54 protein-coding genes and 1 tRNA gene (2 of these 55 cut by a window edge) are annotated in these 57,506 nt (G+C 54.6%); 37 read left to right on the top strand and 18 right to left on the bottom strand.

What is annotated here, in order from left to right:
* Positions 1–229, top strand: the end of a protein-coding gene (gene coaD, locus ACFQPC_RS14995) for a pantetheine-phosphate adenylyltransferase (RefSeq protein WP_012080978.1). The gene continues 257 nt to the left of window position 1, outside the view; the window shows 229 of its 486 coding nt (coding positions 258–486); its start codon lies off the left edge, out of view; its stop codon occupies positions 227–229.
* Between the two features lie 77 nt (positions 230–306).
* Positions 307–570 (top strand): YfhL family 4Fe-4S dicluster ferredoxin, encoded by a 264-nt coding sequence (locus ACFQPC_RS15000; RefSeq protein ID WP_012080977.1) that lies wholly within the window; start codon positions 307–309, stop codon positions 568–570.
* A 48-nt stretch (positions 571–618) separates the two neighbouring features.
* Here the strand turns inward: ACFQPC_RS15000 and ACFQPC_RS15005 are convergent, their stop codons facing one another.
* From ACFQPC_RS15005 to ACFQPC_RS15050, 10 genes are all read right to left on the bottom strand, one after another.
* On the bottom strand, positions 619–1,710 hold the full coding sequence (locus ACFQPC_RS15005) for a DUF484 family protein (protein ID WP_382272667.1): 1,092 nt from the start codon (positions 1,708–1,710) through the stop codon (positions 619–621).
* Between the two features lie 103 nt (positions 1,711–1,813).
* Positions 1,814–2,665 carry an MOSC domain-containing protein gene (locus tag ACFQPC_RS15010; RefSeq protein WP_382272668.1) on the bottom strand — a complete coding sequence of 284 codons (852 nt, stop codon included), beginning with the start codon at positions 2,663–2,665 and terminating at the stop codon, positions 1,814–1,816.
* Between the two features lie 72 nt (positions 2,666–2,737).
* A complete protein-coding gene (gene ychF / locus ACFQPC_RS15015; RefSeq protein WP_382272669.1) occupies positions 2,738–3,829 on the bottom strand; it encodes a redox-regulated ATPase YchF in 1,092 nt (363 codons plus the stop codon).
* A 102-nt stretch (positions 3,830–3,931) separates the two neighbouring features.
* Positions 3,932–4,519 carry an aminoacyl-tRNA hydrolase gene (gene pth, locus ACFQPC_RS15020; RefSeq protein ID WP_382272670.1) on the bottom strand — a complete coding sequence of 196 codons (588 nt, stop codon included), beginning with the start codon at positions 4,517–4,519 and terminating at the stop codon, positions 3,932–3,934.
* A 142-nt stretch (positions 4,520–4,661) separates the two neighbouring features.
* Entirely contained in the window at positions 4,662–5,303 is a 642-nt protein-coding gene (locus tag ACFQPC_RS15025) for a 50S ribosomal protein L25/general stress protein Ctc (RefSeq protein ID WP_382272671.1), read from the bottom strand.
* A gap of 163 nt (positions 5,304–5,466) precedes the next feature.
* Complete coding sequence (locus ACFQPC_RS15030) at positions 5,467–6,417, bottom strand: ribose-phosphate pyrophosphokinase (RefSeq protein ID WP_012080971.1); 951 nt, start codon at positions 6,415–6,417, stop codon at positions 5,467–5,469.
* A gap of 105 nt (positions 6,418–6,522) precedes the next feature.
* Positions 6,523–6,599: transfer RNA gene (locus ACFQPC_RS15035), tRNA-Gln, on the bottom strand.
* Positions 6,600–6,669: 70 nt separating this feature from the next.
* A complete protein-coding gene (gene ispE, locus ACFQPC_RS15040) occupies positions 6,670–7,539 on the bottom strand; it encodes a 4-(cytidine 5'-diphospho)-2-C-methyl-D-erythritol kinase (protein ID WP_382272672.1) in 870 nt (289 codons plus the stop codon).
* Positions 7,540–7,561: 22 nt separating this feature from the next.
* Positions 7,562–8,182, bottom strand: coding sequence for a lipoprotein insertase outer membrane protein LolB (gene lolB, locus ACFQPC_RS15045; RefSeq protein WP_382272673.1), 621 nt, complete (start codon positions 8,180–8,182; stop codon positions 7,562–7,564).
* A 122-nt stretch (positions 8,183–8,304) separates the two neighbouring features.
* Positions 8,305–10,101 (bottom strand): tetratricopeptide repeat protein, encoded by a 1,797-nt coding sequence (locus ACFQPC_RS15050; protein ID WP_382272674.1) that lies wholly within the window; start codon positions 10,099–10,101, stop codon positions 8,305–8,307.
* 104 nt (positions 10,102–10,205) lie between these two features.
* Between ACFQPC_RS15050 and mutM the strand changes: the two genes are divergently transcribed.
* From mutM to mutY, 3 genes are read left to right on the top strand one after another with little or no spacing between them, the layout of a single operon-like run.
* Positions 10,206–11,027 (top strand): bifunctional DNA-formamidopyrimidine glycosylase/DNA-(apurinic or apyrimidinic site) lyase, encoded by an 822-nt coding sequence (mutM, locus tag ACFQPC_RS15055; RefSeq protein WP_382272675.1) that lies wholly within the window; start codon positions 10,206–10,208, stop codon positions 11,025–11,027.
* A gap of 58 nt (positions 11,028–11,085) precedes the next feature.
* Positions 11,086–13,026, top strand: coding sequence for a dynamin family protein (locus ACFQPC_RS15060; protein ID WP_382272676.1), 1,941 nt, complete (start codon positions 11,086–11,088; stop codon positions 13,024–13,026).
* 6 nt (positions 13,027–13,032) lie between these two features.
* Positions 13,033–14,193, top strand: coding sequence for an A/G-specific adenine glycosylase (gene mutY, locus ACFQPC_RS15065; RefSeq protein WP_382272677.1), 1,161 nt, complete (start codon positions 13,033–13,035; stop codon positions 14,191–14,193).
* 7 nt (positions 14,194–14,200) lie between these two features.
* On the opposite strand, the gene ACFQPC_RS15070 is transcribed toward mutY, so the two are convergent.
* The 6 genes from ACFQPC_RS15070 to ilvA form a co-directional block, all read right to left on the bottom strand.
* On the bottom strand, positions 14,201–14,827 hold the full coding sequence (locus ACFQPC_RS15070; RefSeq protein ID WP_382272678.1) for an LON peptidase substrate-binding domain-containing protein: 627 nt from the start codon (positions 14,825–14,827) through the stop codon (positions 14,201–14,203).
* 51 nt (positions 14,828–14,878) lie between these two features.
* Positions 14,879–15,742 (bottom strand): RNase adapter RapZ, encoded by an 864-nt coding sequence (gene rapZ, locus ACFQPC_RS15075; RefSeq protein WP_382272679.1) that lies wholly within the window; start codon positions 15,740–15,742, stop codon positions 14,879–14,881.
* Positions 15,743–15,821: 79 nt separating this feature from the next.
* Positions 15,822–16,763, bottom strand: a complete 942-nt coding sequence (gene hprK, locus ACFQPC_RS15080) for an HPr(Ser) kinase/phosphatase (protein ID WP_382272680.1) — start codon at positions 16,761–16,763, stop codon at positions 15,822–15,824.
* 49 nt (positions 16,764–16,812) lie between these two features.
* Positions 16,813–17,286: a PTS sugar transporter subunit IIA gene (locus ACFQPC_RS15085; RefSeq protein ID WP_012080961.1), complete on the bottom strand. Its 474-nt coding sequence runs from the start codon at positions 17,284–17,286 to the stop codon at positions 16,813–16,815.
* 243 nt (positions 17,287–17,529) lie between these two features.
* Entirely contained in the window at positions 17,530–18,369 is an 840-nt protein-coding gene (queF, locus tag ACFQPC_RS15090; protein ID WP_382272681.1) for an NADPH-dependent 7-cyano-7-deazaguanine reductase QueF, read from the bottom strand.
* Positions 18,370–18,380: 11 nt separating this feature from the next.
* The gene (gene ilvA / locus ACFQPC_RS15095) at positions 18,381–19,904 is read right to left on the bottom strand and encodes a threonine ammonia-lyase, biosynthetic (RefSeq protein ID WP_382272682.1); all 1,524 of its coding nucleotides are present in this window, start codon (positions 19,902–19,904) and stop codon (positions 18,381–18,383) included.
* Between the two features lie 173 nt (positions 19,905–20,077).
* Here ilvA and ACFQPC_RS15100 point away from each other — a divergent pair, with 173 nt between their 5' ends.
* The 21 genes from ACFQPC_RS15100 to ACFQPC_RS15200 all read left to right on the top strand — a co-directional run bounded on the left by ACFQPC_RS15100 (position 20,078) and on the right by ACFQPC_RS15200 (position 41,898).
* Positions 20,078–20,566, top strand: coding sequence for a YqaA family protein (locus tag ACFQPC_RS15100; RefSeq protein ID WP_382272683.1), 489 nt, complete (start codon positions 20,078–20,080; stop codon positions 20,564–20,566).
* A gap of 141 nt (positions 20,567–20,707) precedes the next feature.
* The gene (locus ACFQPC_RS15105) at positions 20,708–24,706 is read left to right on the top strand and encodes a DUF3683 domain-containing protein (RefSeq protein WP_382272684.1); all 3,999 of its coding nucleotides are present in this window, start codon (positions 20,708–20,710) and stop codon (positions 24,704–24,706) included.
* Between the two features lie 2 nt (positions 24,707–24,708).
* Complete coding sequence (locus tag ACFQPC_RS15110) at positions 24,709–25,137, top strand: HIT family protein (RefSeq protein ID WP_382272685.1); 429 nt, start codon at positions 24,709–24,711, stop codon at positions 25,135–25,137.
* A gap of 80 nt (positions 25,138–25,217) precedes the next feature.
* Positions 25,218–25,655, top strand: coding sequence for a gamma-butyrobetaine hydroxylase family protein (locus ACFQPC_RS15115; protein WP_012080955.1), 438 nt, complete (start codon positions 25,218–25,220; stop codon positions 25,653–25,655).
* 119 nt (positions 25,656–25,774) lie between these two features.
* On the top strand, positions 25,775–26,509 hold the full coding sequence (gene ubiE / locus ACFQPC_RS15120) for a bifunctional demethylmenaquinone methyltransferase/2-methoxy-6-polyprenyl-1,4-benzoquinol methylase UbiE (RefSeq protein ID WP_012080954.1): 735 nt from the start codon (positions 25,775–25,777) through the stop codon (positions 26,507–26,509).
* Between the two features lie 12 nt (positions 26,510–26,521).
* Positions 26,522–27,451, top strand: a complete 930-nt coding sequence (locus ACFQPC_RS15125) for a Tim44 domain-containing protein (RefSeq protein ID WP_382272686.1) — start codon at positions 26,522–26,524, stop codon at positions 27,449–27,451.
* A 144-nt stretch (positions 27,452–27,595) separates the two neighbouring features.
* Positions 27,596–28,186, top strand: a complete 591-nt coding sequence (locus ACFQPC_RS15130; protein WP_382272687.1) for a ubiquinone biosynthesis accessory factor UbiJ — start codon at positions 27,596–27,598, stop codon at positions 28,184–28,186.
* On the top strand, positions 28,183–29,748 hold the full coding sequence (gene ubiB / locus ACFQPC_RS15135; protein ID WP_382272688.1) for a ubiquinone biosynthesis regulatory protein kinase UbiB: 1,566 nt from the start codon (positions 28,183–28,185) through the stop codon (positions 29,746–29,748). The genes ACFQPC_RS15130 and ubiB overlap by 4 nt, the downstream gene beginning before the upstream one ends.
* A 32-nt stretch (positions 29,749–29,780) precedes the next feature.
* Positions 29,781–30,197 (top strand): PH domain-containing protein, encoded by a 417-nt coding sequence (locus tag ACFQPC_RS15140; protein WP_382272689.1) that lies wholly within the window; start codon positions 29,781–29,783, stop codon positions 30,195–30,197.
* A gap of 157 nt (positions 30,198–30,354) precedes the next feature.
* Complete coding sequence (locus ACFQPC_RS15145; protein WP_382272690.1) at positions 30,355–31,455, top strand: ABC transporter ATP-binding protein; 1,101 nt, start codon at positions 30,355–30,357, stop codon at positions 31,453–31,455.
* Positions 31,448–32,374, top strand: coding sequence for an ABC transporter permease (locus ACFQPC_RS15150; RefSeq protein ID WP_382272691.1), 927 nt, complete (start codon positions 31,448–31,450; stop codon positions 32,372–32,374). Before ACFQPC_RS15145 ends, ACFQPC_RS15150 begins: the two co-directional genes overlap by 8 nt.
* Complete coding sequence (locus ACFQPC_RS15155; protein ID WP_012080947.1) at positions 32,367–33,146, top strand: ABC transporter permease; 780 nt, start codon at positions 32,367–32,369, stop codon at positions 33,144–33,146. Before ACFQPC_RS15150 ends, ACFQPC_RS15155 begins: the two co-directional genes overlap by 8 nt.
* Positions 33,147–33,165: 19 nt before the next feature.
* Positions 33,166–34,227, top strand: coding sequence for an ABC transporter substrate-binding protein (locus ACFQPC_RS15160; protein WP_382272692.1), 1,062 nt, complete (start codon positions 33,166–33,168; stop codon positions 34,225–34,227).
* A 15-nt stretch (positions 34,228–34,242) separates the two neighbouring features.
* Complete coding sequence (locus tag ACFQPC_RS15165) at positions 34,243–34,527, top strand: putative quinol monooxygenase (protein WP_382272693.1); 285 nt, start codon at positions 34,243–34,245, stop codon at positions 34,525–34,527.
* Between the two features lie 107 nt (positions 34,528–34,634).
* Positions 34,635–34,955, top strand: a complete 321-nt coding sequence (locus ACFQPC_RS15170) for an FmdB family zinc ribbon protein (protein WP_382272694.1) — start codon at positions 34,635–34,637, stop codon at positions 34,953–34,955.
* A 50-nt stretch (positions 34,956–35,005) separates the two neighbouring features.
* Complete coding sequence (locus ACFQPC_RS15175) at positions 35,006–35,653, top strand: DUF502 domain-containing protein (RefSeq protein WP_382272695.1); 648 nt, start codon at positions 35,006–35,008, stop codon at positions 35,651–35,653.
* A gap of 55 nt (positions 35,654–35,708) precedes the next feature.
* On the top strand, positions 35,709–37,514 hold the full coding sequence (gene aspS, locus ACFQPC_RS15180) for an aspartate--tRNA ligase (protein WP_382272696.1): 1,806 nt from the start codon (positions 35,709–35,711) through the stop codon (positions 37,512–37,514).
* A gap of 97 nt (positions 37,515–37,611) precedes the next feature.
* Positions 37,612–38,112, top strand: coding sequence for a dihydroneopterin triphosphate diphosphatase (gene nudB, locus ACFQPC_RS15185; RefSeq protein ID WP_382272697.1), 501 nt, complete (start codon positions 37,612–37,614; stop codon positions 38,110–38,112).
* 69 nt (positions 38,113–38,181) lie between these two features.
* Positions 38,182–38,976: an endonuclease/exonuclease/phosphatase family protein gene (locus ACFQPC_RS15190; protein WP_382272698.1), complete on the top strand. Its 795-nt coding sequence runs from the start codon at positions 38,182–38,184 to the stop codon at positions 38,974–38,976.
* A 149-nt stretch (positions 38,977–39,125) separates the two neighbouring features.
* Complete coding sequence (locus tag ACFQPC_RS15195) at positions 39,126–40,292, top strand: phospholipase D-like domain-containing protein (RefSeq protein WP_382272699.1); 1,167 nt, start codon at positions 39,126–39,128, stop codon at positions 40,290–40,292.
* A 211-nt stretch (positions 40,293–40,503) separates the two neighbouring features.
* Complete coding sequence (locus ACFQPC_RS15200) at positions 40,504–41,898, top strand: MFS transporter (RefSeq protein WP_382272700.1); 1,395 nt, start codon at positions 40,504–40,506, stop codon at positions 41,896–41,898.
* Positions 41,899–41,952: 54 nt separating this feature from the next.
* Here ACFQPC_RS15200 and ACFQPC_RS15205 read toward each other — a convergent pair whose 3' ends face one another.
* The gene (locus tag ACFQPC_RS15205) at positions 41,953–42,687 is read right to left on the bottom strand and encodes an anti-sigma factor (protein WP_382272701.1); all 735 of its coding nucleotides are present in this window, start codon (positions 42,685–42,687) and stop codon (positions 41,953–41,955) included.
* The gene (locus ACFQPC_RS15210) at positions 42,684–43,259 is read right to left on the bottom strand and encodes a sigma-70 family RNA polymerase sigma factor (RefSeq protein ID WP_382272702.1); all 576 of its coding nucleotides are present in this window, start codon (positions 43,257–43,259) and stop codon (positions 42,684–42,686) included. Before ACFQPC_RS15210 ends, ACFQPC_RS15205 begins: the two co-directional genes overlap by 4 nt.
* A 212-nt stretch (positions 43,260–43,471) precedes the next feature.
* On the opposite strand from ACFQPC_RS15210, the gene ACFQPC_RS15215 reads away from it, so the two are divergent.
* The 11 genes from ACFQPC_RS15215 to ACFQPC_RS15265 form a co-directional block, all read left to right on the top strand.
* A complete protein-coding gene (locus ACFQPC_RS15215) occupies positions 43,472–43,852 on the top strand; it encodes an RNA-binding S4 domain-containing protein (RefSeq protein WP_382272703.1) in 381 nt (126 codons plus the stop codon).
* Positions 43,853–43,936: 84 nt separating this feature from the next.
* On the top strand, positions 43,937–45,727 hold the full coding sequence (locus ACFQPC_RS15220; RefSeq protein WP_382272704.1) for an acyl-CoA dehydrogenase C-terminal domain-containing protein: 1,791 nt from the start codon (positions 43,937–43,939) through the stop codon (positions 45,725–45,727).
* 62 nt (positions 45,728–45,789) lie between these two features.
* A complete protein-coding gene (locus ACFQPC_RS15225; protein ID WP_382272705.1) occupies positions 45,790–48,177 on the top strand; it encodes a 3-hydroxyacyl-CoA dehydrogenase/enoyl-CoA hydratase family protein in 2,388 nt (795 codons plus the stop codon).
* Positions 48,178–48,190: 13 nt separating this feature from the next.
* Positions 48,191–49,387, top strand: a complete 1,197-nt coding sequence (locus tag ACFQPC_RS15230; RefSeq protein WP_382272706.1) for an acetyl-CoA C-acyltransferase — start codon at positions 48,191–48,193, stop codon at positions 49,385–49,387.
* Between the two features lie 454 nt (positions 49,388–49,841).
* The gene (locus tag ACFQPC_RS15235; RefSeq protein ID WP_382272707.1) at positions 49,842–50,303 is read left to right on the top strand and encodes a hypothetical protein; all 462 of its coding nucleotides are present in this window, start codon (positions 49,842–49,844) and stop codon (positions 50,301–50,303) included.
* A complete protein-coding gene (locus ACFQPC_RS15240; protein ID WP_382272708.1) occupies positions 50,300–51,154 on the top strand; it encodes a sterol desaturase family protein in 855 nt (284 codons plus the stop codon). The genes ACFQPC_RS15235 and ACFQPC_RS15240 overlap by 4 nt, the downstream gene beginning before the upstream one ends.
* Positions 51,144–52,820 carry a GH3 auxin-responsive promoter family protein gene (locus ACFQPC_RS15245; RefSeq protein WP_382272709.1) on the top strand — a complete coding sequence of 559 codons (1,677 nt, stop codon included), beginning with the start codon at positions 51,144–51,146 and terminating at the stop codon, positions 52,818–52,820. The genes ACFQPC_RS15240 and ACFQPC_RS15245 overlap by 11 nt, the downstream gene beginning before the upstream one ends.
* Positions 52,801–53,901: a mandelate racemase/muconate lactonizing enzyme family protein gene (locus tag ACFQPC_RS15250; protein ID WP_382272710.1), complete on the top strand. Its 1,101-nt coding sequence runs from the start codon at positions 52,801–52,803 to the stop codon at positions 53,899–53,901. Before ACFQPC_RS15245 ends, ACFQPC_RS15250 begins: the two co-directional genes overlap by 20 nt.
* 62 nt (positions 53,902–53,963) lie before the next feature.
* The gene (locus ACFQPC_RS15255; RefSeq protein WP_382272711.1) at positions 53,964–55,631 is read left to right on the top strand and encodes a CocE/NonD family hydrolase; all 1,668 of its coding nucleotides are present in this window, start codon (positions 53,964–53,966) and stop codon (positions 55,629–55,631) included.
* A gap of 309 nt (positions 55,632–55,940) precedes the next feature.
* On the top strand, positions 55,941–56,888 hold the full coding sequence (locus ACFQPC_RS15260; RefSeq protein WP_382272712.1) for an ABC transporter substrate-binding protein: 948 nt from the start codon (positions 55,941–55,943) through the stop codon (positions 56,886–56,888).
* A 63-nt stretch (positions 56,889–56,951) separates the two neighbouring features.
* Positions 56,952–57,506: the 5' portion of an ABC transporter permease gene (locus ACFQPC_RS15265; protein WP_382272713.1), read on the top strand. 276 nt of this gene lie beyond the right edge of the window; only the first 555 of its 831 coding nucleotides appear in the window; its start codon is at positions 56,952–56,954; the stop codon falls past the right edge of the window.

Raw genomic sequence — 57,506 nt, forward strand, 5'->3', positions numbered from 1 at the left:
GCGTGGCTTGCGCGCGGTCTCCGACTTTGAATATGAATTCCAGATGGCCGGCATGAACCGTTACCTGCTGCCAGACGTGGAAACCCTGTTCCTGACCCCGTCCGATCAGTATCAGTTCATCTCTGGTACGATAGTGCGTGAGATCGCCACCCTCGGCGGTGATGTGTCGAAATTCGTTTTCCCGTCAGTCGATAAATGGCTGAAAGAGAAAATCGCGGCACAGGGTTAATCAGGAATTACGTTTGTTATGGCTCTGCTAATGACTCATGTGTTGAGCGGAAATACGGTGATAGGGGAGAGTGCATCATGGCTCTGCTAATTACCGATGAATGCATCAACTGCGATGTATGCGAGCCTGAGTGCCCGAACGATGCGATATACATGGGGCAGGAGATCTACGAGATAGATCCGACCAAATGTACCGAGTGCGTAGGGCATTTCGACGAGCCGCAATGCCAGCAGGTTTGTCCAGTCAGTTGTATTCCGTTCAATCCGGAATGGCGTGAGAGCAAGGAAGAGTTGCAAGCCAAATACGAACGTTTGCAGGCGGAACTCAAAACCGCCGGTTAAATTGAAAAGGGACCCGCGGGTCCCTTTTTTCATATCCGCAGTGTGATCTCAGCTCGCACTGATGACTTTATTCCGGCCTTCTTTCTTGGCCTGATACAGCGCCAGGTCGGCCCTGGCGAGCAATTGTTGTGCGACTGCGGCGCTGTCTTGCCGATCCGTTGGGTCCAGGCTGGCGACCCCTATCGATACCGTGGCTTGCAATTCTTCACCGCTGCCCAGCACGATAGGGCGCTCGCTGACGCTGGCGCGTATGCGTTCTGCTACCGCCAATGCCGCATCCAGCGGCGCGTCGATCAGCAGCACGACGAACTCCTCGCCGCCAAAACGTCCGAGTGCATCGCTCAGGCGTAACTCCGCCTTGATGCGGTTGGCAACTTCACACAAGACTTCATCACCACCCTGGTGGCCAAAGTTATCGTTCACCTTTTTGAAGTGATCGAGATCGATGTACATGCCGGACAAGGCATAGCCATGCCTTTGCGTACGTCCGACTTCTTCCAGCAGGCGTCGTTCGACATAACGCCGGTTGTTGACGCCCGTCAGCGGGTCGGTCAGGCCTATGTGTTGCAGTCGTTCGTTATTGATGACGTTTTCGACGCAGATGGCGACGATGGAAGCGCGATGCTGCAAAAAGTCGCTGGCCATATTCGCGGTGAAACGGGTCGGATCCAGGCTACCCAGGCTGAGCCAGCCGATCAGGGTATTGCGGCGTATCAGCGGCAAAATCGCCACGCTGGCCGGTTTCAACACGGTATCGGGAAACAGGCGCTTGTGTTGCATCGTGTTGTACGGGCCCAGCGCCGGCTTGCGCGCCGGATGCGCGATCTCGCCTACACCGTCTTTGTCCTCGACGAACAGCAGGTTTGGGTAGTCGCTGATATCTATGCGCAGGTCGCTCAGGATGCGGCGGATTTCTGCCGCAGGATCGATCAGTGAGAGGGTGATGACGTCCAGTTCGGATGCTTCTGTCAGCGTGTCGAAGACGCTGTCTATCAATTCCTGGAAGCTGTTGGCGCCGATGAATTTCAGGTCGAATTCCTGATAGCGCTGCATGATTTGCTGATTGCGATGCGCCTGCTCCAGCAATAATTTAAGCTGGGTGCGCAACTGCGAATTTTCAGTAACCAGCTTGTTAGACATGGATGTCAGGTCAGGACGGCGGTAGATGGAGCAGTAATGAGGGGGCAGTAATAACGTGCTGCATACTACCTTGATGCTTACTTCATAGCAATTTTTGTGCGCATCAGAAGACTGGATCGACGCCCACATTTTGTCCGACGCGCAAGATGCTGCCTTCGCCGTTGAGTACAACCGCATTCATGCCGAAAGTGATGCTGCCATCGACTTTGGGGTTGGCGCGGTAAGTGCCGAGGATGTCGAGCGGATCGGGACCAAACTCACCGCTGGCCTGGTCAACCGACGGCAGCGGGCAACGCGGGCAGGGCTTGACCGGTTTCAGCGCGGCACCCTCAAATTGGTACACATCAGCCAGGTCTTCCTCAAATGGTGCGATGTCGCTGAACACCAGATTCGGGCGGAAGCGATTCATTGGAACCGGGCTGCGACCTTGTGCGACCAGCTTTTCATTCAGGTCTTCGAGTGAACCTGTACCTATCACCAGCATAGGGTAACCGTCGGAGAAGAGCACCGGTACTTCGGCATCATTCGTCCATTTCTTGCTCGAATAACGTGTCGCATCCGGGTGGAAGCGTACCAGCCGGCATTTCACGCCGAGTGCATTCGAGAACCACAGTGCGGTGGTGTCATCGCAATCATAGGCATCGACCTGGTCATCCCAGACTTGCACGCGGATGAGTTTTTCATCTTCCGGAGCGGGCAGGCCGAGCGGCACTTCGAGACGCAGCATGCCGGGCGCGCGCAATTCCAGCGTATCGGCCTTGATGCGTGGTGCGATCAAAGCCATCTTCGGATATTCGCGCTGCGTCAGTGCATCGCCGTTTTCATCGACGATCATCCATTCACGGTCATAAATCTGTTCGCTCATCAAACCGGCTGCAGTGAGCGTTGCTTCGCGCAGTGAAATACCGGCGCAGGATTTGATTGGATAGAGATTCAGTTCGGTGAGGATGGGCATGGATCAGGTTTTCTGTCTGTGAGCTGAATAAGCACTGCCTGCCTTCAGGCAAACAGTGCTGCCGCAAGCGGATTAAACGTTGAACAGGAAGTTCAGCACATCGCCATCCTTGACGATGTATTCCTTGCCTTCGGCGCGCATCTTGCCGGCTTCCTTCGCACCGTTTTCACCCTTGTAGGCGATGTAGTCTTCGTAGGAAATGGTTTGTGCGCGGATGAAACCGCGTTCGAAATCGGTATGGATCACGCCTGCCGCCTGTGGCGCGGTAGCGCCGACCGGGATGGTCCAGGCACGGACTTCTTTCACACCTGCGGTGAAATAGCTTTGCAGACCCAGCAGTTTGAAGCCGGCGCGGATCAGGCGATCCAGGCCAGGTTCTTCCATGCCCATATCGGCGAGGAATTCTTTTTTGTCGGCTTCTTCCAGATCGGCGATTTCGGATTCGATCGCGGCGCAAATTGCGACTACCGGTGCGTTTTGCGATTTGGCGTAAGCAGTCAGTTGATCGAGCAAAGGATTGTCGGTAAAGCCGGAATCCGACACATTGCCGACATACATCGCAGGTTTGGCAGTGATCAGGCACAAAGGCTTGATCAATTCCATTTCTTCCTTATCCAGGCCCATTGCACGTACCGGCTTGGCTTCATCCAGGTGCGGCATGATGCGTTCCAGCAGTGCGACTAGCTTGCTGGCGTCCTTGTCGCCGGAACGGGCTTTTTTGTTTTCGCGGTGTATCGCTTTTTCGACCGTACCCATATCGGCCAATGCCAATTCGGTCTGGATCACTTCGATATCGTCGAGCGGATTGATCTTGCCGGCGACGTGGATGACGTTGTCGTCTTCAAAGCAACGTACCACGTTGACGATGGCATCGGTTTCGCGGATGTGCGCGAGGAATTGATTACCCAGGCCTTCGCCCTTCGATGCACCGGCTACCAGGCCGGCGATATCGACGAATTCGACGGTGGCCGGCAGGATGCGTTCAGGCTTGACGATCTCTGCCAGGGCCTGCAAACGCGGATCCGGCACTTCGACCATGCCGACGTTAGGTTCAATCGTGCAGAACGGATAGTTCTCAGCGGGGATGCCGGCTTTCGTGAGGGCATTGAATAGGGTGGATTTGCCGACGTTAGGCAGGCCGACGATGCCGCATTTGAGACTCATGATATGTGCTTTGCTGAGATGTTAATTAACCCGCTATTTTACCGTACCGGCACCGCTTGCCGGGATTTAAGACTGGTGGCGCCGGGATAGTGTGCGGCGAACTTACTTATTGGTATGCAGCTGCATGGTGGCGGCTTCGAATTTGCCTTCGCACAGCATGGGAATGACATCCAGGCTTTTGGCGATGGCTTCATCGATCAGCGGCTGTTCTTCCTTGCGTGGCCGGTGCAGTACGAAGTCGACTACGGCTTGCTGTAGGTTCAATGTGCGCGGATGGCCTATGCCTATGCGCAAGCGCCAGTAATCCTGCGTACCGAGTGCGGCGGTGATGTCTTTCAGGCCATTATGGCCACCTGATGAGCCGCCTTTTTTCAGTTTGGCGACGCCGGGCGGCAGGTCCAGTTCATCGTGCGCGACCAGGACTTCATCCGGCTGGATTTTGTAGAAACGGGCAAGTGCGCCGACCGATTGTCCGGAGCGATTCATGAAAGTCTGCGGTTCCAGCAGCCAGACTTCTTGGCCGGCGATCACGGTTTTGGCGGCGAGCGCATTGTATTTGCTTTCGCGCGACAAATTACAGCGCGGCGTATTGTGCGCCAATTGATCGACCAGCCAGAAGCCGGCGTTATGGCGGGTTTGTTCGTATTCCTGGCCGGGATTGCCGAGACCGACGATAAGACGTATAGGCATGGCGTCGTGAAAATTGGAAAACCTGATTATCGGGGATGAAACGTACTTGTGTCCGTTTCAGTATTAAAAACCGCATAAAAAAACCCGCCACAAGGACGGGTTCTTTCATTGCCCGACCGAAGCCGGGCAAATACTGACTGAATTACTTCTTGTCGCCAGCTGGAGCAGCGGCGGCAGATGCAGCTGCTGCGGCAGCAGCGTCAGCTTCTGCTTCAACTTTACCGGCAGGAACCGAAGCGGTAGCGATCGTTGGGTTGTCTTCACCACCGTGGATCACTGCAGCAACGCCTTTAGGCAATTTGATGTCAGCCAAGTGGATCGAGTGGCCAACGTCCAGTTTAGCCAGGTCAACTTCAACGAATTCTGGCAATTCGCCTGGCAAGCAGGTGATGTCCAGTTCGGAAGCTACGTGGCTGATGATGCCGCCGTGCAGTTTAACTGCTGGCGATGTTTCTGCATTGACGAAGTGCAGAGGCACTTTTACGTGGATCTTTTGTTTAGCATCGACGCGTTGGAAGTCAGCGTGCAAAACGAGTTGTTTGTATGCGTGGACTTGGAAGTCGCGCAACAGGACTTGTTCTACTTTGCCATCTACTTCCAGGTCGAGGATCGACGAATGGAAAGCTTCTTTTTTCAATGCATGGTACAGGGCATTGTGGTCGAGCGAGATATTTACTGGTGCTGCGGTACCGCCATAAACGATACCAGGGGTCAGGCCTGCAATGCGCTGGCGGCGGCTCGCTCCGGTCCCCAGCTCTTTGCGTGCAAATGCGATTACTTTCATGATGAAACTCCAAATATGCCGGATGAAAACCATCTGGCGGTTAAATCCCCCGCGACCAGGGGATTTTAAAAGTGGGGCGGTAATACCGCCCCGGTTTTGGACATCAGCATGAAACACAGCGCTGACATCCTGCCTGTGTCCTGGGACACAGGTTTAAACGTTCTTAGTCGGCAAACATCGACATCACGGAATCACCGGTGCTGATGCGCTTGAAGGTTTCTGCCAGCAATTCAGCGCAGGACAACACGCGAATCTTAGGGCAGGCCTTGGCTGCTTCTGTCAGCGGGATGGTGTCGGTGACGACCAGTTCATCCAGCGGCGAGGTAGTGATGCGCTCAATCGCAGGACCGGACAGGACCGGATGCGTACAGTAAGCGATAACTTTCTTCGCGCCGCGTTCTTTCAATACTTCTGCTGCCTTGGTCAAGGTGCCTGCGGTATCGACCATGTCATCCATGATCACGCAGTTGCGGCCTTCGACTTCACCGATGATGTTCATCACTTCGGAAACGTTTGCCTTAGGGCGACGTTTGTCGATGATGGCCAGATCGCAGTTCAGGCGTTTTGCCAGGGCGCGGGCGCGAACTACGCCGCCAACGTCAGGGGAAACGACCAGCAGGTCTTCATGATTCTTGGTAACCAGGTCACGCAACAAAATCGGGGATGCGTAAATATTATCAACCGGAATATCGAAGAAGCCCTGGATTTGATCGGCGTGCAGATCCATGATCAAAACGCGTTCAACGCCGGCTTCCTGCAACATATTGGCAACGACCTTGGCCGAAATCGCAACACGCGCTGAGCGTGGGCGGCGATCCTGGCGTGCATATCCGTAGTACGGGATGGCGGCGGTGATGCGGCCAGCTGATGCACGTTTCAGTGCGTCTACCATCAACATGATTTCCATCAGGTTGTCATTGGTCGGCGCGCAGGTCGATTGCAATACAAATACGTCTTTGCCGCGTACGTTTTCGTTGATTTCAACAACGATTTCGCCATCGGAAAATTTGGAAACAACAGCTTTGCCGAGCGGGAGGCCGAGTTGCTTGGCAACGCCCAAAGCCAGATCCGGATTTGCGTTACCGGTAAAAACCATTAGGTTTTCGAGTGCCATGGAAATCTCTGCTTGCAGTCGTTAGAAAGGTGGAAAGCCGCCAAAACTCGACGATGGTGTCTTGTGTTGGCGGCTTGCTTGTATGTCACTTACTCTTGAATGTAATGGCAGGGGAAGAAGGATTCGAACCTTCGAATGCTGGAATCAAAATCCAGTGCCTTAACCAACTTGGCGATTCCCCTACGCAACCTTGTGTTTGCCGTTGCATCTTCGCTATCAAAGCGGCGGATGCTGCGTCAAACTAATCTGGTGTCACGACTGCTGCAAATAAGCGAGCGGATGATGCTTGATCGCTTTGGCTTTCCAGGCTTTCCAGTGCGGCGGTACTGTTGCCAGTACTGCATCGGCTTGCTGTTCTTGCTCAAACGGGCAAAACACACAAGCGCCGGATCCCGTCATTCTTGCATTTCCGTATTGTCCCAGCCATTTAATGGCATCGGCAATCGGTGGAAACAATTTTTCAGCCACGACTTGCAGGTCGTTTTTGCCGAAGCTTTCTTGAGCTCCGGAAAAGTCCGATATTTTGACGGGTTTCGTATCCCTTGTCAATTCAGTTGATGAAAATATCTGTTGGGTTGGCACCGAAACCCCGGGTTCGATTACAACAAACCAGCGATCCGGCGTTTCTACCCCTGCCAAAGCCTCGCCTATACCCTCGGCAAAGGCATTTTGACCAAAGATGAAAAACGGTACATCGGCACCTAATTGCAGGCCCAGCGCCATCAATTCCGCACGGTTCAGACCGGTTTGCCATAAATGGTTCAATGCCAGCAGGGTGGTGGCGGCATCGGATGACCCGCCACCGAGGCCGCCGCCGATAGGCAGCTTCTTTTCCACGGCGATATCGGCACCGAAATTCTTTGCCGGATTTTTTTCTGTCGCCACCGTTTGTAATAATTTGGCCGCACGCACTACCAGATCACTCTCAGCCGGTACGCCGGGCAGATCCGTCGTGCGCTGTATCAAGCTATCGTCGCGTGTCGCGAAGTGCAGCACGTCACCGCGATCTATCAGCTGGAATACGCTTTGCAGCAAATGGTAGCCATCCGCACGTCGTCCGGTGACATGCAGGAAGAGATTCAGCTTGGCCGGTGCCGGGCAGTGATTAAGGGTAAGTACCATGGATATAAAGGGTGCGAACGGATCAGGGTGTTTGCCAGTTATCGAGCACGATGCGTATCGCAACTTTGCCGGCCTGTGCTGTCTGGCGTTCCAGGTCTATGCGTTTCGGGCGGTCTTGCGGCGGGCTTTGCTGATCGCTTTCCCAGGTCGGGTACTGGATATTCCAGCCGTCGCGTGTTGTGACCCTGTTGTTGACGGGTGTTGCGATAAATGTTTTGTTATTTGTATCGTTGGCAAAGCCTTGCAGCCAACTGCGCAAGCCGGACACCGGCAGCGGCCATCCGAGCGTTTGTTCTACCAATAAGTCGACATCTGCCGCGCTACGTGGCGGCTGCCCCGACTGAACCAGGGTTGCGTTATCAGGTGTTACTTCAATCGTGGCCAGGATTTGTCCCAGTGGGGACAGGATCGCAATCGAACTGCGGTCCTTGCTTTGTTTCCAGGTGAAGCTACCGTGTATTGCTTCATCCTTGTCATCTTTTTGGTATTGCACCGACAGGCGACCACCCAGCGTAATTGCTTCCTGATACTTGCGTGCTGTTGCGGCTTGTTCGCTCGCCGGTCCCGTCGGCGGCGTGATGCTGGCACAAGCGCCGAGCAAGGCAGTGGACATGATGAGGATAGCGGTCAGTTTACGAGGCATGATTGATCTGATGTATTGAGTTGGCAGGATGTGCCGATGATGAAGCCGGCAAGGCATCGACAGTAGACGAGCTTGCCAGGCAGGCATGCGGGTTTGACGGCGTTGCCGTCAAACCGTTCACATCACAATTGCGCGCGCAGGCGTGTCAATGTGCTTTTCAATAAATCACTTTGTGGATCTTTCTGGTTAGCATCACGCCAGAATTTTTGCGCTTCGGCCCGTTGTCCCTTGACCCACAATACTTCGCCCAAGTGCACGCCGATTTCGACATCGGGACGAATGGCATAAGCGCGGCGCAGATAGTTTTCCGCTTCCTGCAGGCGGCCAAGGCGGAATTGCACCCAACCCATGCTATCCATGATGAATGGATCTTCCGGTGCGATCTTCGATGCTTTTTCGATCAATGCCAGTGCTTCCTGCAAATGGATATTCCGATCTGCAAAGGAATAGCCGAGCGCGTTATAAGCGTGCTGGTTATCCGGTGCGAGGCGAATGATCTTGCGCAGCGCGGTTTCCATCGCGTCCATCTTGTTGGCTTTTTCAGCCAGCATCGCGTAGTCGTAGAGCAGGCCGGTATCGTCAGGGAAACGCTTCAAGCCATTGCTGAGTACCGTCATTGCTTCCGGTACACGGTTGGCGTCACGCAGCAATTGCGCTTCGGCCACGATGACCTGGATTTGTTCGCGCTGACCTTGCGGTTTCAGGTGGCTGAGCAGGTTGCGTCCACCGTTGAGGTCACCACCCATCGCCATCAACTGCGCACTTCTGATCTGTGCTGCCATATACGCCGGGCCCGGCTCGACTTGTGCCAGCCATTTCAACGCGGTTGCATAATCTTTCCGGTCTTCGGCAATTTGCGACATGATCAGCTGTGCTTGCACCGGATCGCGACTTTCGTCGGGATTGTCTTCCAGCGCCTGCAGGTAAGCCGTCAGGTATTTCTCCGCCATCGGAATGTCATTCGTTTGCGCGCCGAGTATGCCCATCGCATACAGGATGGTCAGGTCTTTCGGATCGTCTTTCAGCAATTGTTCGAATTGCTCGCGAGCCTGGTCGTACTGTTTGTTATCGATCAGGATTTTTGCGTAGGCCACGCGTACTTCACGCGCTTTCGGATTGGTTTTGAGGAAGTCCGCCAGGATTTGCAGTGCCTCTGCGCGACTGCTGGTGGATTGCGCCACCATCAGGACGGCGAGTTCCATATCCGGCTTGAGCTTCAAGGCAATTTGCGCTTCGCTGTTGGCGCGTGCAATGTCATTTTTGGTGAATGCGCTTTGCGCCAATGCAAGATGGGTCTCGACCAAATCCTGGTAGGGCGTGGTGACTTCTTCCAGCAGGGCAAAAGCGGCGTTTTTATCCTTGGTGTTGGCCAGCAGGCGCTGTATTTCGAGGATCAGTACACCGCGCGTTTGCGGCGAAGCCTGGCGCAGGCGTTCAATCAGGATGGGACGTGCTTCCTTCAGATTGTCGCCAAGAATGATCAGGCCGAGGTAAAACTGGTTGGCTTCATCCGAGTTCGGTGCCAGTTCATGCCACAGGCGTACTGCGGACAACGCTTCACCTACCTGTTTTGCACTCAGGGCTACTTTTGCCGCCCGTTCCGCCAGACGTGGATCTCGGGTTTCCTGTGCCGTGACCAGCATGGAAACATATGCCAATTGCCAGTCACCACGCTGGAGGGCCAGTTCGGCGCGTAATAATTTGTATAGCAATGGTGCGGTCAGCTGGACCGAGGGGAGCGGATCTTCAGTTTTCCCTGTTGCCACCTTTTTGCTGCTGGCAGGAGGTTTGGCCGTAAGCGGTGCCGGACTTTCCTGGGTAGCCGCAGCGGCGGTTTCCGGTGCCTGCGGTTGGGCTTGGGTATTGGCCGTAGCGGTAATCAGGGCTGACAGCGTTACAATGACAAGGGCATTTTTCAATTGAAGTCCATGCAAATCGAGCGAGGTTTTATTCTACGCTCAACCGCCCGGCAATGCGCTACCTTGGTAGCATCGTTTAAATCATCCTGGAAATCGCAGTCCCCATGCCTGAATTACCCGAAGTCGAAGTAACGCGCCGCGGTGTCGCGCCGCATCTGGAAGGGCAAGTGATCACTGGCGTGGCCTTGCGCCATACCGGCTTGCGCTGGCCGTTTCCGGCCGCCTTGTCACAAACGCTGGCCGGGCGCACGGTACGCAGTACCGGACGACGCGGGAAATACCTGTTGATTCATTTCGACCATGGCACCCTGATTATCCATTTGGGCATGTCCGGGCATTTGCGCATCCTGCCGTCAGATGTGCCGCCGAAGAAGCATGACCATTTCGACCTGGAAATCGGGCCGCAGTTATTGCGCCTGACAGATCCACGCCGTTTCGGTGCCGTGTTGTGGCATGCGGCCGAAGAAGGCTCAATAGAAAATCACCTGCTCTTGCGCACCCTGGGCGTAGAACCGCTGGAAGCCGCCTTCAGTGCGCAATGGTTGTATCAGCAGACGCGCAACCGCAGCTCGGCGATCAAGCAAGTGTTGCTGGCGGGCGACATCGTGGTTGGTGTCGGGAATATCTATGCCTCCGAGAGTTTGTTCCAGGCGCGTATCAATCCAAAGACGCCGGCACACCGCATCGGGCTCGCGCGTTATGAAAGGCTGGCGGAAGCAATACGACAGATACTGGCCGCGGCGATAGAGCAGGGCGGCAGTACGCTGAAAGACTTTATAGGTGTTAACGGACAGTCCGGTTACTTCCAGCAAAATTACTTTTGCTATGCACGGACCGGCGAACCTTGCCGCATTTGCAAGACGCCTATCCGGCAAATCGTCCAGGGCCAGCGTTCGACCTTTTACTGTCCAAATTGTCAAAAGTAAGCAGCGGTGCTAGTGTCGCTCTGGGATGCAGGGTTTAAACCGAATAAAAGAGGCTTACGTGAGTAATCTGGTGCAAAAGTTTCAGGAATACAGCGGCTGGCGCAATGATGTCAAACTTGCGCTGGAGCGTTATCGCGATTGTGTGACGGCCGGCGACCTGGCCGATGCTGCCAGCGACCAGCGTTTCCTGCATACCCTGGCGCGCCTGAATGAAGATAAATTATCGATAGCCTTCGTCGCTGAATTTTCGCGTGGCAAATCGGAATTGATCAATGCGATTTTCTTTGCCGATTACGGCCAGCGTATTTTGCCTACTTCAGCCGGTCGCACCACCATGTGCCCGACCGAATTGATGTATGACGAAACCTTCCCGCCCTCGATACGCCTGCTGCCGATAGAAACCCGCGCCGAAGCGCAATCGACCAGCGATTTCAAATCGCAGAACCAGGTGTGGACAGTTTTGCCGCTTGATACTTCGTCTGCCGACGGCATGCTGGAAGCCTTCAAGCAAGTCAGCCTGACCAAGCGGGTGCCGATGGAAGAAGCGGCGCGTTACGGCCTCTACGATGAAACCGACCTCGATATGGTGATCGCGGTGGATGAGCAGGGCATGGTCGAAATTTCGCAATGGCGCCACGCGATCGTTAACTTTCCGCATCCCTTATTGCAGCAAGGCCTGGTGATAGTTGATACCCCGGGTTTGAATGCGATCGGGACCGAACCGGAACTGACGCTGAACCTGATCCCGAATGCACATGCAGTACTGTTCATCCTGGCGGCGGACACCGGCGTGACCAAGAGTGATATCGATATCTGGCGCAACCATATCGGCGGTACCGGTGCCGGCCGCATGGTGGTGCTCAACAAGATAGACAGCATGTGGGATGAATTGCGCAGCCCGGCCGAAGTCGAGCAGCAAATCCGCATGCAGGTGACGAATGTGGCGCAAACGCTGGAGCTGTCGGAGCGTCAGGTATTCCCGGTGTCGGCACAAAAAGGCCTGGTCGGGAAAATCAATCGCGATGCACCGCTGCTGGCGAAAAGCCGTTTGCCTACACTTGAAAACGCCTTGTCGAATGAATTGCTGCCGGCCAAGCAGGACATCATCCGCACCCAATTAATGGCCGAAGTAAACGAACTCACGTCGGCCAAGCAAGCCTTGCTGTCATCACGCGTACGCAATGTGGTCGAGCAACTGATAGAGCTCAAGAGCCTGCGCGGCAAGAATCAAAACATCCTGCAACATATGATGAAGCGCATCGATATGGAAAAGATGGAATTCGATGGCAGCCTGTTCAAACTGCAGGCGACGCGGGCGGTATTTGCGCGCCTGTCGACTGAAGTATTTACGCATCTCGGTATGGGCGTGTTGAAAGACAATATCAACAAGACGCGCGATGCGATGGAGCGCAGCAAGTTTTCTTCCGGCTTGCGCCAGGCGGTAAAGGAATTTTTCCAGCAGGCGCTGTACAACCTTGAGTTGTCATCCGCCAAGACGGATGAAATCGGTGAAATGATGTCGGTCATGTACCGCAAGTTTTCTACTGAACACGGCCTCGCCTTATCGACTCCGATGCCGTTCTCGCTGGATAAGTACAGCAAGGAAATCGTGATGATAGAACAGCTGTACCACAAGCAATTTGGTGCAGCGACCATCCTGACCACGCCGCAAGTCATCCTGATGCAAAAGTTCTTTGATTCGATTGCCTCGCGTGTGAAGCAAAGCTTCCTGCAAGCCAATCGTGACGTTGAAGCCTGGCTGAAAGTGGTGATGGCGCCGCTGGAAGCACAAATAGGCGAACACAAGGTGCAACTGAAGCGACGCAAGAAATCGATAGAAAAAATCCATTTGGCGACTGACAGCCTGGAAGAAAAAGTGCTCGCATTCGAACAAATGCAATTTGAGCTGGATACCCAGCGCGCCTTGTTGACGCGCCTGGAAAATGAATTGAAGACGGCGATCATGGCGCAGCTGGATTCCTATAAAGCGGCGGCCTAGACCCAGATGAAACGTGTAGTCAGCGATACCCGCAGCAAAGCAATTCCTTCCGCATCATCCTCGCAGGCCCCGGCCGCAGCATGGTCCGACCCGGGCTTTTCCGCCGATGTCATCAGCTGGCAAAAGCAGCATGGGCGGCATGCCTTGCCGTGGCAAAACACGCGCGATGCCTATCGCGTCTGGCTTTCGGAAATCATGTTGCAGCAGACCCAGGTGGCGGCGGTAATTCCTTATTACCTGCGCTTTCTTGAAACATTCCCTACGGTTGCCTCGCTCGCCGCAGCACCATCGGAAGACGTGATGGCGCATTGGAGCGGCCTCGGTTATTACTCCCGTGCGCGCAATTTGCACAAGTGTGCACAGACCATAGTCGGCGAATACGGGGGTGTGTTTCCGAGTGATCCCGAACTGCTGGAACAGTTGCCCGGCATAGGCCGTTCCACCGCTGCAGCGATCTCCGCTTTTTCTTACGGTACACGCGCGGCCATCCTGGATGGCAACGTCAAGCGCGTCTTTGCGCGGGTTTTTGGCGTCGAGCGTTACCCCGGCGAAAAGGCGGTGGAAAATGAATTGTGGTTGCGCGCGGTCGCGCTGTTGCCGGAGAGTGGTGTAGAAGCCTACACCCAGGGTTTGATGGACCTGGGTGCGACTTTGTGTACACGCAATAGCCCGTCCTGCCAGCGTTGTCCTTTGGCGCATCGTTGTATTGCTTACGCTACCGGCCGCACCAGTGAGCTGCCGATACGCAAGCCGAAAAAGACTGTGCCTGAAAGACAGACTACGATGTTGCTGATCGTGGATAAGGATGAAATTTTGCTGGAACAGCGCCCGGACAAAGGGATATGGGGTGGTCTGCTGTCCTTGCCGGAGCTTGCGGCCGAATCAGCGAGTAGTAGTGCGCAATTCGATGCCGCAATGACACAGGCTGTGGCGCGTTTTGGCGTGGCGACATCGCAGGAAAAATTGTCGATGTTTACGCATGTATTCACGCATTTCAAACTGCATATCACGCCGTATCACATCGCTTTGGCGCGTCGTGTCGAACGTGCAGGACAGGATCAGTATGCCTGGTATCCGCTGGCGAAAATGGCCGATGCGCCTTTGCCTGCGCCAGTCAAAAAATTATTACTGGCGGTATTCCGCGAGCCGGACCTGCTGACGCAATAAATTCATTTCAGATTATTTCGTGCTGCTGCAGGTATTGCTGGATGATGGTGAGGCGGGTTTGCGCATCATCCACTTCCAGCAGCTTTTGCCTGGCCTTCAACGGTATCGGCAGGATTTCACACCAGCGGTTTGCCACCCAGCCGGCATCGTCCAGGCGCAGGTTTTCGGTAAACGGGCTTTCGAATTCATCGCCTATTTCGGCACGACCTTTGACATTGATATCGTGGATCACGAGCTTGAGCGTGTTGGCGCAGCTTTCCTGTTCCTTCGTCAGGATGCTGGGGCCGCCATGGCCGAGGATTTGCACCCGACCTTCCAGATGCTGGTCTTTGTGCACACGTGTTTCGAGGATACGAAAGCGCGTGCCACCTTCGGTGCGTAATAAGAGCACGCCCAGTTGCGGTGCGTCCCAGTCGGTGATGTGTGCCATGCAGCCTACCTCTTCCGGCTCCGCTGCATTGCCGATTTCCTGCCCCGATTTAATCAACACCACGCCGAATGGCATTTCGCGCTTCATGCAATCGCGCACCATATCGATATAGCGTGTTTCAAAAACCTTGAGTGGAAGTATGCCGCCCGGGAACAGGACGGTATTGAGGGGAAAGAGCGGAAGCCAGTATTCGTTTTCAGGCATGGGAAATGGGTGTTCGGGATAGAGGCTGATACCGCTTGGACAGAAATATGATCAGTCGAGTTCGCGATGCCTGAGGATGACGTGTTCGTGTGCACGGAAATGCGCTGCCAATTGTTCGACCATATACACGGAGCGATGCTGGCCGCCGGTGCAACCAATGGCGACGGTCAGGTAGCTGCGATTGTCTTTTTTGAATGCAGGCAGCCATTTTTCGACAAAGCCGCGTATGTCCGCCAGCAGTGCGGTAGCGTCCGGCTGTGCCTGCAAAAATGCCTGCACCGGTGCATCGCGTCCGGTCAGCGGGCGTAATTGCCGGTCATAGTGCGGGTTCGGCAACATGCGCACATCAAATACCAGGTCGGCATCCAGCGGCACGCCGAATTTGAAAGCGAAAGATTCAAACAATACGGTCAGTGGCGAATGATCGGTTTCGATCAAGGCCTTCATCCAGCCGCGCAATTTGTTGGCGCTCATGCCGGAGGTATCGATGACATGGCTGATCTCTTCCACGCCTGACAGCATTTCGCGTTCTTCGCGCAAGCATTCTGTCAGTGTGCGACGATCTTCCGCTGCGGTACTGCTAAAGCCGCGATGCGACAGCGGATGGCTGCGGCGTGTTTCAGAAAAGCGGGCGATCAGCGAATCGGTTTTTGCCGTCAGGAACAAGACTTTGACTTCGTGTCCCTGGCTTTGCAGCCACGCGATATCGGCCGGCAAGCCGATCAGCGAACTTGCGCTGCGCGCATCCATCGCTACTGCCAGCTTATCGGCATGCTCTTCCTGGCGGGTGGCGACCAGCGCCCGTAACAGGGTAGGCGGGAGATTGTCGACGCAGAAGTAACCAGCGTCTTCTAGGGAAGTAAGTCCGACGGATTTGCCGGACCCGGAGATTCCGGTAATGAGAATAATGCGCATAGGGCCATGATACCGCAAGCACAAGACTAAGGTGCCGCTGCGAAAATTCTGTTTTGATTTTCGCGTACCGGCTTGCTACTTACTCGTCGCTTTCCATCGCTTTTTGCTGGCGCACCATGAAGTCTTTCAGGGTGTCGATGCCGCGCAATTGCAGGATGGTATTGCGTACCGCAGCTTCCAGCAGCACCGCGAGATTTCGACCGGCTTCGACCGGGATCACGACTTTGCGGATCGAGAGGCCGAGGATTTCTTCGCTCTGCGATGGCAGCGGCAGGCGTTCATAACTTTCTTCCAGCGTGCTGCGGCGAACCAGGTGCACGATCAGTTTCAGGCGCATTTTGCGGCGCACTGCGGTTTCACCGAAGATGGTACGGATATCGAGCAAGCCGAGGCCGCGTACTTCCAGCAAGTTTTGCAGCAGTGGCGGGCAGCGGCCTTCTATCATGTGCGGCGCGATGCGCGCGAATTCGACCGCGTCATCGGCCACCAGGCCGTGGTTGCGTGAAATCAGTTCCAGGCCCAGTTCACTTTTCCCGAGGCCGGATTCGCCGGTAATCAATACGCCGACACCCAGCACGTCCATGAATACGCCGTGCATGGTGATGCGCTGTGCCAGTTTTTTCGACAAATAAACACGCAGGTAATCGATCACTTGCGCGGCGGGTAGCGGCGTCGAAAACAATGGAATGTTTTTATCGTCGCAAATCGCCATGATGTCGGCCGGTGTTTCCAGGCCTTGCGCAATGATGAAAGCAGGCGGTTCGCCGGCGACCAGTTCGGCGGTATGGTGGGCGCGCCCGTTATCGGACAGGCGCTGGTAATACTCGACTTCCTGGTGACCGAAAACCTGGATACGACCCGGGTGGATCAAATTCAAGTGACCAACCTGGTCCGCAGCCGAAGTCGCATCACCCGAAATCAGGCGTTCGCCACCCGGGAAACCGGCAAACCATCCCAATTGAAGCGATTCACGGTTGTCGTCGTAGAGTTGCTGGATGGAGAGCGGTGTCGGTAGTGGCATGTTGGATGCTGACAGGACAGGATGCGCGCCGTTGAAATGGCGCGGCGGATTAGTTGGTGCTTTGCAGGCTAGGCTGCCAGGTAATCAGGCGCGCATGGACTGCGGCCGGATCTTCTGTGCTGGCCAGCAAGTTGCGGAAAGCCTCATCGGAAAACATTTCTGCCAGTTCCGACAGGATTTCCAGATGCTGTTGCGTCACATGGTCCGGAATCAACAGGAAAATCAATAGATTCACCGGTTGGCCGTCCGGCGACTCAAACGGGATCGGCTGTGCCAGGCGCACGAAAGCAGCTAATGGCGCTTTCAAGCCCTTGATACGACCGTGTGGCACGGCAACGCCATGGCCGAGGCCGGTCGAGCCAAGCCGTTCGCGCGCGAACAGGTTGTCGGAGACGACGGAACGGGCAATGCCACAGTTGTTTTCGAAAATTAAACCGACCTGTTCAAACGTGCGTTTTTTGCTGGATACGTCCAGATCAAGCACTACGTTGGCAGGGGGGAGAATCTGACTTAAATGGTTCATGGTGCGACGCACAAAAAAAGGACTCTGCGAGGAATTATAGGCCTATTCGATGGCGATAGGGCCTGAATCGGGAAAGCTGGGCTGGTGCCGGCCGGTCTGTTGCAGATAAGACGCACCTTTTTAATGCGACTTGCCATAGCTATTGCTGTTTTCGTATAGATCGATTAGACCACAAGCGATCTGATTCGTTAAGCCCGGGATGAAGCGCATGAACAAGCTTCATCCACGGAGCTTACACCCTGCTTACTGCCTGGCGTTACGGGTATTTGATGGTGGTTTGCCGGTGCTGAAATTACTGCGCCATGGATTGATATCGAGGCCGCCACGGCGTGTATAGCGTGCATAAACAGCAAGTTTTTGCGGTTTGCACTGACGCAAAATGTCCATAAAGATACGTTCTACGCATTGCTCATGGAATTCGTTATGTTCGCGGAAACCTATCAGGTAGTGCAGCAAGCCTGCCTGATTAATCTGCGGCCCCACGTAATGGATTTGTACGCTGCCCCAATCCGGCTGGCCGGTGACCAGGCAATTCGATTTCAGCAAATTGGACAACAGGGTTTCTTCTACCGGTGCTTCGTCGTGGGCTGCCTGCAGCAAAGACGGATCCGGCACATAGTCTGTCACTTCTATATCCAGGCGATCCAGCAGCGTGCCGTCGAGTTCGCCTATATTGATCTTGGCAAAGTCTTCCGGCAGCGTCAGCGTGATTTGCACTGGCGCCCCAAAGCCCGCCGACAAATCTGCGCGCAGCAGCTCCAGCAAGGCGTCGGTACCGCCCAGCTTGGTTTGGTTGAAGGAATTCAGGTAGAGCTTGAAGGATTTTGATTCAATGATGTTCGGCGAATCGGCCGGCACCATGACCCTGGCAATCGCCACTTGCGGCTTGCCGCGCATATTCAGCCATGACAGTTCATAGGCATTCCAGATATCGACGCCGAAAAAGGGCAGGTCGCCGGACAAGCCCAGCTCGTCGCGCTTGCCCTGGCGTGGAATCGGAAACAGCAGTGAAGGATCGTACTGGGTCTGGTAAAGCGATGGCTTACCCAGTGGTGATGCGTCCGGTGTAGAAGAGGTGCTCATGACGATTACTTTTACAAAAACAATTTATATACAGGGTTGTCGCTCTCATCCCAATGGCGATAACCCAAGCCTGCGAGCGAAGCGCGGAAGGCTTTCATTTCTTTCTTCGGCACTTGCAAACCGACCAGGATGCGGCCGACATCGCCGCCCTGGTTGCGATAGTGGAACAGGCTGATATTCCAGTTTGGCGCCACGCTGTCGAGGAAGCGCATCAGCGCGCCCGGACGTTCAGGGAATTCAAAGCGATACAGGATTTCATCCTGTGTCAATTCACTCTTGCCGCCGACCAGATGGCGGATATGGCCTTTCGCCAATTCATCGTGCGTCAGGTCCAGTGTCTTGAAGCCGTGTTTTTCAAACAGCTTGGTGATCTTGCCGGCTTCGTCGCGATCGGCGATTTGCATGCCGACGAAGATATGCGCCAGTTTGGCATCGCTGATGCGGTAGTTGAATTCGGTAACGTTGCGCGGGCCGATCAATTCGCAAAAGCGCTTGAAGCTGCCACGCTCTTCCGGGATGGTAACGGCGAACACACCTTCACGTGCGGCACCGACGTCGGCCATTTCGGCGACGAAGCGCAGGCGATCGAAATTCATGTTTGCGCCGCTGGCAATGGTGACCAGGGTTTCATTCTTCAATGGCTTCTTACCGGCGCGGGCACGTTCTATATAGGCCTTGGCTCCGGCTACCGCGAGTGCGCCGGACGGTTCGAGAATGCTGCGCGTATCCTGGAACACATCCTTGATCGCGGTGCAGACTTCATTGGTATCGACCACAATGATTTCATCGACATATTGTTTGGCGAGGCGGAAGGTTTCTTCGCCCACCAGTTTGACCGCAGTACCATCCGCGAACAGGCCGACATCTGTCATCGTCACGCGACGACCGGCTTGCAGGCTACGTGCCATCGCATCGGAATCCGAGGTTTGCACGCCTATCACTTTGATTTCCGGACGCACTGCCTTGACATAAGCTGCAACGCCGGCGATCAGGCCGCCACCGCCGATAGGAACGAAAATCGCGTGGATAGGACCGGCGTGCTGGCGCAGGATTTCCATGCCGATAGTGCCTTGTCCGGCGATGACGTCAGGATCATCGAATGGATGGACGAAGGTCAGCTTGAGTTTTTTCTCCAGCGTCAGTGCATGCTGGTAAGCATCTGAATACGAGTCACCGAACAACACGACTTCGCCGCCGCGTGCCTTGACTGCTTCGACCTTGACCGATGGCGTGGTGGTTGGCATCACGATCACTGCGCGGCAACCGAGCTTGGTGGCGGACAGCGCCACGCCTTGCGCATGGTTGCCGGCCGACGCACAAATCACGCCGCGCTTCATTTGTGCCGGCGGCAGGTGCGCCATCTTGTTGTATGCGCCGCGCAGCTTGAAGCTGAACACGCTTTGGATATCTTCACGTTTGAAGTAAATCTGATTGCCCACACGCTGCGACAGCGTTGGTGCCAGCTCGAGTGGGGATTCCACGGCGACATCGTAGACGCGCGCGGTTAGGATTTTCTTCAGATAGTCGGTAGTCATAGGATTCAATATCATGGGCGCGGGTGAAAACAGGGTTTGTTTTCGTGCGGCGCAGCACATCATTATAATGGACAGCCTTTATTGCGCTGTATTAGCTTGAGCATGCAGTGTATTGATTTTCCTTATTTAATATAGATCGGCCTGCGATTTGAATTTATCGATTCGAGTGACACATGATTGAAAGCGCCGTCCAGTGGGTGTTGACGACGCTGGCCGCACCCGAGGTCGGCCTGCTTTCAGTCTTTATCATCAGCTTTGTTTCCGCGACCCTGTTGCCGCTGGGCTCGGAGCCGGCCGTGTTTGCAGTCGTCAAGGCGAATATAGACTTGTTCTGGCCGACTTTGCTGGTGGCGACGGCCGGCAATACCCTGGGCGGAGCGGTTAATTACTGGCTGGGACTGGGCGCGAAGCAGGTATTCGCGAAGGAAAGGGAAACCCGTTGGTTTGGCTGGTTGCAGCGTTTTGGCGCCAAAACCATGTTACTGGCCTGGCTGCCTGGCATAGGTGATCCCTTGTGCCTGCTGGCCGGCTGGCTCAAGCTGCCGTTCTGGCCGTGCGTCTTCTATATGGCAATCGGCAAATTCCTGCGCTATCTGACCATGACCTGGCTCTTGCTCTATATTCCCGATGGTTTTTGGCAATATCTGGCGAAAATCTTTTAAAACGCGACATCCCGCGATTTTTGCCTTAAGCCATCCTGCCCGAATACCTGTTTTTCCCCTTTTTGCGACACACGTCTGTCGGGCGTGTTGCAGCGCAATCAGCTAAAATGCGTATTTAGCGTTAATTCAATTGACCCACTGATGAACGCCCCAGTACAAATTCAGACCCTTCTGGCCGATGGCCCCGGCGGCGCCGTACCTACGCGCTTGCGTGAAATTCCGTATAACTACACTTCGTTTTCCGACCGCGAAATTGTGATTCGCCTGTTGGGCGAGGATGCATGGCAACTGCTCGACGAGCTGCGCGGTGCACGCCAGACCGGTCGGTCCGCGAGGATGTTGTATGAAGTGTTGGGCGATATCTGGGTCGTGCAACGCAATCCCTATCTGCAAGACGACTTGCTGGACAATCCCAAGCGTCGCCAGGCATTGATCGATGCCCTGCATCATCGCCTGGTTGAAGTCGAAAAGCGCCGCAGCACGGATCTGGCCACCTCGACCGATGAAAACGCGGCACGCCGCAGCGTTGCGGTGGAAGCCTTGCTCAAATCGGCGCGCAAGGCAGTCACTGCCTTTGGCGAAGAATTCCGTCGCACCTACGATTTGCGCAAACGCGCCAACCGCGTGCTGGGTCGCTACACCGAAAAAGACAATATCAAGTTCGATGGCTTGTCGCGCGTCTCGCACGTGACCGACGCCACCGACTGGCGTGTCGAATATCCGTTCGTGGTGTTGACGCCTGACAGCGAAGATGAGATGGCCGGCCTGGTCAAAGCTTGCATCGAACTCGGCCTGACCATCATCCCGCGCGGCGGCGGTACCGGTTATACCGGTGGCGCAGTGCCGCTGACGCCGATGTCGGCTGTCATCAATACTGAAAAACTGGAAGCGTTGGGCGCAGTTGAAATGACCATGTTGCCAGGTGTGGACCGCGAATACGCGACCATCTACTCAGGCGCTGGTGTCGTCACCAAACGGGTTTCCGATGCCGCAGAAAAAGCCGGCTTCGTGTTTGCGGTTGATCCGACCTCGGCCGAAGCTTCGTGCATAGGCGGCAATATCGCAATGAATGCCGGTGGCAAGAAAGCCGTGTTGTGGGGCACTGCGCTCGACAACCTGGCCAGCTGGCGCATGGTGGATCCGAATGGCGACTGGCTGGAAGTCACTCGCCTCGAGCACAACCTCGGCAAGATCCATGATGCACCGGTCGCCAAGTTCAAACTGGAATGGACGCATCCGGCCGAGAAGGGCCGCGTCAACCAGCCTTTCAAGAGCGAAACGCTGGAAATCGCCGGCCGCACCTTCCGCAAGGAAGGCCTGGGCAAGGACGTGACCGATAAATTCCTGTCCGGTTTGCCGGGCGTGCAAAAAGAAGGTTGCGACGGCCTGATTACATCGGCCCGCTGGATCTTGCACAAAATGCCGAAGCACACGCGCACCGTGTGCCTGGAATTCTTTGGTCATTCGCGCGATGCGATTCCATCGATAGTCGAGATCAAGGATTTCCTTGATGCTGAAACCAAAAAGGGCGGCGCTATCCTGGCCGGCCTTGAGCATCTGGATGAACGCTATCTGCGTGCGGTTGGTTATGCAACCAAATCCAAACGCGGCATCTTGCCGAAGATGGCTTTGTTCGGCGATATCGTCGGCGACGATGAAAACGCCGTCGCGCAAGCCGCATCCGAAGTCGTGCGCCTGGCGAATACCCGTGTCGGCGAAGGTTTTGTCGCTGTCAGCCCGGAAGCCCGCAAAAAATTCTGGCTTGATCGTGCGCGTACCGCCGCCATTTCCAAACATACCAACGCTTTCAAAATCAATGAAGACGTCGTGATCCCGCTGGATCGCATGGGTGAGTATTCGGACGGTATCGAACGCATCAACGTTGAACTGTCGATCCGCAACAAGCTGCAATTGCTGGAAGAGTTGCACACCTTCTTCGCCAAGGGCAATCTGCCGCTGGGCAAGAGCGACGATGCGGAAGGTGACGATATCCCGGCCGCAGAATTGCTGGAAGACCGCGTGCACCAGGCGGAAGATTTGATCGCCGCCGCCAATGCACGCTGGACCTACATGCTGGACAATCTCGACCAACCCTTGCGTATTGCAAAGGATGAGTTGAATTTGCTGGGCCTGGAACAACTCTCGCCGGTATTCGAAGAGCGATTGATTGTGCAGCCGGACGCGACCCTGTTCGATGTCATTCAAGACCGCACCATACGTGTGTCGTGGAAAACTGAAATCCGTGCGCCGCTGCGCCAGGTATTCAGTGGCGCATCGTTCCGCCTGATCCTGGAAGAGGCGACGGCGATCCATAAACGTGTCTTGCGTGGTCGCGTCTTCGTCGCGCTGCATATGCACGCAGGTGACGGCAATGTGCACACCAACATCCCGGTCAATTCCGATCACTACCAGATGCTGCAGGATGCGCATGCTGCGGTGGCGCGCATCATGGCGCTTGCACGCTCGTTGAACGGCGTGATTTCCGGTGAGCACGGTATTGGTATTACCAAACTTGAATTCCTGACTGAAGCAGAACTGGCCGATTTCCGTTCGTACAAACGACGCATCGATCCGGAAGGTCACTTCAACAAAGGCAAGCTGATGGATATGTCCGAGCTGAGCGCAGATTTGCGCAATGCTTACACACCATCGTTCGGCTTGATGGGCCATGAATCGCTGATCATGCAACAGAGCGATATCGGTGCGATTGCCAACAGCGTCAAGGATTGCCTGCGCTGCGGCAAATGCAAACCGGTGTGTGCGACCCATGTGCCGCGTGCGAACCTGCTGTATTCGCCACGTAACAAAATCCTCGCAACATCGTTGCTGGTGGAAGCCTTCCTGTATGAAGAGCAGACCCGCCGCGGTATCTCGATCAAGCATTGGGAAGAATTCGAAGACGTGGCCGATCACTGCACGGTCTGCCATAAATGCCTGACACCTTGCCCGGTCGATATCGACTTCGGTGATGTCTCGATGAATATGCGCAACCTGCTGCGCAAGATGAACAAGAAGTCCTTCAATCCGGGCACGGCAGCATCGATGTTCTTCCTGAACGCGACCGATCCGGCGACCATCAATGCGACGCGCCAGGTCATGATAGGTTGGGGCTACAAGGCGCAGCGCTTCGGTCATGACGTCCTGAAAAAGCTGGCGAAGAAGCAGACTTCCGCACCGCGTGCGACAGTCGGCAAGCCGCCTATCAAGGAACAGGTCATCCACTTCATCAACAAGAAGATGCCGGGTAACCTGCCGAAGAAAACCGCGCGTGCCTTGCTGGATATCGAAGACGATAAAGTCGTGCCTATCATCCGTGATCCGAAGACCACGACGATGGATACCGAAGCCGTGTTTTATTTCCCGGGTTGCGGATCAGAGCGCCTGTTCTCGCAGGTCGGCCTGGCAACGCAGGCGATGTTGTGGAATGTCGGCGTGCAGACCGTCTTGCCGCCAGGCTACCTGTGCTGCGGTTATCCGCAACGCGGTTCCGGCAATTACGACAAGGCGGAAAAAATCATCACCGATAATCGCGTGCTGTTCCATCGCATGGCCAATACGTTGAATTATCTGGATATTAAAACCGTCATCGTTTCTTGCGGTACTTGCTACGACCAGTTGCAAGGCTATGAATTCGAGAAAATTTTCCCGGGTTGCCGCATCGTCGATATCCATGAATACCTGATGGAAAAAGGCGTGAAGCTGGAAGGCGTGAACGGCGTACGCTACATGTACCACGACCCTTGCCACAGCCCGATGAAGTTGCAGGACCCGTTGAAAACGGTGAATGCATTGATCACGACTGTTGACGACCAAAAGATCGAGAAGAATGATCGCTGCTGCGGCGAGTCCGGTACGCTGGCTGTGACGCGTCCTGATATCTCGACCCAGGTGCGTTTCCGCAAGGAAGAGGAAATGACCAAGGGTGCGGATAAATTGCGCGGCGACGGTTTCACCGGCGACGTCAAGATCCTGACTTCATGCCCGTCCTGCCTGCAAGGCTTGTCGCGTTACAACGAAGACTCGGACACCACCGCCGATTACATCGTGGTCGAAATGGCCAAGCATTTGCTCGGACCTAACTGGTTGCCTGAATACGTTGACCGTGCCAACAACGGCGGTATCGAACGCGTGCTGGTGTAAGCATGGCGGCGTGCGAGTTATGTGAGGAAAGCGGCGGGGAAGTACTGTTCCGCAATGAACAGTTGCGCATCGTGCTGATTGCCGATGCCAACTACCCGGGTTTCTGCCGCGTGATCTGGAATGCGCATGTGCCGGAAATGACGGATCTGAAACCGGAAGAACGTTCGGTTTTGATGCGGACCGTGTGTCAGGTCGAAAGCGCACTGCGCGAAGTCATGCAGCCGGAGAAGATCAATCTTGCCAGCCTCGGCAATATGGTGCCGCATCTGCACTGGCACCTGATTCCTCGTTTTACCGACGATGCACATTTCCCGAATCCCGTCTGGGCGGCGACTCAGCGCCAGACTGCGGACGATATACTGATGCAACGTCGCGCCTTGTTGCCTGCATTGCGCGAGGCGGTAGTACGATACGCTTCCTGCAGTGCCTGATAAATTCATACTCAGGCAATCGAACATTCAATCGGCGGTATGCTTGCCGCCTGCACTTTACCCCTGAACGAGAGATGATCATGGCTGGTTCCAAACAAACACCTCCTGCACCGCAACCCACAGGTTTGACGGTGCGCAAGCAATCGCGCGTACTTGAAATCGAATTCGATGACGGTGCCGCATTTTCCTTGCCTTTTGAACTGATGCGCGTCTGGTCGCCGTCGGCTGAAGTGCGCGGTCACGGCCCGGGACAGGAAACCTTGCAGACCGGTCAGCGCAATGTGGAAATCACCGGCGTTGAACCGGTCGGCAATTACGCGATCAAACCTTCTTTCTCGGATGGTCACGATACCGGCATCTTTTCGTGGGAGTATCTGTACCACCTCGGCACCGATAAAGATGCCCTGTGGGAAGACTATCTGCGTCGCCTTGAAGCGGCCGGGTTTACACGTGAAAGCGGACGCGATGCGCCGATGAGCAAGGCTGTTACCGGCGGCTCTGGTTGCGGAAGTCATTGATTTCATTGGCTTTGCGCACAGCTTTGTTACTAAATTTTCTTGCAGTATCGGCAAGTAAAAATAATTTTTAACGTTTTCTTCACATCTCAATAACGCTTGTATAATGTAATTGGCTAGCTATGACAAATTCCACACATTTCGGTTATCAAACCGTCGCTGAAGAAGAGAAAGTCCACAAGGTCGCGGAAGTGTTTCATTCCGTCGCGGCCAAATATGACGTGATGAACGACTTCATGTCGGCGGGCCTGCATCGTTTATGGAAAACATTCACGATTGCCCAGGCTGGTGTGCGTCCCGGTTTCAAAGTGCTGGATATTGCCGGCGGCACGGGCGACCTGGCCAAGGCGTTTGCACGTCAGGCCGGTAGCAGTGGAGAAGTCTGGCTGACTGATATTAATGAGTCGATGTTGCGGGTCGGGCGCGATCGACTGTTGAATAAAGGCTTGATCACCCCAACATCCTTGTGTGATGCGGAGAAATTGCCTTTCCCCGATAACTATTTTGATCGTGTCAGTGTCGCTTTCGGTTTGCGCAATATGACGCATAAGGATGTGGCGCTGGCGGAAATGCGGCGCGTATTGAAGCCCGGCGGCAAGTTGCTGGTGCTGGAGTTCTCGAAGGTATGGGAACCATTGCAAAAGCCGTATGACGTGTATTCGTTTTCAGTGTTGCCGTGGTTGGGCAAGCGTATTGCAGGTGATGCCGAGAGTTACCGGTATCTGGCTGAATCGATCCGCATGCATCCGGATCAGGAAACACTGAAAAAAATGATGCAGGATGCTGGGCTTGAAAGAGTCGAGTATTTCAATTTGACAGCCGGCGTGGCGGCATTGCACACCGGTATTAAACTCTAGGAGACGAGCATTATGAAGAAATTACTTTTGGCAGTCGCAGTGATGGTCAGTTCGATGACCTTCATCGCTGTAGAAGCGGAAGCCAAGCGTATGGGCGGCGGCGGTTCTTTCGGTAAGCAATCGCAAAGCTTCCAGCGTCCGGCTCCGGCTCAATCTTCGTCGGCCAGCAACGCTGCCAAACCTGCAGCGGCACCAGCTGCGGCTGGCGCGGGCGCAGCTGCAGCAGCCAAACCTAGCATGATGAAAAGCATCCTCGGCGGTGCATTGCTCGGCCTGGGCCTGGGCGCACTGTTGTCGCACCTGGGTATCGGCGGCGCATTTGCCAGCATGATCAGCACCATCCTGATGGTTGCCCTGTTCGCTTTCGCAGCGATGTTCATCTACCGCATGATCAAAGGCAAAAACGCTGGCAATGGCGCGCAACCTTCGTTTGCGAATGGTTACTCGGCAAAAAACAGTACACCTGATATCGGTTCGGGCATCAATCAGCAAGCGAACCAACCATCGGCCCTGCAATCGGCAGCGCCTATGGCATCCGGTGCTGCATACGGCGCGGCAAATGATTTGCCAGCTGATTTCGATGTGGAATCGTTTGTGCGTAACGCAAAAACCTATTTCATCCGCTTGCAAGCTGCATGGGATAAAGCTGATATCAACGATATCCGTGAATTCACCACGCCGGAAATGTTTGCAGAACTGAAATTGCAATTGCAGGAACGTGGCGCGACACCAAACGTAACCGATGTCGTGACACTGGATGGCGAGTTCTACGGTGTAGAGACAGTTGGCAATGATTACGTCGCCAGCATCAAGTTCACAGGCCTTATCCGTGAAGCTGATTACGCACCGACCGAACCGTTCACCGAAGCATGGAACCTGTCCAAGCCAATTAATGGCAATGGCGGTTGGGTTTTGGCTGGTATCCAGCAATTACCGCAATAATTACCGCAATAAAAGCGGGGAATTGCGCTATCCGGCAGTCAGTCAACTCCGACTCGCCATGTAGATAGTTAGCGACGCCACGCAGCAAACTGCTAAACTTGAAGCCGCCCGTGAATGGTTCACCGGCGGCTTTATTTTTTGACGATGACATCTCTTTCCCCTGCCAACATATTCCCTGCCGCGATTAACCACCTGCTTGCGCAGGAAGCGTGGGCCCGTGCCAAGCTGATGCCGCATGCCGGCAAGGTGGCGGTGCTGGACGGCGGTGTGCTGGCAGTGCGCCTGAAAGTCAGCGCTGATGGCATGGTGGAGACGGCTGGCGCGGATGACATGCCGACCGTGACGATACGCATGCAAATGTCCGACCTGCCGCTGATCATGCAGAACCGGGAGCGCGCGTTTTCATATGTCAAAATTGAAGGCGATGCCGATTTTGCCAATACTATTTCGCAACTGAGCCAATCCTTGCGCTGGGAAGCAGAAGACGACCTGAGCAAGGTCGTCGGTGATATCGCTGCCACCCGTATCGTGGCCGGCGCACATAGTGCTGTGAATACGGCCAAAGCCTTGCATCAGTCGGTGACTGAAAACATCGCCGAATACTTTCTGGAAGAAAATCCCCTATTAATCCGTCCGCAGGCGGTCGCCGGCTTCACCGCAGAAGTGACCCGCTTGCGTGACGACGTGGCACGACTCGCGAAGCGGATCGAAAAGCTGAAGGGCAGTAAGCAATGATATTGAAATTTCTTCGCGTCTTGAAAATCATCCGTGTCGCGCTGCGTTACGGACTCGACGAGATCGCCATCTCGGGATTGGCGATTCCGCGGACTGCCAGATTTATCAATCAAGTCATGTTCTGGCGCGACCTGTCGGCGCCACGCGCGATCCGCTTGCGGCGAGCGCTGGAAGACCTCGGCCCTATCTTCGTTAAATTCGGCCAGGTGCTGTCGACACGCCGCGACCTGATGCCTATCGACATCGCCGATGAACTGGCGCGCCTGCAGGATCGCGTGCCGCCTTTCTCGTCCGAGCTGGCGATTGCACAAATCATCAAGTCGCTGGGTGCACATCCGGATGTCCTGTTTGCCGAATTCGATCCGGTACCGGTGGCATCCGCCTCGATTGCGCAAGTCCATTTCGGTCGCCTGAAAAACGGCACTGCGGTGGCGATCAAGGTGCTGCGCCCCGGCATCAAGAAATCAATCGATGAAGACGTCGCACTGATGCACATCCTGGCCGGCCTGGTCGAGCGTATGTGGGCCGATGGCAAACGCCTGAAGCCGAAAGAAGTGGTCGCCGAATTCGATAAATACCTGCATGACGAGCTCGACCTGATGCGCGAGGCGGCGAACGGCAGCCAGTTGCGCCGCAACTTTGCCGAATCCAATTTGCTGGTCGTACCGGAAATGTTTTGGGATTACTGCTCGACTTCGGTCATCGTGATGGAGCGTATGGTCGGCATCCCGATTTCGCAAACCGATAGATTGATTGCCGCCGGCGTTGATTTGAAAAAATTGTCGCGCGATGGCGTGGAGATTTTCTTCACGCAAGTCTTCCGCGATGGTTTCTTCCATGCCGATATGCATCCGGGGAATATCCAGGTTTCGGTAGAGCCTGCAACCTTCGGTCGTTATATCGCACTGGATTTCGGTATCGTCGGCACGCTGAACGATTTCGACAAAGACTACCTGTCGCAAAACTTCCTTGCCTTCTTCCGTCGTGATTACAAGCGCGTCGCTGAGGCACATATCGAATCCGGCTGGGCGCCGAAAGAAACGCGTGTGGACGAACTGGAGTCGGCAGTGCGGGCTTGCTGCGAACCCATCTTTGACCGGCCCTTGAGCGAAATTTCATTCGGCCAGGTCTTGTTGCGCCTGTTCCAGACCTCACGCCGCTTCAATGTCGAAGTGCAGCCGCAACTGGTGCTCCTGCAAAAGACTTTGCTGAACGTTGAAGGACTCGGACGCCAGCTCGATCCGGAACTGGATTTGTGGAAAACGGCTAAGCCTTATCTGGAAAATTGGATGAATGAGCAGGTCGGCTGGCGTGGTTTGTGGGAAAACCTGAAAGCCGAAGCACCGCGTTACAGCAAGCTGCTGCCGCAATTGCCGAGGCTGGCACATCAGGCTTTGACCCAAGTATCGCAACCCCAGCATGACAATACAGAACTGATCAGACGGTTGCTGGAAGAACAGAAGCGCACTAATCTCTTGCTCGGCGTCGCCGTTTACTTTGGTGGCGGCCTGGTTGCCGGCGGGATTTTGACGCTGGTGTTCTTTACCTTTATAGGTGGATAACGCAGTAAGGCGGTATCTGCAGGGGAGCAGTAATGCCTACGGTCTATCGTTCCAAAGTTGATGTCTGGTTGTTCGTCGTACTCGCTTTCGCTGCGCTGGCTTCCTTGTATTCAGCCGGGCAGACCATGCTTTCCAATACGCCGGGTGCAATCCTGATTGCGTCGCTGGTCGCGGCTGTAGGCTTCGGTTTGCCCGCCTGGTTGCTGTTGTCAACGCGTTACACACTGGAAGCATCCCGCCTGCTGGCACAAAGCGGCCCGTTCAAATGGGTCGTCCCACTGGCTGATATCAAAAGCATCACACCCAGCAATAACCCGCTTTCCAGTCCGGCGCTATCGCTGGATCGCCTGCGCATTGATTACGGCAAGGGCAGGATGTTGCTGATTTCCCCGCGCGATAAAGAGCGGTTCCTGAGCGATATCGAGGCCGCCCGTCGCGCTGCGAGCTGAGTCTGCCCGGCGATTTCAAGCCAGCCGGACTTGCCAGTATGGCCGGTGGCCGCGACAGTCTTGGTTCTGATGTGCCATTTTTGAGAAATCAGGCGCGCTATTTGCTACAATTGCCCCGGTTTTTGTATCTATCCCTTGCAGCCCGGCCCAGGACAAGATGGCGCTCCTCGAAATTCGCAATCTCATTCGTCGCTTCGGCGACAACACCGTAGTCGACAACATCAGTCTCTCGATAGAGGCCGGTGAGTTCTTCACTTTGCTCGGACCTTCGGGCTGCGGTAAAACGACACTCTTGCGCATGATCGCAGGCTTCGATGTGCCTGATGCAGGGCAGATCCTGCTGGATGGCGTCGACCTCACAGGCGTGCCGCCTGAGCAGCGTCCGGTGCGTACCGTATTCCAGAACTACGCTTTGTTCCCGCACATGACGGTGGGTGGCAATATTGCCTTCCCGCTGGAAATGGCGAATACCCCTAAAGCCGAGATCCAGAAAAAAGTCGAAGAAGCGCTGGAAGATGTGCGCCTTACCGGTTTCGCTGCACGTTATCCGCACGAACTGTCTGGCGGCCAGCGTCAACGCGTGTCAATAGCGCGGGCGCTGGTGACGCGTCCCAAGTTGCTGTTGCTGGATGAGCCTTTGTCGGCACTCGACGCGCAGTTGCGCGAACAGATGCAGATCGAGCTGATTAACCTGCAAAAAGAAGTCGGTATTACCTTTATCTATGTCACGCATGACCAGGCTGAAGCGCTGGCTTTGTCGCACCGGATTGCGGTGATGAACAAGGGGCAGGTCGAGCAGCTGGATGAACCTACCCGTATTTATAGCTATCCGCGCAGCCGTTTCGTCGCTGATTTTATCGGCACCTGTAATTTGTTTGATGGCGTCGTGACCAAGATCAATGGCGACATGATGTGGCTGGATGTGCCGGGCATGGGTGAGGTCAAGGCCTTTACTTCGCCGGGTGTCACGGTCGGCAGCAAAGGCACGATTGCCTTGCGTCCGGAAAAAACCCAGGTCAGCGCCGAGATCGTACGCGGCGTGGCGGACGAGAATCACTTTGATGGTTACGTCAAAGAATTGCTGTATATGGGCGGCGTGACGGTTTACATCGTCGAAACCGAAGGCGGCGTACGCATAGAAACCATGCTGGCAAATTCGGCTATCGGTCGTCCGCGCTTCTTTGAAGTCGGCGATGCGGTGGATGTGGCGTGGCGTGTCGATGCCGGGCATTTCCTGCCGGAAGCGGCTCATGTCTGACGCAGTGGCTACACCTGCGACAAGCAAGCCGGTGAGCGGCAAGGGTGGTCTGGCGCGCTGGTTGATCAGCGGACCGCCACTGTTGTACCTGATCGTTTTCTTTGCCGTTCCGACGCTGATCATGGCGTTTGCCGCATTCCGCTTCCCCGGCGATTACGGCGGACTGGCACCTTTGTTCGATGAGACTGGTGCGCTGGACCTGACGCTGGAAAGCTTCACACCTTTCTTTACCGATTTTATTTACACGGCGATCTTCCTGAAGTCGCTGCTGTTTGCTGTCATCACCACCCTGGTATGCCTGGCGATGGCTTATCCGCTGGCCTTACTGATTGCGCGCAGTCCGCAGAAATGGCGCAACCTGCTGGTCTTGCTGGTGATCCTGCCGTTCTGGAGCAACTTCCTGATCCGTATTTATGCATGGATGATTTTGCTCGGGCCGCAATCGGCTTTGACGCGCGGCTTGAATGCGGTGCTCGATGTCTTTGGTTTCGAACCCGTGACTTTGCTGTATAGCGCTTTCGCGGTGATCGTCGGCCTTGTGTATGTACACCTGCCTTTCATGGTCTTGCCGCTGTACGCGAATCTTGAGAAGCATGATCCTGCCTTGCTGGATGCAGCGCAGGATCTGGGCGCCGGTAAATGGCAGACATTCTGGCGCGTCACCTTCCCACTTTCCCTGCCGGGCATTTATGCCGGTGCGGCGCTGGTCTTCATTCCTGCACTGGGTATCTTTGCGGTGTCCGACATCCTCGGTGGCACCGGCGGCATCATGATCGGTAATGTCATCAAGCAGCAATTCCTCGATTCGCGCGACTGGCCTTTCGGTAGCGTGTTGTCCATCATGTTGACGGTTGCTGCGCTGGCAGCTGCCGGTTTCGCCGCCTTGCTCGCGCGTCCACGCCGGAGGCAGCATGCATAAGACACGTCCGCATTCAATAGGACTGACGCTGGCTGCGGTGCTGGTGTATGCCTTCCTGTATGTGCCGCTGGCGATCGTGGTGGTGTATTCCTTTAATGATTCACGCCTGAATGCCGAATGGGTCGGCTTTACGCTGGATTGGTATCGCACCTTGTTTGCGAATGAAGAAATGCTGCGCGCCGCCGGCAATTCGCTGATCATTGCTTTGGTTTCGAGCGCGGTCTCGACGCTGCTGGGTACGATGGCGGGCTTTGCCTTGCATCGTTACAAAATCCGTTTGCTGCAGGTGCTGGTGCTGACGCCGATTGCGATTCCGGAAATCCTGGTTGGCGTCTCATTGCTGATTTTCTTTGTGATGCTGAACCTGACTTTGGGCATGTTGTCGGTGACGCTGGCGCATATCGCCTTCAGCATGGGCTTCGTTGCCATCGTCGTGCGTTCGCGCCTGAGCGGCATGGATGAGAGCCTGACCGAAGCTGCGCGCGATTGTGGTGCAACGCCGTGGCAAGCTTTCCGTCGCGTCACCTTGCCGCTGATCATGCCGGGCGTGGTGGCCGGTGCGCTGATGGCGTTTACCTTGTCGATCGACGATTTTGTGATTACCTTCTTTACTGCCGGTGCAAATACATCGACCTTGCCGCTGCAAATCTATTCGATGATCAAGATTGCCGTGACGCCGGAAGTAAATGCGGTTTCCACCTTGCTGATGGCACTGACTTTGTTCCTGATAGTGATCGCTTCCAAGCTTTCCCCGAATGCATTCCGTTCCTGACTTTTTCTTTGGATCTGCCATGAAAAAATTATTCGCCATCCTGTCGCTGTCACTGATTGCCGTTTCCGCGCAGGCGCAAGGCAAGCTGCATTTGTACAACTGGAATAACTATATTGCAGCCGAAACCGTGCAGCGTTTCGAGGCGGCATGCAAATGCCAATTGGTACAAAGCTACTACGGTGACAATGAAGAGATGCTGGCCAAGCTGGCCGCCGGTGCCAAAGGTTACGACCTGATCGTGCCGACCGGAAATGCCTTGCAGTCGCTGATTAAGCAGGGCGCATTGCAGCCGCTGGACAAGAGCAAGCTGGCGAATTTCAAGAACCTGAATCCGCAATACCTGAATACCGATTTCGATAAGGGAAATCAGTACTCGGTGCCGTATGCATACACCATCACTTTGCTTGGTTACAACGAGCAAAAAATGAAGGAACTCGGTATCCCGGTGGATAGCTGGGCGGCGATTTTCGATCCGGCCATCCTGGCGAAAATCAAAGGCAAGGTAACGGTGCTGGATTCGGCCAATGAATTGATGGCTGCTGCCTTGAAGTATCTCGGCTACTCGGTCAACGATACCGATGAAAAGCACTGGCAGGAAGCGAAGAACGTGATCCTGAAAGCCAAGCCTTACTGGGCCGCATTCAACGGCACCAGCTACATCAAGGGTTTGACGGTCGGCGATATCTGGCTGGTACATGGTTATTCCAGCGATATCTTCCAGGCTGACCAGGATGCACAGAAGGCCGGCCGTAAATTCCGTATTCGCCACGCCTTGCCAAAAGAAGGCGCGGCGATGTCGCTGGATAGCCTGGTGATACCGAAAGACGCACCGCGTCCTGAGCTCGCACATCAATTCATCAACCTGATCCTCGACGGCAAAAATTCTGCCGAATTGACGAACCTGATCGGCACTGGCAATCCAAACAGCGCCGCCTTGCCATTTATCAAACCGGAAATCGCGAAAAATCCTGCGATCTTCCCGGACAAGGCCGAAGCTGCGAAACTGGAAATGCTGAAAGATTTGAATAGCAAGCAGCGTCGCGCACTGAACCGCATCTGGACCGAAATCCGTGCCAAGTAAAATGAGGGCGTGCGCATGCTGAAAGTGATCGCGCAGGATTTCATCCGGCCTGAATTCATCGCTACGGTGCGCCCCTTGTATGAAGAATTGGTCGCAAAAACGCGCCTGGAAAAGGATTGCATTTCGTACAATCTTTATATCGATCAAAAGGATCCCGGCCATTTCGTCTTTATCGAAGAGTGGCCAGATCGACAAGCTTTGGATGAGCATTGCCAGACCGAACACTTCCGCCGCCTGGTGCCGCTGATTGATAGTTACCAGCGCGAGGCCGGTACTTTCCTGCTAATGGACGCCTTTTAGGGCGAAAGTCACGGCTGGCGGGGCGCTACAGTTACAAGTCCCCGGTAAATCGGGGCAGAAAACCTTTATAATTCAGGGTTTTGGATGATTTTTGCGGGAATTTTTTCATGCCGATTTATGCGTACCGCTGCGAAGCGTGTGGTTTTGCCAAAGATGTATTGCAAAAGATATCTGACCCGGTGCTGACCGATTGCCCGACTTGCGGCAAGGCGACTTTCAAAAAACAACTGACAGCGGCTGGTTTCCAGCTGAAGGGCACCGGCTGGTATGTGACCGATTTCCGTGGCGGCCAGGGTGGCACGACTGCGCCTGCGGTGTCGAATACTGCAGGCAGTGATGCTGCCAAATCCGATAGCGCGGCGGCAGCTCCGGCACCGGCGGCGCCTGCAACGGCTGCGGCACCTGCTGCAACAAAGTCTGACTCTTGATAAATTTATCGGGCCGGGATTATCCGGTGCGATTCTTACGGTAGAAAATCATGCGTAAATATTTTATTACCGGCTTGCTGATCCTCGTTCCACTCGCAATTACCTTATGGGTATTGAATCTGATCGTCGGTACGATGGATCAATCGCTGCTCCTGCTGCCGGCGCGCTGGCGGCCGGAAGCCTTGTTTGGCTTTGCGATTCCCGGCCTCGGCACGATATTGACCTTGCTGGTTATCTTCCTGACCGGCCTGGCTACACGTAACTTCATCGGTAATCGCGTCGTCGCACTGTGGGAATCCATCCTGCATCGCATTCCTGTATTCAATACGATTTACTCCAGCGTCAAGCAAGTCTCGGATACCTTGTTTTCTTCATCCGGCAATGCATTCCGTAAAGCCTTGCTGATTGAATATCCACGCAAGGGCGCCTGGACCATCGCGTTCCTGACCGGCGCGCCGGGTGGTGATGTGCGTAACCATCTGGTGGGCGACTACGTCAGCGTGTATGTGCCAACCACGCCGAATCCGACCTCGGGTTTCTTCCTGATGGTGCCGCGTGCCGAAACAGTAGAGCTCGACATGAATGTCGACGAAGCATTGAAATACATCGTCTCCATGGGCGTTGTGACTCCGGAACATTTTGAAAAGAAACTCATCATTGATCCGAATCAAACGCAAGCGAACGATACCCCACAATAATTAACGATCGCGTAACAGCGATTGAATCAAAAGAACCTGAAACTGGAAATTCACTATGTCAATGCGAACTCATTACTGCGGCCTTACTTCTGAAGCGCTGCTCGACCAAACCGTCAGCCTGTGCGGCTGGGTACATCGTCGTCGTGACCACGGCGGCGTTATCTTCATCGACCTGCGCGATCGCGAAGGCCTGGTGCAAGTCGTATGCGATCCGGATCGCGTCGATGTATTCAAGGCAGCCGAAGCAGTACGTAATGAATTCTGCCTGCGCATCACCGGTGTCGTACGTAGCCGTCCTGATGGCACCAGCAACAGCAACCTGACTTCGGGCAAGATCGAAGTATTGGCGCATGAGCTCGAAGTGTTGAACGCTTCGGTCACGCCACCGTTCCAGCTGGATGATGACAACCTGTCGGAAACCACACGCCTGACACATCGCGTGCTGGACCTGCGTCGTCCGCAAATGCAAAACAATCTGCGCCTGCGTTACAAGGTCACGATGGAAGTGCGTAAATTCCTCGACGCGCAAGGCTTCATCGATATCGAAACACCGATGCTGACCAAGTCGACCCCGGAAGGCGCACGTGATTACCTGGTGCCATCACGTGTCAACGCCGGTCACTTCTTCGCCTTGCCGCAATCGCCGCAATTGTTCAAACAATTGCTGATGGTTGCCAACTTCGATCGTTACTACCAAATCACCAAATGCTTCCGCGACGAAGATTTGCGTGCTGATCGCCAGCCTGAATTTACCCAGATCGATTGCGAAACTTCGTTCATGAACGAACAGGAAATCCGTGACCTGTTCGAAGGCATGATCCGCCTGGTCTTCAAGAACGCGCTTGATGTTGATTTGCCTAACCCGTTCCCGGTAATGGATTACGCAACAGCGATGGGCCTGTACGGTTCCGACAAACCGGATATGCGCGTCAAGCTCGCATTCACCGACCTCACCGACATCATGAAAGATGTCGAATTCAAAGTATTCTCCGGTGCAGCGAATATGGAAGGCGGCCGCGTAGTCGGCTTGCGCGTTCCGGGCGGCGGCGCGATGCCACGTTCCGAGATCGATGCCTACACGCAGTTCGTCGCTATCTATGGCGCGAAAGGCCTGGCATACATCAAGGTCAACGAAAAAGCCAAAGGCCGTGACGGCTTGCAATCGCCTATCGTCAAAAACATCCATGACGAAGCATTGGCAAAAATCATCGCAGCAACCGGTGCCGAAGACGGCGACCTGATTTTCTTCGGTGCTGATAAAGCGAAAGTCGTCAACGATGCAATCGGTGCCTTGCGCGTCAAAGTCGGTCACAGTGATTTCGGCAAGAAGAGCGGTTTGTTCGATGACGAATGGCGTCCATTGTGGGTCGTCGATTTCCCTATGTTCGAATTCGACGAAGAAAACCAGCGCTGGTCGGCTACCCATCATCCATTCACCGCGCCAAAAGACGGCCACGAAGATTTGATGGAAACCGATCCTGGCAAATGTATCGCCAAAGCCTACGATATGGTCTTGAACGGCTGGGAATTGGGCGGCGGTTCGGTCCGTATCCACCGTGCCGACGTACAGAGCAAGGTATTCCGTGCATTGAAGATCGGTGCCGAAGAAGCGCAACTGAAATTCGGCTTCCTGCTCGACGCATTGCAATACGGCGCGCCGCCGCATGGCGGCCTGGCTTTCGGCCTGGATCGTATCGTTACCATGATGACCGGTGCAGAATCGATCCGTGACGTGATCGCTTTCCCGAAAACCCAGCGCGCACAATGCCTGTTAACACAAGCGCCGTCGGAAGTGGATGAAAAGCAATTGCGCGAATTGCACATCCGCCTGCGCAATGTAGAACCTGCGGTCAAAGCGTAATCACGTTTTTGCGGCATAATAAAAAGGCGCGGAGTTCCGCGCCTTTTTTGCATCTTTTTATTTCCTATCGTTTGCGGTCAGAAAGAAACAATCTGCAATGACTGTGCAATACAAAATCCCCGAATCTGTCCTGGTTGTCATCCATACCGCTGAAATGGAGGTATTGCTGATAGAACGCGCCGACCGGCCCGGGTTCTGGCAATCGGTGACCGGCTCCAAGGATGAAGAAGGCGAACTCTTGCTGGAAACCGCTGTCAGAGAAGTGGCGGAGGAAACAGGAATTGTTGTACAGAATTTATCTGAGCCTGCGTCGACAGCTGCAAAATTTCCCGGTGTCCCGCTGGAAAATTTACAGGACTGGCAACTTTCCAACGTTTACGACATCTATCCTGTGTGGCGCCATCGTTATGCACCGGGCGTGACGCGCAATACCGAGCATGTATTCGGTTTGCAAGTTCCGCGCGACATACCGATCGTGTTGGCTCCGCGCGAGCACCTGAATTTTATTTGGTTGCCGCACCGAGAGGCTGCTGACAAGTGTTTTTCTTCGTCAAATGCCGAAGCGATTTTGCAGCTCCCCATGCATATGACGATTTGATACGGATATCGTTTCATCTGACGGGTTTCGGTTTTTATCTTTTGTTTAAGACTTAGGCCATACAACAGCATGCAATTACGTATCACGACGTACAACATCCACAAAGGCGTGTCCTCATTCGGCAGTCGCCCGCGAATACATGCACTCAAGCAGGCGATCAATAGCATGAAGTCCGATGTGCTGTTCCTGCAGGAAGTGCAGGGGCGGCATGACCTGCACGCGCTGAAACATGCGACCGACTGGCCGGAATTGTCACAGCAGGATTTCCTCGCCGGTGATTCGCACGAATGTGCTTACGGCATGAACGCGGTGTATGACCACGGGCACCATGGCAATGCCTTGTTGAGTTGCTATCCGATCCTGTCGTCACGCAATCAGAATATCTCAGACCACAAATACGAATCACGCGGCATCCTGCATTGCGTGGTGCGTGCACCGGAAGCGGAAGTACATTGCTTCGTCATCCATCTGGGCTTGTTTGCCGGCAGCCGTAAACGCCAGACTGAAGCCTTGATCGAAGCCGTCACCAGCTCGGCGCAAAAGGATGAGCCCTTGATTATTGCCGGTGACTTCAATGACTGGAGCAATGACCTCAGCGAAGAGCTGCGTGCGCGCCTGGGTGTGCACGAGGTATATGACGAGAACCTCGTAAAACGCGGCTTTGGTACCTATATCCGACAACTGGCCGGTCGCGGCCCGAAAATACAACCGGCACGTACTTTTCCGGCTGCGATGCCATTTTTACGGCTGGACCGGATTTATGTGCGCGGTTTCAAAGTAGAATCAGCGGAAGTCTTGCATGGAGCGATCTGGGCGAAGTTGTCTGACCACGCGCCCCTGGTCGCCACCCTGCGCTTGAAATAGCATATGGTTAGACAGGCCGTCGACAGAGCGGCAGGGCAGTAGCTACAGCTACGGCCTTATAAAGCAGTTGGCACAGGCTCGTTGGTGTATCCGGGCCTGTATTGCAGCCAACTTCACAACCAATCATTCAAAGCAAGGCACCTCCGCTTATGCGTTCAGTCAGCTTCACGGGCAATAACGATATCGAGCTCCTGCATTGTGGCGCTGAATACTTCCCGGCGCTGATCGCGGCATTCGAAAAAGCGAATCAGGAAATCTATCTCGAGACGTATATTTTTGCTGATGACGTGACTTCGAAGCTGGTCAAGGACGCATTGATACGGGCCGCGCAACGCGGCGTTATCGTGAATGTGCTGACCGACTGGCTGGGCACCGGCAACAAGGAATCCGCCTTGCTGCACAGGGAATTCCAAAAGAACGGCGTCGAGCATCGCAGCTTTAATCCACTCTTTATCCGCGGCATCGCCCGCATGCATCGCAAGGTGTGCGTAGTTGATCGCGTGGAAGCTTTTCTTGGCGGCTTGAACATCGTCGACGATATGCACGACGATGGCGATGTGAACATCGCCTTGCCGGCACCACGCTGGGATTTTGCGGTACGCGTGACCGGGCCATTGGTCGCAACCATCCATTGGGAAGTCGCGGTGCATTGGGCGCGCCTTGGTAGCCTGAGCTGGCGTACGCGCTGGGCTACCTTCAGGGAATTGCGCCAGAATAAGCCCAGCGATGCACGCGGCCCCATGATCGCCGGCCTGGTGATGCGCGACAATTTGCGACATCGGCGCACGATACAAGCCGCCTACCTGAAAGCATTGGGTACCGCACGCCACTCCGCCTTGCTGGCGAATCCTTACTTCGCACCCGGCCGCAAACTGCGTAACGGCCTGGCTCAGGCCGCGATGCGTGGGGTTGATGTGACCTTGCTGCTGGGGATAGGCCACTATCGCTTCCAGGATGTGGTCGCACGTTCCTTTTATCGTCGCTTGCTGAAAGCCGGCGTCAAGATTGTCGAATACCGGAAGACGCATTTGCACGGCAAGGTCGCCGTCATCGATGATACCTGGGCCACCGTGGGGTCGAGTAATTGCGATGGTTTCAGCCTGTTCCTGAATCAGGAAGCGAATGTGGTGGTGCTGGATACCGAGTTCGCGCAAAAGCTGCGTGTACAGATAGAGCAGGGCATAGCCGATGGGGTGGTGATGAATTGGGAAGAGTATGCCAACATCCCTCTGTACAAACGCATCTTCTATCGCTTCTCCTACTTCATTTATAAAAACCTGATGCGTGTCATGACCTGGGGTAAATCGAACGAGTAGCGTCATGCCTCCCCGGCACGCAGATTGCCGCCAGCAAGCGTAAGTCCCACTTTCCACCGTCTATCGACAGCATTTCATAGGCGTCGCCGACGCGCAATTCAAAATAGATTTACACTACGCCCAGTGACGTGGCGCTGATATACATTGAATATATGATCAATGTTATCGGCGCCACAATTATTTAGACTACCGATTAATGGGTTAGAGCTATATGTCCACGCAGAGTAGTGCAGCAGTACAGCAGGAAGTGACGGAGCAGGACGGCTTGCCGGAAAACGAGAGGCGCTGGGCCATTGTTTCGGTCGCGATCGGGGTCGGCATGGCGTCGCTGGATACCGCCATTGCGAATACCGCCTTACCGTCTATGGCCTTGCAATTGAATGCGACTCCGGCTGATTCAGTCTGGATCGTGAATATCTATCAGCTGGCGATGGTGGCGACCTTGCTGCCGTTCGCGGCGCTTGGGGAGATCCTCGGCTATCGCCGCATTGCCATCTTTGGCTTGCTTCTCTTCACAGCGGCTTCGCTGGCTTGCGCATACGCCTGGTCTTTGCCTACCCTGGTCATTGCGCGCTTCTTCCAGGGCGTCGGTGCCAGTGCGATTATGGGTGTCAACACCGCCTTGCTGCGTTCGATTTATCCGGCGCGCATGTTGGGCCGCGGCCTGGGTACCAATGCGCTGGTGGTGGCGGTGGCGTTTGCCGTCGGTCCGACTACTGCTTCGCTGATTCTGTCGGTCTGGTCCTGGCCATGGCTGTTTGCCGTCAATGTACCGCTGGGTTTGTTTGCCTACTTCCTGGCGCGCAAGGTCTTGCCGCACACCCGACGCGCGACGCATAAATTCGATGCGCTGACTGCCATCTACAACGCCGGTGCTTTCGGTTTGCTCATCCTGGCCATCGGCGAAGGCGCGCATCTCAGCGATGCCAGAACTGTGGCGCTGGAATTATTCGGCGCACTGGTTTTCTTCATCCTCCTGCTACGTCGGCAAAAGGGACATGCAGCGCCTATGTTGCCGGTGGATTTGTTTCGCCGTCCGCTATTCACTTTGTCTGCGTTGACGGCTGTCTGCACTTTTGCGACGCAAAGCCTGGCCTTCGTTTCGCTGCCGTTTTACTTTGAATCCGTGCTCGGCCGCTCGGCGATAGAAACCGGTTTCCTGATTACGCCGTGGGCGGTACTGGTCGGCATCATGGCACCGATAGCAGGGCGTCTGAGCGATCACTATCCACCAGGCTTACTGGGCGGTATCGGTTTGTCCGTGCTGTCAGCGGGCATGGTTTCACTGATACTGATGTCGCCTGATGTGTCCGTGTTCGGCATATGCTGGCGTATGGCGGTGTGTGGCATAGGCTTCGGCTTCTTCCAGGCGCCTAATTTGCGCGCCATCATGAGTAGTGCGCCACCTGAGCGCGGTGGCAGCGCCAGCGGTGTGGTGGCCACCTCGCGCTTGCTGGGGCAGGCATCCGGCGCGGCTTTGGTCGCTTTCTGTTTCATCATCTCGACGCAACACGGCGAAACGCTGGCACTGGGGCTGGGGGCAGTTTTTGCAGCGATCGCCAGCATTGCCAGTTTTATGCGTTTGTTTGTGCAGCAACCCAAGTAAAAAAGCGGGCCTCATTACGAGGCCCGCTTTTTTCATATCACTAAACTGTCTGACTTAGATATGCAGCCATGCGCCTTTGAAGACGATAGGTCCGGTCGGACCGTTCGGATTCGGCGAGCCACCTTTCGGTTCCAGTGTGACCGCCAGCAAAGGAATCGAGTCCGGCGTAGATCCCGCTGGCATAGGCAAGGTCACCGTACCATCGGCGGCGATCAGGCCGAGTGACCGTGGCGCCCCGTCTTTCGGTACGGCCCACAATTCCAGACTCTTGTCTTCAGCTACCGCCTGGCGTGTCACAACCTTGATGACCATTTTGTGATTATGCGCATCGCCGGTCACCAGCGCGATAGGCTCTGCCTGCTCGTTGGTCAGCGTGGCGACGAACATCGGTGCTTGCGGCACGGCGACTTCCGGTTGTCGCGTCAGCAAAACGGCGATCAGCACAGTTGCCAACGCAGTTGAAGTCATGCCAAGGCCGCGCCAGAAGCTGAGGTCTTCGCGCAGGTTCAGCCAGAAGGATTTGCGGTGTTGCTGTTCGGCTTTCTTCAAGCCTATCTGTTTCGAGATGGCGCGCCAGACTTCCGGCGATGGTTGTACCGGTGTTGCGAATTCGGATAGCGGATTGAGCCTATCCTGCCATTCGCTGATGGCGAACCTGAGCGCAGCATCTTCCGGCAACCATGATTCCAGGCGTCGACGAGCACCACCCTTGAGCGTACCGAGTGCATATTCAGCAGCCAGCATTTCACGCAAGGTGGCATTTTGCCGGACGTTTTGCCGGATACTCATACGCCCTCCAGTTTAGTCAGGCACAGGCGCAGTTTTTCCAGTCCGCGTCGTACCCAGGTTTTTACGGTGCCTATCGGCAGTGCTAATTGTTCAGCGACTTCGCTATGCGAGAGGTCATGGTAAAACGCCAGTGCAATGGCTTGCCGGTGCAGGCTTTCCAGCTTGGCAAAGCAGCGCGCCAAAGCCTTCGACTCATCCGAGATCTGCAATGCTTCGATCGGAGTTGGATCTACACTTTCCAATGCGTCCATGACTTCCTTGTCAAAATTGTCGGCATCGATTTCCACCGCGCCATCCAGGCGGCGCAAGGTATCGAATGCCTTGTTACGCACTATGGTTGTCATCCAGGTCATCGGCGCGGCCAAACCGGCCTGGTAGCTGGCCGCGTTGTTCCAGATGCTGACAAAACTTTCCTGTATGACTTCTTCCGCCAGTTCGCGCTTAACTAATATACGCAGCGCAAAGCCAAACAGTTTCGAAGAAGTTGCATCGTAGAGCTGGCGGAAGGCGTCGCCATCCTTGCGGGCGGTGGCGGCGAGCCAGGTTTTGAGTTGGCGGGTATCAGCTGTCAATTTTCAGTCCATTTCAAAGAAGGCTGGCATAAATGCATTATTGATAACATTTCTGTACCGTATTTTTATTCTTGCAATGCGCAGATTACCTCATGACACCTCAAACATACGTATTTTTTAACATTGCGAATCGCGCGGTGCAAAGCTGATGTGACGCCTGTTTTCATAGCTGGCTACAATGGTGTTTTACTGGCAGACGGGTACGAAGCACGATGGCGACAGAAAATGTGCGTTTGGATAAATGGTTGTGGGCTGCGCGTTTCTTCAAGACACGAACGCTGGCGACCGATGCCGTTGACAAGGGTAAAGTGAAGCTGGAGCGGGAGCGGATCAAGCCGGCACGTACCGTCAAATGCGGCGACCTGCTGCAGATCGATAACGGTTCGACCGAATGGGAAGTCGTCGTGCAGGCTTTATCCGATGTGCGCGGTTCGGCTGAAATGGCGCAAAAACTCTATGCGGAAACCGAACAAAGCGTTATACAGCGACAGCAGGAAGCGGATCAGCGCAAATTTTTCAAGGAACCCGGCCTCGGTATCAAGGGCCGGCCGACCAAGCGTGATCGCCGCTTGCTGGATAAAACAAATCAATAAGATGGCGGCGGGGCGCAGTCAAAATCGCCGTCATGCGCTAGTATTGAACTAGCAAATCATTAAATCAGCCGCGAGGAGACGTTTATGGGTCAATACATTGCACCGTTGCGCGATATGCAATTTGTGCTGCACGAATTACTTCATGTTGCAGATGAATTGAAGGTTTTACCCAAGCATGCTGAGATCGACGCCGACATCATCAACCAGGTACTGGAAGAAGGCGGCAAGTTCACCTCCGAAGTCCTGTTTCCGCTGAACCATAGTGGCGACCGTGAAGGTTGCAAACTGGATAGCACTACACACGAAGTTACTCCACCCAAAGGTTTCAAAGCCGCCTACGAGCAATACGTGGCTGCCGGCTGGCCTTCGCTGACCTGCGATCCCGAATATGGTGGACAGGGCTTGCCTATGGTCTTGCAGAATTCCTTTTATGAAATGCTGAATTCGTCGAACCAGGCCTGGACCATGTATCCGGGTTTGTCGCACGGCGCGTATGAGTGTCTGTACGCACACGGCACCGAACAGCAAAAAGCACTTTACCTGCCGAAATTGGTGTCCGGCGAATGGACCGGTACCATGTGCCTGACGGAAGCGCAATGCGGTACCGATCTTGGCCTGCTGCGTTCCAAGGCTGTACCGCAGGCAGATGGCTCGTACAAAATCACAGGCAGCAAAATCTTTATTTCCGCTGGCGAGCACGACATGGCGGCCAACATCCTGCATCTGGTGCTGGCACGCTTGCCGGATGCACCGGAAGGCACCAAAGGTATTTCATTGTTCATCGTGCCCAAATTCCTGCCGGATGCGGATGGCAAGCTGGGCGCGCGCAATCCTATCTTCTGCGGTGCACTGGAAGAAAAGATGGGCATACACGGCAATGCGACCTGCCAGATGAATATCGATGGTGCTACCGGCTGGCTGATAGGCGAACCGAACAAAGGCTTGAATGCGATGTTCGTGATGATGAATGCGGCACGCCTCGGCGTCGGTATGCAATCGCTGGGCCTGACCGAAGTGGCTTATCAGAATGCGCTGGTCTACGCGAAAGACCGCCTGCAAATGCGCAGCCTGACCGGTCCCAAGGCAACCGACAAACCGGCGGATCCCATCATCGTGCATCCGGATGTACGTCGCATGCTGCTGACCGCCAAAGCGTATGCCGAAGGTGGTCGCGCGTTCAGCTCCTACGTTGCGTTGCAGATCGACAAGGAATTGAATCATCCGGACGAAGCGGTGCGCGCCGAAGCAGTGGATGAAGTCGCATTGTTGACACCTATCATCAAAGCCTTCCTCACCGACAATGGCTGGATATCGACTTCGGAAGCGATGCAAGTGTATGGCGGTCATGGCTTCATTTCCGAATGGGGCATGGAGCAATACGTACGTGATTCGCGCATCAATATGATTTACGAAGGTACGAATACCATCCAGTCACTGGATTTGCTGGGCCGGAAAATCCTGCTGGATAACGGTGCCAAGCTGCGTAAATTCGGTGCCAAGATACAAGCCTTCATTGAAGAGAACGGCACCGACGAAGCAATGTCGGAATTCATCACGCCATTGGCCGATCTCGCAGACAAGGTCACCAAGCTGACGATGGAAATCGGCATGAAAGCGTTCCAGAATCCGGATGAAGTTGGCGCTGCGGCCGTGCCTTATCTGCGCGTGGCAGGGCATCTGGTGTATGCCTACTTCTTTGCACAAATGGCAAAGATCGCATTGGCCAAGCAGGATGACAGCGATCCATTCTATAAATCCAAGCTGGCGACAGCGCGCTTTTACTTCGCCCGCCTGCTGCCTGAAACCGCGATGCTGATACGCCAGGCACGCGCCGGTTCGGCCAGCCTGATGGCACTGGATGCCGAATTGTTTTGAACTTGAGACCAGCTCGTTACGACTGAAACCAGCGTACGCATTACTCATTGAGAGGTTTAGGCATGTCAAATTTCATCGTCAGGAAAGTCGCCGTATTGGGCGCAGGCGTGATGGGCGCACAAATTGCCGCGCATTGCGTGAATGCCAAAGTGCCGGTCATATTGTTCGACCTGCCAGCCAAGGAAGGCCCGAAAAACGGCATCGTCTTGCGTGCGATCGAGAACCTTAAAAAACTCAGCCCGGCACCATTGGCTAACGTTGATTACGCGCCTTTGATAGAAGTCGCGAACTACGAAGATGACCTGGAAAAGCTCAAGGATTGCGACCTGATCATAGAAGCAATCGCCGAACGTATGGACTGGAAGCATGACCTGTATAAAAAGGTCGCTCCGCATATAGGCGCAAACACCATCTTTGCTTCGAACACTTCAGGTTTATCCATCACCGCATTGTCGGAAGGCTTCGCGGCAGATTTGAAAGCCCGTTTCTGCGGTGTGCACTTCTTCAACCCGCCGCGCTATATGCATTTGGTGGAATTGATTCCTACCGCGGCGACCAAAGCGGAAATCCTCGATCAGCTGGAAGGCTTCCTCACTTCGACCCTGGGCAAGGGCGTGGTGCGTGCTTACGATACGCCTAACTTCATTGCCAATCGCGTCGGTATCTTTGGCATGCTGGCTACCATGCATGAAGCCGAAAAATTTGGCCTCACCGTGGACGTGGTGGATGACCTGACCGGTAGCAAGCTGGGACGTGCCAAATCAGGCACCTTCCGCACTGCCGATGTGGTCGGTCTCGACACCATGGCGCATGTGATCACCACCATGCAAAACACCTTGCAGGACGATCCTTTCTTCCCGGTATATAAAACGCCGGACATCCTCACCAAGCTGATAGGTGGCGGCGCACTCGGACAAAAAGCCGGTGCCGGGTTTTATAAAAAAGTCGGCAAGGATATCCTGCGCATAGATCCGGCGAAAGCAGATTACGTCGCCGGTGGCGGCAAGGCAGATGACCTGGTCGGTCGTATCCTGAAAGAAAAAGATCCGGCCAAGCGCATGAAAGCGCTGCATGATTCCAGCAATCCACAAGCGCAATTCCTGTGGGCTATCTTCCGCGATGCCTTCCACTACATCGCCGTGCATCTGGAAGCCATCGCCGACAACGCACGCGATATAGACTTCGCCTTGCGCTGGGGCTTTGGCTGGAATAATGGCCCGTTCGAAACCTGGCAAGCCGCGGGCTGGCAACAGATCGCCACCTGGGTCAAGGAAGACATAGACGCAGGCAAGGCGCTCAGCAATGCGCCGTTGCCGGCCTGGGTATTCGACGGACGCAATGGCGTGCATGCGGCAGATGGTTCATGGTCGCCCAAGCAAAAGAAAAACATTCCGCGTTCCAATCTCCCGGTCTATCAGCGTCAGGCCTTCCGTGCTGCACTGGTCGGCGACAATGGTGCGAATGGTCAGACAGCAGGTACCACCGTATTTGAAGATGAATCGGTACGCATCTGGCATCAGGATGATGAAGTCCTCATTCTGTCCTTCAAAACAAAAATGCACGTCATCGGTGCCGGCGTCACCGCAGGCATCAAGCGTGCAATAGAAGAAGCAGAGCAGAACTACAAAGGCCTGGTCATCTGGCACGCGGATGCTGCCGAAGGTGGTGCTTTCTCGGCTGGCGCCGACTTGCAATCCATGCTGCCGCTCTTCATGTCCGGCGGTGTGAAAGCGATAGAACCGGAAGTCGTTAAACTGCAGCAGGCACACCAGGCATTGAAATATGCGAATGTGCCGGTGGTTGCGGCGGTCGCCGGACTGGCGCTGGGCGGTGGCTGCGAATTGCTATTGCATGCAGCTAAACGCGTCGCTTCGATAGAGTCCTACATCGGCCTGGTTGAAGTAGGCGTTGGCCTGATCCCGGCCGGTGGTGGCTTGAAAGAAGCTGCTGCACGTGCCGCCAATGATGCGCGCGGTAACGACATCCTGCAATTCCTGAAAAACTACTACATGAATGCAGCCACGGCTGCCGTCTCGCGTTCCGCACTGGAAGCGCAAACCATGGGTTACCTGAAGAGCGATGACATCATCGTCTTCAATGCCTATGAACTGCTGCACATCGCGAAGACGCAGGCACGCGCCATGTTTGACGCTGGCTATCGTGCGCCACGCAAAGCACTGGTGCCATTGACCGGTAGATACGGCCTGGCGACGATAGGTGCGCAGCTCCTCAATATGCGTGATGGAGGTTTCATCTCGGCACACGATTACAAGCTCGGCATGATGATTGCGGAAGTTGTCAGCGGCGGTGACATAGAACAGAACAGCCTGGTCGATGAGCAATGGCTGCTTGATCATGAGCGCAAGGCATTTATGGAATTGCTGAACAACCCTAAAACGCAGGAACGCATCATGGGCATGATGCAAACCGGCAAGCCCGTGCGTAACTGATCAGGAGCATAAGATGAGTAAACAACTTCAAGATGCATACATCGTTGCTGCAACGCGTACACCTATCGGCAAGGCACCACGCGGGATGTTCAAGAATACGCGGCCGGATGATTTGTTGGTGCATGCCTTGCAATCGGCGTTGTCGCAAGTGCCTTCGCTGGATCCGAACCTGATCGAAGATGCCATCGTCGGCTGTTCTTTCCCGGAAGCAGAGCAGGGTTTGAACATGGCCCGCATGGGCGTGCTGCTGGCAGGTTTGCCGAAGACCGTCGGCGGCGTCACCGTGAATCGTTATTGCGCATCCGGCCTGACCGCGATTGCCATGGCGGCTGATCGTATCCGCGTGGGTGAAGCTGATGTCATGATCGCTGCCGGTGCCGAGTCCATGTCCATGGTGCCTATGATGGGCCATCATCCTTCGATGAATATGGGCATCTTCAAGGAAGAAAACATAGGCATGGCCTACGGCATGGGCCTGACGGCAGAGAAAGTCGCGACACAATGGAAAGTCAGCCGCGAAGCACAAGATCAGTTTGCGCTGAATTCACACCTGAAAGCATTGGCGGCGCAGCAAAGCGGAGAATTCAATAATGAAATGACGGCAGTCGAGATCGTCGAACGTTTCCCGAATCTCTCCAGTGGCCAGATCGACGTTACTACGCGCCTGGTGAATATGGATGAAGGCGCACGTGCCGATACCAATCTGGAAGCGCTGGCGAAACTGCGTCCGGTGTTTTCACCGAAGGGTTCGGTCACCGCAGGCAACAGCTCGCAAACTTCGGATGGTGCAGGTGCACTGATCCTGGTCAGTGAAAAAATCCTCAAGCAATTCAACCTGACCCCACTGGCACGCTTCGTTTCCTTCGCCGTGCGCGGTGTGCCGCCGGAGATCATGGGCATAGGGCCGAAAGAAGCAATTCCTGCCGCCTTGCGCGCTGCAGGCCTGAAGCAGGACCAGATGGACTGGATAGAATTGAATGAAGCCTTTGCTGCACAGGCTTTAGCCGTTATACAGGACCTGGGGCTCGATCCGTCCAAGGTCAATCCTATGGGTGGCGCGATTGCGCTGGGTCATCCATTGGGTGCGACCGGTGCGATCCGCTCGGCTACCGTGGTGCATGCACTGCGCCGCAAAAACCTGAAGTACGGGATGGTGACGATGTGCGTTGGTACCGGGATGGGAGCAGCGGGGATTTTTGAAAAAATGTAATTCGATCTAGGTTTGCTTAAAAAGCCGCAGATGTGTGAACACTGCGGCTTTTGTTATGTATGTGACTAGTCAGGAAGGCCGTTATGATCAGAAGCAGGCATGCAAACAAAAGGGCCTTGCCGCATGCGGTTGTCTAATGTACCAACTGAAATTAATAATTTATTCTTCCCATATTTATGGGATCTTTTATTTGCAACTATAAGGCATGATCGCGGATCGCTAATTTGTCCTGATTTGTTCTTTTCGACAGGTCGGGAAAAACGGGAGGTGTTCCTTGCCTAAGTTTTTTCTTGGAGGCATATGTCAGATGCCATCGGTTATTTGATGGTGTGGATGGGTGAATATCTAAAATTAAGATAATTCTTATTTCTAATTCTGGGCATTATGTGAAGTTGCTTTGCAAGTTTGTGCTGACGATCAGAATACTAATTAATAAACTAAAAATTCTATAACGATGCATTTTCCAGAAACACGACCTGATCGCTCCGATCTTGTCCGCTACTCAAATTTACTTTATCTGCTGGCCTCGCTTTTTCTTGTCCGGGTTGTCGGGCAGGCCGTCCAGTATTGGTTCCCGCTTGCGGCTTTACCAGCGTTCGGCGATTTCCAGGGTAGTTCGCTGCCCTATGCGCTGCTGTTATCCATACAGTTACTTATGCTTGCCTTCATGTACCGGGCCGCGTGGCGATTGGGTAGTGGTAAGCTTCGGCCAAATTCCCGTGTCGGTCGCTGGTTGATGGCGCTGGGCACCATCTATATGGCAGGTTCTTTATTGCGCATCATGATCGGGTTGACGGTGACGGACGCGATGGCCTGGTTCACCAGCTGGATTCCTGCCATGTTTCATGTTGTACTTGCTGCATTCATATTGACTCTGGCTATTTTTCATTTGCGAGCAAAGGACAACTGCGCATGAAGGTTTGGCTTTCCTATGTCTGGTATCCCGTCACTTTGGTGACGGCTGTGTGGACATATTTTCATTTGCTGTCGCTCGGAAGCGAGCCGGTTGCTGCTGCATATGTCCCGGTTGTGCTGTCAGGTATCATGATCGTCGTCCTTGAATGGTTTTTCCCGGCGCGTTCTGACTGGCGCCCAAAGAAGTCCGATGTGATTGCGGATGCTGCATTTTTAGGTTTGGTGCAGATTGCGGTCGCCAGGCTCCTGGGACTGATCGGTGTGCTGTATGTGGCGGCCTGGGCCAACCAGCATTTAACGGATATGCCCTGGCCACGCGACTGGCCTTTGCTCGCGCAGATATTGTTTATGGTGCTGATAGTGGATTTAATGCGGTACTGGTTACATCGTGCTGCGCATAAATACATGTTTCTATGGCGCCTGCATGAAGTACACCATTCCCCGGACATCCTCTATACCCTTAACGTCGGGCGCTTTCACCCATTCGAAAAAGTGTTGCAGTTTTGCCTGGATACGATCCCTTTCTTGCTGCTCGGCGTCGCGCCTGAGGTACTGGCAGGCTATTTCGTTTTTTATTCCGTTAACGGATTTTTCCAGCACAGTAATCTGGAGCTGCGCTATGGATGGCTCAACTATATAGTGGGTAGCGCGGAAACCCATCGCTGGCATCATGCCCGCGACCCGGAAACTGCCTACTGTAATTTTGGTAACACCACCATTATTTACGATCTGCTATTCGGTACCTGGAAGTTGCCTAGTCCTGTGGACGATATTGGTATTCCGGATCGGACTTACCCCAAAGGTTTCTGGGCCCAGATGATTTCTCCTTTCCGACGTCGCAATGACACTTAACCTGATCGCACTTTACCTCCGCGCCACCGCCTGGCGACAGGGCGCACGTATCGCATGGATGGCGCGTAATCCGATGAAAGTACAGCGTCGGTTGCTGGAGCGTATTCTTGCGGATAACCAGACGACCCGTTTCGGACGCGAACACGGATTCGAGAAGATCGGGGTTTATCAAGACTACGTCAGGAATGTGCCGGTATGCGAATTCGAAGGTTTGCGCAGCTTCATAGAGGCCGAAATTGATCATGGCGAGGCTGCGCTGACTGCGTCGCCACCATTGTGTTATATGCGAACCAGCGGCACCACCGGCAAGCCCAAGGACTTGCCGCTGATATCGACGCACCTGTCCGCTCTGCGACGTATTCAGCGCACAGCGGTAGCGTTCCAGCATCGGAACTATCCGCAAGGATTTGCCGGCAGCATACTTGCCCTTACCAGTCCGGCCAGTGAAGGGACTCTTCCTAACGGCAAACCTTACGGTTCCGCGTCAGGGGTGGTCTCCCGTAGTACCGCAGGCTCTATACGAAACAGGTTTGTGCTGCCGTATCAGGTATTGGGCATCGCTGACAGCCGCCTCAAGTACCTCCTGATCTTGCGGCTCGCGCTGGAACGCCGGGACATCAGCTATATTGGGGCGGCGAATCCTTCTACCTTGCTTGCCTTGATGAAGATCTATCGTGAGTATCGTGAGCAACTGATTAGCGATATACGGAACGGCGGTTTTTTTCTCATGGCTGATTTGTCCGCCGACGTTGCAGCTGCAGTGGCGCCGCGCCTGTTTGCCAATGCCATCCGTGCCGGCGAACTGGCGCGTATGGATACCCGCGAACGTCTTGCCGACTTATGGCCTGAACTACATTTGATCGTTTCCTGGACCTGTGCTGGTGCAGGGGTAGCGGCTGCCGCCTTGCAGCAGGAACTCGCGTCGCATACCAAGATACTGGAGTTGGGCTATGTTTCCAGCGAATTTCGCGGCACCATCACCTTAGGTCGCTCTTCAGGAAGCGGATTCCCGACGCTCGACACCCATTTCTTTGAGTTCGTGGAACGTGAAAAATGGGATAGGGGGCAAGCTGAATTCCTTACCCTCGATGAGGTGCGCAAGGGTGGGCTCTACTATGTCATAGTCACCACGCCATCAGGCTTGTATCGTTATTTTATTAATGATTTGGTTGAGGTTACCGGAGTCCTGCATCGGACACCTTTATTGCGTTTCGTCCAAAAAGGCAAAGGCGTCACCAGCATCACCGGCGAAAAACTTTACGAGTCCCAGGTGTTGGCGGCAGTGAGTAGCGCGATGCAGGTCCTGGGCAGACAAGCTCATTTCCTCATGATGCTTGCGGACGAGACGCACGCCCGTTACCGACTTTATGTCGAAGCCGGTGACATCGAGACCCTGCCTCCGGCCGATACCCTGGCGATTCTGGTAGATGCAAAGCTCGCCGCACTTAATCTCGAGTACCAGGCCAAGCGTGAAAGCTTGCGTTTGGGAGACATCAGTGTCCACTGGTTATCGCCGGGTACCGGTGATGCCTACAAGCGGCACTGTGTCGCGCAGGGACAGCGCGAAGGGCAGTTCAAAACTATTGCCGTCGCATATCTGAAGGATTTTCCTTTCGATTTCGCACCTCACATCACCAATGCCACTTATGAAATTACTACGGATTAGCCCATCGATTCTCGACATACCGTTTCGGGAAGCGTTCAAGCATGCTTCTGCCGAACGTGCGGCTACGCAGACTTTGTGGGTGCAGTGTGCGACCGCGACCGGTGTCACCGGCGTTGGCGAGGGATGTCCACGTGAGTATGTGAGCGGCGAGAGCCTGGAGTCCGCATTGGCTTTTGTCGCAAAACATCAGGATGCCTGGATGGCGGAGATCGACAGCGTGGATGCCTTGCGCATGTGGGTAGAAACGAATCGCGTATCGCTGGATGTCAATCCAGCCGCATGGTCTGCGGTTGAGTTGGCAATATTGGATGCACTGGCTATAGAAAAAAATTGCTCCATCGAAAAGTTGCTGGGCTTGCCTGAACTCTGCGGAAATTTTTTATATACGGCCGTGCTCGGTGATGCGTCAGCGGCAAGTTTCCAGAAGCAGCTCGAGCGCTATCTCGCAAATGGTTTTACCGATTTTAAGATCAAGCTTTCCGGCAACCTTGAGCTGGACATGCAGAAGATTGCCGTCTTGCGCGCAACGGGCGTTCCCGCAGGAAGAGTGCGCGCCGATGCAAATAACCTGTGGCCGGACGTGGCGAGTGCAGTCCTGCATATGAAGGCATTGAATTTTGCTTTTATGGGACTCGAGGAACCGATACGTACCGGTAGTCCACAGGCTTTGCGTCAAGTTGCGGTGGCTTTGGGAACGAAAGTCATCCTGGACGAAAGCCTGTTGCGGCTGGATCAGATTGGTGACTTTGAAGAAGATCGGCAACACTGGATCGTGAACTTGCGCATTTCCAAGATGGGCGGCATCTTGCGTTCGCTGGATATGTTGTCGGCCATACGCGAAGCAGGTTTTGGGCTGATCGTCGGCGCCCATGTCGGTGAGACCAGCGTATTGACGAGGGCTGCGTTAACGATTGCAAATCAAGGCCGCGATATTTTGATTGCGCAGGAAGGCGCATTTGGCACGCATTTGCTGGCGCATGACGTAGTGGAACAGCCCCTTATGTTCGGTCATGGCGGGATATTGGAGTTTGCGACGGGAGGCAAACCTGGCCTGGGACTGGATGTAAGGGTTCCGACTTGAAGGCTTTCCGCTTTACTTTGTTGTTCGTGATGACGGCAGTCCTATGCGGATGCCAGGCATTCGTGAACTACAAATTTCTTCCACGTGAGGGCGTACGCCCGGCTGAATACGCAGTATCCGTTGATCGCGATATATCAATCATTACTTCCGACGGTGTTGAATTGCTTGCGAGCGTTTACCGGCCCAAAGTGGACGGCAGGACGCCCACCATCCTGGTTCGTATTCCCGTTAGCAAGACTTGGAAAAATGATATGGCGATGGAGGCCGTGGCAAGTTTTTGGGCCGGTCGAGGTTATACGGTAGTAATACAAGGGACGCGTGGGCGTTACAGGTCCGGCGGTGAATTTTATCCGCTTCGTTCCGAGCGCCAGGATGGCATCGAAACCCTTCAATGGTTGGCACGACAGCCCTGGTTCGATGGCCGCCTTGGCATGTGGGGAGGTTCCGCATTTGGCTATACCCAATGGGTGCTTGCGGATCAGCCTGGCGTGTTGGCATTGAACATCCAAATCGCCAGTACGGATTTCGGAACGATGTTCCATCCGGGCGGCGCATTTTCATTGGAGTCGGCACTATTCTGGGCGGTTCGTAGCCGTGGCAAGGAGGACGAAGATCCTTCTTTCCAGGCCTTGGAAAAAGGATTTAACGGCTTTCCATTGATCGAGGCTGACGATAGGGCCGTCGGCGACATTCCCTTTTTCAACGATTGGGCAACTGCGCAGCCTGGCAGCGCGTATTGGACTTCCATAGATGGTACGGATCGGGCCGCCAACGCGAGAGCGCCGGTACTTTTGATGGCGGGGTGGTCAGATCCGTTTTTACCCACACAGCTCCGGGATTTCATGTCCTTGCAGCATTCATCCATCGGACGTGTTGCACAAGACAGCCGACTTATTATTGGGCCGTGGACGCATGCCGATCCCATCATATTTCCAGACGGGCTTGCGCCAGAAAGTTATCGCGCAGCGAGTCTGGCGCCAAGCATTCCATGGTTCGACCATCATTTGCTCGGGCAGCCCCTGGCTGCAACCCTCAATGCCCCAGTCCGTTTGTATGTCATGGGTGAAAATGTCTGGCGGGATGAGCCGGCGTGGCCATTGGCGCGCGCACGTCATACAGCTTTTTATCTCCAAGGCGACGGCAAGGCTAACGGTTTGCAAGGAGATGGAAAATTACTCCCCGACCTTCCCGTAAAAGCGCTTAAAGATTCATATCGTTATGATCCCGCACATCCGGTTCCTTCGCGTGGTGGCGCTATGCTTGGGCCCCGCGCTGGCATGGTGAAACAGAACGATGTCGAAATCCGGAGTGATGTCCTTGTTTACTCTACTCCGCCTCTGGTGGAGGAGGTCGAGGTTACCGGGCCAATCAGCGCCATATTGTTTGTACAAACATCAGCGAGCAATACTGACTTTACCGTCAAGCTCGTCGACGTCCATCCAGACGGGGCTGCCTACAATATTTCTGATGGGATCTTGCGTCGCAGTTATGCCGCAAATTCTGACCCAAGCGAAATAACGGTGGAACTTTGGCCCACCAGCATGTTGTTTAAACGTGGTCATCAAATCCGTGTAGAGATTAGCAGCAGTAATTTCCCGCGATACGATCGTAATCCGAATACGGGGCGCGATATATTGAACGAGGTGTCGCCTGTGGTGGCGAACCAGACCTTGCATCATTCACCAGTTATGCCATCGCGAATAATACTGCCGGTGATTCCACGCAAATAGAAGCGCAGATGTTTCCGCATTTCGTGCCCGGAAAATACCTTTCATTCTTCTTTATGCCACCATCTCCGGCAGCGCGCACCCAAGCGGTGCAATAACGCACCACCGCGACTCCCTCTGCTTTTATCCTGCGCAAGACATCATTCCCCTCTGTATCTAGTCAGTATTTCGTCGACTATTTGGTGAAAAATCGTAGTGGCACAGACCTTGCTATGACGTAGTTAAGCTTGTACACAAGAAGGTATTCTAATTACCGATCTGGTGTTGGCAGGCCGAATGCGCGCTTACTCGTCAACTTAATAAGGATCAGCCATGCACCCACGCAGAAAATTTATTGCCTCCCTGATTGCAGCATCGTTTGTCTGTGCAGCAGCGTCTACCTCAGCACTGGCAGCGGATCAGGTGATCCGTGTCGGCACTCTTAAACTGATGCATGGCATCACGCCTTACTTCTACGATAAGTTCACACCACCGGGCTACAAGATAGAAGTGATTCCGTTTGAAACACCGACCGATGGCAAGAATGCGGTCGTGACCAAGTCGGTCGATTTTGGTACCTATGGCCTGGCAGCAGCGACGCTGGGCGCAGCAGCAGGTGAGCCGGTCGTGATCGTTGCGGCACAGTGTAATCGCGGCATGGCAGTGGTGGCACGTGCTGACAGCAAGATCGCTTCGATCAAGGATTTGAAAGGCCAGCGTGTCGGCATCCTGCCTGGTTCCACGCAAGAAGTGGTGATCCTTGATCGCCTCAAGCAGGAAGGCATGACGGTCAAGGATATCAAGCCGGTGCGCGTCTCTTTCAGCGAAATGGCTTCGGCATTGGAACGTAACGATATCGATGCTTTTGTCGGTGCAGAACCAGGTCCTTCGATCAGTGTCAGCCGTGGCATCGGCAAGATAGTCGAGTATCCGTATTCGACCCCGACCGGCACCGTGAACATGGTGATGACTACACATGCTGACAACCTGAAAAACAAGCAGGAACTGATCAAGGTTTTCCTGAAGATCCATCGCCAGGCTACCGAGTATGCGATGGCAAATCGCGCCGCTTTTGTCGAGATGTCTGAACAAAAACTGGGTTTGCCTGCGAAGGTCGTGGAATTGGCTGCTCCTAACGTCGAGCTGACATGGAAGCTGGATGAAGACTGGATCAAACGCGCCAAGTACTACGGTTCGCAAATGCTGGACAAGAAACAAATCCGCCAGTTGCCTGATTACGGCAAGTTCATTGATGCCAGTTTCAATCAGCAAGTGAAGTAAGCCGTAAGGGTGAATTAAAGATTCAAGCAGCGAGTTAAATAGTTTTATCTGGAAGGATTTATCGTGGAACAAACCGTCGAGTTACCGATGAAAGTTGTCAGGCCGGAGTTTTGGCCGCGTATCAAAAGTTGGCTGACCCCATTGATTGTGCCTTTGCTCTTGCTGGTGGGCTGGCATGTAGGTGTCAAGGCATCGGGTACGCAGTTGATTCCGCTACCCAAGGATGTTGGCCTGATGTTGTACGACTTCGCATTCGGCGGTATCTACGATGATGCCTTCAGCGAAACGCTGCCGCTGCATTTGTGGAAATCGGTCACGCGCGTCTACGGTGGATTCTTCGCCGCCGCGCTGGTCGGTATTCCGCTCGGTTTGCTGATTGGCCGTATCAAGGTCATTCGCGATTTGCTCGATCCGACCTTGCAGTTGCTGCGTCCGGTACCGGTGACTGCGTGGTTGCCGCTGTCGATGATCTTCTTCGGCATCGGCCCGAACGCCGCGATTTTCCTGGTATTCCTCGGTGCGTTTTATCCGATTGTTTTCAACACGACCTTTGGTGTGAAGGCAGTCGACAATCGTTTGTTTGAAGCGGCCTTGATGCTGGGATGTAATGGCTCATCC

It is taken from the genome of Herminiimonas glaciei, from assembly GCF_042664955.1.
GTDB classification, from domain to species: Bacteria; Pseudomonadota; Gammaproteobacteria; order Burkholderiales; family Burkholderiaceae_D; genus Oxalicibacterium; species Oxalicibacterium glaciei.

Bases quoted from the DNA above. Each gene is read 5' to 3' on its own strand.
- ACFQPC_RS15000 (WP_012080977.1), top strand. From the start codon at position 307: ATGGCTCTGCTAATTACCGATGAATGCATCAACTGCGATGTATGCGAG.
- ACFQPC_RS15005 (WP_382272667.1), bottom strand. From the start codon at position 1,710: ATGTCTAACAAGCTGGTTACTGAAAATTCGCAGTTGCGCACCCAGCTT.
- ACFQPC_RS15010 (WP_382272668.1), bottom strand. From the start codon at position 2,665: ATGCCCATCCTCACCGAACTGAATCTCTATCCAATCAAATCCTGCGCC.
- ychF (WP_382272669.1), bottom strand. From the start codon at position 3,829: ATGAGTCTCAAATGCGGCATCGTCGGCCTGCCTAACGTCGGCAAATCC.
- pth (WP_382272670.1), bottom strand. From the start codon at position 4,519: ATGCCTATACGTCTTATCGTCGGTCTCGGCAATCCCGGCCAGGAATAC.
- ACFQPC_RS15025 (WP_382272671.1), bottom strand. From the start codon at position 5,303: ATGAAAGTAATCGCATTTGCACGCAAAGAGCTGGGGACCGGAGCGAGC.
- ACFQPC_RS15030 (WP_012080971.1), bottom strand. From the start codon at position 6,417: ATGGCACTCGAAAACCTAATGGTTTTTACCGGTAACGCAAATCCGGAT.
- ispE (WP_382272672.1), bottom strand. From the start codon at position 7,539: ATGGTACTTACCCTTAATCACTGCCCGGCACCGGCCAAGCTGAATCTC.
- lolB (WP_382272673.1), bottom strand. From the start codon at position 8,182: ATGCCTCGTAAACTGACCGCTATCCTCATCATGTCCACTGCCTTGCTC.
- mutM (WP_382272675.1), top strand. From the start codon at position 10,206: ATGCCTGAATTACCCGAAGTCGAAGTAACGCGCCGCGGTGTCGCGCCG.
- mutY (WP_382272677.1), top strand. From the start codon at position 13,033: ATGAAACGTGTAGTCAGCGATACCCGCAGCAAAGCAATTCCTTCCGCA.
- ACFQPC_RS15070 (WP_382272678.1), bottom strand. From the start codon at position 14,827: ATGCCTGAAAACGAATACTGGCTTCCGCTCTTTCCCCTCAATACCGTC.
- rapZ (WP_382272679.1), bottom strand. From the start codon at position 15,742: ATGCGCATTATTCTCATTACCGGAATCTCCGGGTCCGGCAAATCCGTC.
- hprK (WP_382272680.1), bottom strand. From the start codon at position 16,763: ATGCCACTACCGACACCGCTCTCCATCCAGCAACTCTACGACGACAAC.
- ACFQPC_RS15085 (WP_012080961.1), bottom strand. From the start codon at position 17,286: ATGAACCATTTAAGTCAGATTCTCCCCCCTGCCAACGTAGTGCTTGAT.
- queF (WP_382272681.1), bottom strand. From the start codon at position 18,369: ATGAGCACCTCTTCTACACCGGACGCATCACCACTGGGTAAGCCATCG.
- ilvA (WP_382272682.1), bottom strand. From the start codon at position 19,904: ATGACTACCGACTATCTGAAGAAAATCCTAACCGCGCGCGTCTACGAT.
- ACFQPC_RS15100 (WP_382272683.1), top strand. From the start codon at position 20,078: ATGATTGAAAGCGCCGTCCAGTGGGTGTTGACGACGCTGGCCGCACCC.
- ACFQPC_RS15105 (WP_382272684.1), top strand. From the start codon at position 20,708: ATGAACGCCCCAGTACAAATTCAGACCCTTCTGGCCGATGGCCCCGGC.
- ACFQPC_RS15110 (WP_382272685.1), top strand. From the start codon at position 24,709: ATGGCGGCGTGCGAGTTATGTGAGGAAAGCGGCGGGGAAGTACTGTTC.
- ACFQPC_RS15115 (WP_012080955.1), top strand. From the start codon at position 25,218: ATGGCTGGTTCCAAACAAACACCTCCTGCACCGCAACCCACAGGTTTG.
- ubiE (WP_012080954.1), top strand. From the start codon at position 25,775: ATGACAAATTCCACACATTTCGGTTATCAAACCGTCGCTGAAGAAGAG.
- ACFQPC_RS15125 (WP_382272686.1), top strand. From the start codon at position 26,522: ATGAAGAAATTACTTTTGGCAGTCGCAGTGATGGTCAGTTCGATGACC.
- ACFQPC_RS15130 (WP_382272687.1), top strand. From the start codon at position 27,596: ATGACATCTCTTTCCCCTGCCAACATATTCCCTGCCGCGATTAACCAC.
- ubiB (WP_382272688.1), top strand. From the start codon at position 28,183: ATGATATTGAAATTTCTTCGCGTCTTGAAAATCATCCGTGTCGCGCTG.
- ACFQPC_RS15140 (WP_382272689.1), top strand. From the start codon at position 29,781: ATGCCTACGGTCTATCGTTCCAAAGTTGATGTCTGGTTGTTCGTCGTA.
- ACFQPC_RS15145 (WP_382272690.1), top strand. From the start codon at position 30,355: ATGGCGCTCCTCGAAATTCGCAATCTCATTCGTCGCTTCGGCGACAAC.
- ACFQPC_RS15150 (WP_382272691.1), top strand. From the start codon at position 31,448: ATGTCTGACGCAGTGGCTACACCTGCGACAAGCAAGCCGGTGAGCGGC.
- ACFQPC_RS15155 (WP_012080947.1), top strand. From the start codon at position 32,367: ATGCATAAGACACGTCCGCATTCAATAGGACTGACGCTGGCTGCGGTG.
- ACFQPC_RS15160 (WP_382272692.1), top strand. From the start codon at position 33,166: ATGAAAAAATTATTCGCCATCCTGTCGCTGTCACTGATTGCCGTTTCC.
- ACFQPC_RS15165 (WP_382272693.1), top strand. From the start codon at position 34,243: ATGCTGAAAGTGATCGCGCAGGATTTCATCCGGCCTGAATTCATCGCT.
- ACFQPC_RS15170 (WP_382272694.1), top strand. From the start codon at position 34,635: ATGCCGATTTATGCGTACCGCTGCGAAGCGTGTGGTTTTGCCAAAGAT.
- ACFQPC_RS15175 (WP_382272695.1), top strand. From the start codon at position 35,006: ATGCGTAAATATTTTATTACCGGCTTGCTGATCCTCGTTCCACTCGCA.
- aspS (WP_382272696.1), top strand. From the start codon at position 35,709: ATGTCAATGCGAACTCATTACTGCGGCCTTACTTCTGAAGCGCTGCTC.
- nudB (WP_382272697.1), top strand. From the start codon at position 37,612: ATGACTGTGCAATACAAAATCCCCGAATCTGTCCTGGTTGTCATCCAT.
- ACFQPC_RS15190 (WP_382272698.1), top strand. From the start codon at position 38,182: ATGCAATTACGTATCACGACGTACAACATCCACAAAGGCGTGTCCTCA.
- ACFQPC_RS15195 (WP_382272699.1), top strand. From the start codon at position 39,126: ATGCGTTCAGTCAGCTTCACGGGCAATAACGATATCGAGCTCCTGCAT.
- ACFQPC_RS15200 (WP_382272700.1), top strand. From the start codon at position 40,504: ATGTCCACGCAGAGTAGTGCAGCAGTACAGCAGGAAGTGACGGAGCAG.
- ACFQPC_RS15205 (WP_382272701.1), bottom strand. From the start codon at position 42,687: ATGAGTATCCGGCAAAACGTCCGGCAAAATGCCACCTTGCGTGAAATG.
- ACFQPC_RS15215 (WP_382272703.1), top strand. From the start codon at position 43,472: ATGGCGACAGAAAATGTGCGTTTGGATAAATGGTTGTGGGCTGCGCGT.
- ACFQPC_RS15220 (WP_382272704.1), top strand. From the start codon at position 43,937: ATGGGTCAATACATTGCACCGTTGCGCGATATGCAATTTGTGCTGCAC.
- ACFQPC_RS15225 (WP_382272705.1), top strand. From the start codon at position 45,790: ATGTCAAATTTCATCGTCAGGAAAGTCGCCGTATTGGGCGCAGGCGTG.
- ACFQPC_RS15230 (WP_382272706.1), top strand. From the start codon at position 48,191: ATGAGTAAACAACTTCAAGATGCATACATCGTTGCTGCAACGCGTACA.
- ACFQPC_RS15235 (WP_382272707.1), top strand. From the start codon at position 49,842: ATGCATTTTCCAGAAACACGACCTGATCGCTCCGATCTTGTCCGCTAC.
- ACFQPC_RS15240 (WP_382272708.1), top strand. From the start codon at position 50,300: ATGAAGGTTTGGCTTTCCTATGTCTGGTATCCCGTCACTTTGGTGACG.
- ACFQPC_RS15245 (WP_382272709.1), top strand. From the start codon at position 51,144: ATGACACTTAACCTGATCGCACTTTACCTCCGCGCCACCGCCTGGCGA.
- ACFQPC_RS15250 (WP_382272710.1), top strand. From the start codon at position 52,801: ATGAAATTACTACGGATTAGCCCATCGATTCTCGACATACCGTTTCGG.
- ACFQPC_RS15260 (WP_382272712.1), top strand. From the start codon at position 55,941: ATGCACCCACGCAGAAAATTTATTGCCTCCCTGATTGCAGCATCGTTT.